Annotated in this window: 53 protein-coding genes (2 of these 53 cut by a window edge); 19 read left to right on the top strand and 34 right to left on the bottom strand. The window is 70.5% G+C overall.

Annotated elements, in window-relative coordinates; genetic code table 11:
- The 4 genes from ACWGI6_RS24500 to ACWGI6_RS24485 form a co-directional block, all read left to right on the top strand.
- Positions 1 to 262, top strand: the 3' portion of a protein-coding gene (locus ACWGI6_RS24500; RefSeq protein WP_393908631.1) for an AIM24 family protein. 377 nt of this gene lie to the left of the window's left edge; 262 of the gene's 639 nt are visible here — the last part of the coding sequence; the start codon falls outside the window, past its left edge; the stop codon is at positions 260 to 262.
- Positions 262 to 912: an AIM24 family protein gene (locus ACWGI6_RS24495; protein WP_453269492.1), complete on the top strand. Its 651-nt coding sequence runs from the start codon at positions 262 to 264 to the stop codon at positions 910 to 912. Before ACWGI6_RS24500 ends, ACWGI6_RS24495 begins: the two co-directional genes overlap by 1 nt.
- The gene (locus ACWGI6_RS24490; protein ID WP_453269491.1) at positions 909 to 1682 is read left to right on the top strand and encodes an AIM24 family protein; all 774 of its coding nucleotides are present in this window, start codon (positions 909 to 911) and stop codon (positions 1680 to 1682) included. The genes ACWGI6_RS24495 and ACWGI6_RS24490 overlap by 4 nt, the downstream gene beginning before the upstream one ends.
- A gap of 116 nt (positions 1683 to 1798) precedes the next feature.
- Complete coding sequence (locus tag ACWGI6_RS24485; RefSeq protein ID WP_393908634.1) at positions 1799 to 2275, top strand: MarR family winged helix-turn-helix transcriptional regulator; 477 nt, start codon at positions 1799 to 1801, stop codon at positions 2273 to 2275.
- A 72-nt stretch (positions 2276 to 2347) separates the two neighbouring features.
- On the opposite strand, the gene ACWGI6_RS24480 is transcribed toward ACWGI6_RS24485, so the two are convergent.
- Both ACWGI6_RS24480 and ACWGI6_RS24475 read right to left on the bottom strand, forming a co-directional pair.
- Positions 2348 to 3757 (bottom strand): sensor histidine kinase, encoded by a 1410-nt coding sequence (locus ACWGI6_RS24480; protein WP_453269514.1) that lies wholly within the window; start codon positions 3755 to 3757, stop codon positions 2348 to 2350.
- Between the two features lie 4 nt (positions 3758 to 3761).
- Positions 3762 to 4478 (bottom strand): response regulator transcription factor, encoded by a 717-nt coding sequence (locus ACWGI6_RS24475; RefSeq protein WP_393908635.1) that lies wholly within the window; start codon positions 4476 to 4478, stop codon positions 3762 to 3764.
- A 109-nt stretch (positions 4479 to 4587) separates the two neighbouring features.
- Between ACWGI6_RS24475 and ACWGI6_RS24470 the strand changes: the two genes are divergently transcribed.
- Positions 4588 to 5304, top strand: a complete 717-nt coding sequence (locus tag ACWGI6_RS24470; protein WP_453269490.1) for a PepSY domain-containing protein — start codon at positions 4588 to 4590, stop codon at positions 5302 to 5304.
- Positions 5305 to 6192: 888 nt separating this feature from the next.
- Here the strand turns inward: ACWGI6_RS24470 and meaB are convergent.
- Together meaB and ACWGI6_RS24460 are read right to left on the bottom strand one after the other, a co-directional pair.
- Entirely contained in the window at positions 6193 to 7152 is a 960-nt protein-coding gene (gene meaB / locus ACWGI6_RS24465; RefSeq protein ID WP_393908638.1) for a methylmalonyl Co-A mutase-associated GTPase MeaB, read from the bottom strand.
- 72 nt (positions 7153 to 7224) lie between these two features.
- Complete coding sequence (locus ACWGI6_RS24460) at positions 7225 to 8400, bottom strand: acetyl-CoA C-acetyltransferase (RefSeq protein WP_393908736.1); 1176 nt, start codon at positions 8398 to 8400, stop codon at positions 7225 to 7227.
- A 173-nt stretch (positions 8401 to 8573) separates the two neighbouring features.
- On the opposite strand from ACWGI6_RS24460, the gene mce reads away from it, so the two are divergent.
- From mce to ACWGI6_RS24425, 7 genes are all read left to right on the top strand, one after another.
- The gene (gene mce / locus ACWGI6_RS24455) at positions 8574 to 9014 is read left to right on the top strand and encodes a methylmalonyl-CoA epimerase (RefSeq protein WP_393908639.1); all 441 of its coding nucleotides are present in this window, start codon (positions 8574 to 8576) and stop codon (positions 9012 to 9014) included.
- Between the two features lie 208 nt (positions 9015 to 9222).
- Positions 9223 to 13473: a polarized growth protein Scy gene (gene scy, locus ACWGI6_RS24450; RefSeq protein ID WP_453269489.1), complete on the top strand. Its 4251-nt coding sequence runs from the start codon at positions 9223 to 9225 to the stop codon at positions 13471 to 13473.
- Between the two features lie 113 nt (positions 13474 to 13586).
- Positions 13587 to 14525 (top strand): coiled-coil domain-containing protein, encoded by a 939-nt coding sequence (locus tag ACWGI6_RS24445; protein WP_393908641.1) that lies wholly within the window; start codon positions 13587 to 13589, stop codon positions 14523 to 14525.
- A 168-nt stretch (positions 14526 to 14693) separates the two neighbouring features.
- The gene (locus ACWGI6_RS24440; RefSeq protein ID WP_453269488.1) at positions 14694 to 15731 is read left to right on the top strand and encodes an ABC transporter ATP-binding protein; all 1038 of its coding nucleotides are present in this window, start codon (positions 14694 to 14696) and stop codon (positions 15729 to 15731) included.
- A 3-nt stretch (positions 15732 to 15734) separates the two neighbouring features.
- Positions 15735 to 16508, top strand: coding sequence for an ABC transporter permease (locus ACWGI6_RS24435; RefSeq protein WP_453269487.1), 774 nt, complete (start codon positions 15735 to 15737; stop codon positions 16506 to 16508).
- 136 nt (positions 16509 to 16644) lie between these two features.
- The gene (locus tag ACWGI6_RS24430) at positions 16645 to 17916 is read left to right on the top strand and encodes an ABC transporter ATP-binding protein (protein WP_453269486.1); all 1272 of its coding nucleotides are present in this window, start codon (positions 16645 to 16647) and stop codon (positions 17914 to 17916) included.
- Between the two features lie 425 nt (positions 17917 to 18341).
- Complete coding sequence (locus ACWGI6_RS24425; RefSeq protein WP_453269513.1) at positions 18342 to 19223, top strand: ABC transporter permease; 882 nt, start codon at positions 18342 to 18344, stop codon at positions 19221 to 19223.
- Positions 19224 to 19292: 69 nt separating this feature from the next.
- On the opposite strand, the gene ACWGI6_RS24420 is transcribed toward ACWGI6_RS24425, so the two are convergent.
- Positions 19293 to 19640 (bottom strand): ATP/GTP-binding protein, encoded by a 348-nt coding sequence (locus tag ACWGI6_RS24420; RefSeq protein ID WP_453269485.1) that lies wholly within the window; start codon positions 19638 to 19640, stop codon positions 19293 to 19295.
- Between the two features lie 186 nt (positions 19641 to 19826).
- Between ACWGI6_RS24420 and ACWGI6_RS24415 the strand changes: the two genes are divergently transcribed.
- Positions 19827 to 20867, top strand: coding sequence for an LLM class flavin-dependent oxidoreductase (locus ACWGI6_RS24415; RefSeq protein WP_453269484.1), 1041 nt, complete (start codon positions 19827 to 19829; stop codon positions 20865 to 20867).
- A 176-nt stretch (positions 20868 to 21043) separates the two neighbouring features.
- Here ACWGI6_RS24415 and ACWGI6_RS24410 read toward each other — a convergent pair whose 3' ends face one another.
- Entirely contained in the window at positions 21044 to 21436 is a 393-nt protein-coding gene (locus ACWGI6_RS24410; RefSeq protein WP_393908647.1) for an SCO5389 family protein, read from the bottom strand.
- 249 nt (positions 21437 to 21685) lie between these two features.
- Between ACWGI6_RS24410 and nucS the strand changes: the two genes are divergently transcribed.
- Entirely contained in the window at positions 21686 to 22348 is a 663-nt protein-coding gene (gene nucS / locus ACWGI6_RS24405; RefSeq protein ID WP_159470079.1) for an endonuclease NucS, read from the top strand.
- Between the two features lie 103 nt (positions 22349 to 22451).
- Here nucS and ACWGI6_RS24400 read toward each other — a convergent pair whose 3' ends face one another.
- The 4 genes from ACWGI6_RS24400 to ACWGI6_RS24385 form a co-directional block, all read right to left on the bottom strand.
- Positions 22452 to 25070 carry an ATP-binding protein gene (locus ACWGI6_RS24400; protein ID WP_453269483.1) on the bottom strand — a complete coding sequence of 873 codons (2619 nt, stop codon included), beginning with the start codon at positions 25068 to 25070 and terminating at the stop codon, positions 22452 to 22454.
- 335 nt (positions 25071 to 25405) lie between these two features.
- On the bottom strand, positions 25406 to 25729 hold the full coding sequence (locus tag ACWGI6_RS24395) for an STAS domain-containing protein (RefSeq protein WP_393908649.1): 324 nt from the start codon (positions 25727 to 25729) through the stop codon (positions 25406 to 25408).
- A gap of 147 nt (positions 25730 to 25876) precedes the next feature.
- Positions 25877 to 26725: a 3-hydroxyacyl-CoA dehydrogenase family protein gene (locus ACWGI6_RS24390; protein WP_453269482.1), complete on the bottom strand. Its 849-nt coding sequence runs from the start codon at positions 26723 to 26725 to the stop codon at positions 25877 to 25879.
- A gap of 155 nt (positions 26726 to 26880) precedes the next feature.
- Positions 26881 to 27522, bottom strand: a complete 642-nt coding sequence (locus ACWGI6_RS24385; protein ID WP_453269481.1) for a TetR/AcrR family transcriptional regulator — start codon at positions 27520 to 27522, stop codon at positions 26881 to 26883.
- An 80-nt stretch (positions 27523 to 27602) separates the two neighbouring features.
- Here ACWGI6_RS24385 and ACWGI6_RS24380 point away from each other — a divergent pair, with 80 nt between their 5' ends.
- Genes ACWGI6_RS24380 through ACWGI6_RS24370 form a run of 3 tightly spaced genes read left to right on the top strand, consistent with a single transcriptional unit; the run spans position 27603 to position 29733 of the window.
- Complete coding sequence (locus ACWGI6_RS24380) at positions 27603 to 28385, top strand: ABC transporter ATP-binding protein (RefSeq protein ID WP_453269480.1); 783 nt, start codon at positions 27603 to 27605, stop codon at positions 28383 to 28385.
- Between the two features lie 9 nt (positions 28386 to 28394).
- Positions 28395 to 29150 (top strand): ABC transporter permease, encoded by a 756-nt coding sequence (locus ACWGI6_RS24375; RefSeq protein ID WP_453269479.1) that lies wholly within the window; start codon positions 28395 to 28397, stop codon positions 29148 to 29150.
- Between the two features lie 10 nt (positions 29151 to 29160).
- Entirely contained in the window at positions 29161 to 29733 is a 573-nt protein-coding gene (locus ACWGI6_RS24370) for a cob(I)yrinic acid a,c-diamide adenosyltransferase (protein ID WP_453269478.1), read from the top strand.
- Positions 29734 to 29743: 10 nt separating this feature from the next.
- Here the strand turns inward: ACWGI6_RS24370 and ACWGI6_RS24365 are convergent, their stop codons facing one another.
- On the bottom strand, positions 29744 to 30331 hold the full coding sequence (locus tag ACWGI6_RS24365) for a hypothetical protein (RefSeq protein WP_453269477.1): 588 nt from the start codon (positions 30329 to 30331) through the stop codon (positions 29744 to 29746).
- 172 nt (positions 30332 to 30503) lie between these two features.
- On the opposite strand from ACWGI6_RS24365, the gene ACWGI6_RS24360 reads away from it, so the two are divergent.
- Positions 30504 to 31739, top strand: a complete 1236-nt coding sequence (locus tag ACWGI6_RS24360; RefSeq protein ID WP_453269476.1) for a sensor histidine kinase — start codon at positions 30504 to 30506, stop codon at positions 31737 to 31739.
- The gene (locus tag ACWGI6_RS24355) at positions 31736 to 32428 is read left to right on the top strand and encodes a response regulator (RefSeq protein WP_393908657.1); all 693 of its coding nucleotides are present in this window, start codon (positions 31736 to 31738) and stop codon (positions 32426 to 32428) included. The genes ACWGI6_RS24360 and ACWGI6_RS24355 overlap by 4 nt, the downstream gene beginning before the upstream one ends.
- Before the next feature lie 93 nt (positions 32429 to 32521).
- On the opposite strand, the gene ACWGI6_RS24350 is transcribed toward ACWGI6_RS24355, so the two are convergent.
- The 23 genes from ACWGI6_RS24350 to lysA form a co-directional block, all read right to left on the bottom strand.
- Positions 32522 to 32965 carry a DUF2550 domain-containing protein gene (locus ACWGI6_RS24350; protein WP_453269475.1) on the bottom strand — a complete coding sequence of 148 codons (444 nt, stop codon included), beginning with the start codon at positions 32963 to 32965 and terminating at the stop codon, positions 32522 to 32524.
- Between the two features lie 145 nt (positions 32966 to 33110).
- Positions 33111 to 33494 (bottom strand): F0F1 ATP synthase subunit epsilon, encoded by a 384-nt coding sequence (locus ACWGI6_RS24345; RefSeq protein WP_393908659.1) that lies wholly within the window; start codon positions 33492 to 33494, stop codon positions 33111 to 33113.
- A 108-nt stretch (positions 33495 to 33602) separates the two neighbouring features.
- The gene (gene atpD / locus ACWGI6_RS24340; RefSeq protein ID WP_453269474.1) at positions 33603 to 35057 is read right to left on the bottom strand and encodes a F0F1 ATP synthase subunit beta; all 1455 of its coding nucleotides are present in this window, start codon (positions 35055 to 35057) and stop codon (positions 33603 to 33605) included.
- A 5-nt stretch (positions 35058 to 35062) separates the two neighbouring features.
- Positions 35063 to 35983 (bottom strand): F0F1 ATP synthase subunit gamma, encoded by a 921-nt coding sequence (locus tag ACWGI6_RS24335; RefSeq protein WP_453269473.1) that lies wholly within the window; start codon positions 35981 to 35983, stop codon positions 35063 to 35065.
- A 20-nt stretch (positions 35984 to 36003) separates the two neighbouring features.
- Entirely contained in the window at positions 36004 to 37596 is a 1593-nt protein-coding gene (atpA, locus tag ACWGI6_RS24330) for a F0F1 ATP synthase subunit alpha (protein WP_453269472.1), read from the bottom strand.
- A 214-nt stretch (positions 37597 to 37810) separates the two neighbouring features.
- Positions 37811 to 38626 (bottom strand): F0F1 ATP synthase subunit delta, encoded by an 816-nt coding sequence (locus ACWGI6_RS24325; protein WP_453269471.1) that lies wholly within the window; start codon positions 38624 to 38626, stop codon positions 37811 to 37813.
- Positions 38623 to 39192: a F0F1 ATP synthase subunit B gene (locus tag ACWGI6_RS24320; protein ID WP_453269470.1), complete on the bottom strand. Its 570-nt coding sequence runs from the start codon at positions 39190 to 39192 to the stop codon at positions 38623 to 38625. Before ACWGI6_RS24320 ends, ACWGI6_RS24325 begins: the two co-directional genes overlap by 4 nt.
- A gap of 42 nt (positions 39193 to 39234) precedes the next feature.
- Complete coding sequence (gene atpE / locus ACWGI6_RS24315) at positions 39235 to 39480, bottom strand: ATP synthase F0 subunit C (RefSeq protein ID WP_030065540.1); 246 nt, start codon at positions 39478 to 39480, stop codon at positions 39235 to 39237.
- 77 nt (positions 39481 to 39557) lie between these two features.
- A complete protein-coding gene (gene atpB, locus ACWGI6_RS24310) occupies positions 39558 to 40355 on the bottom strand; it encodes a F0F1 ATP synthase subunit A (protein WP_453269512.1) in 798 nt (265 codons plus the stop codon).
- A 279-nt stretch (positions 40356 to 40634) separates the two neighbouring features.
- Positions 40635 to 41072, bottom strand: a complete 438-nt coding sequence (locus tag ACWGI6_RS24305; protein ID WP_366419552.1) for a hypothetical protein — start codon at positions 41070 to 41072, stop codon at positions 40635 to 40637.
- A gap of 289 nt (positions 41073 to 41361) precedes the next feature.
- On the bottom strand, positions 41362 to 42696 hold the full coding sequence (locus tag ACWGI6_RS24300; RefSeq protein WP_453269469.1) for an MraY family glycosyltransferase: 1335 nt from the start codon (positions 42694 to 42696) through the stop codon (positions 41362 to 41364).
- A 99-nt stretch (positions 42697 to 42795) separates the two neighbouring features.
- Positions 42796 to 44187: a serine hydroxymethyltransferase gene (locus ACWGI6_RS24295; protein ID WP_453269468.1), complete on the bottom strand. Its 1392-nt coding sequence runs from the start codon at positions 44185 to 44187 to the stop codon at positions 42796 to 42798.
- Positions 44188 to 44331: 144 nt separating this feature from the next.
- The gene (locus tag ACWGI6_RS24290) at positions 44332 to 45015 is read right to left on the bottom strand and encodes an arsenate reductase/protein-tyrosine-phosphatase family protein (protein ID WP_453269467.1); all 684 of its coding nucleotides are present in this window, start codon (positions 45013 to 45015) and stop codon (positions 44332 to 44334) included.
- Positions 45012 to 45659, bottom strand: a complete 648-nt coding sequence (locus ACWGI6_RS24285) for an L-threonylcarbamoyladenylate synthase (protein WP_088800044.1) — start codon at positions 45657 to 45659, stop codon at positions 45012 to 45014. The genes ACWGI6_RS24290 and ACWGI6_RS24285 overlap by 4 nt, the downstream gene beginning before the upstream one ends.
- Positions 45660 to 45729: 70 nt before the next feature.
- Positions 45730 to 46575, bottom strand: coding sequence for a peptide chain release factor N(5)-glutamine methyltransferase (gene prmC, locus ACWGI6_RS24280; protein WP_189098961.1), 846 nt, complete (start codon positions 46573 to 46575; stop codon positions 45730 to 45732).
- A 124-nt stretch (positions 46576 to 46699) separates the two neighbouring features.
- Positions 46700 to 47779, bottom strand: a complete 1080-nt coding sequence (gene prfA / locus ACWGI6_RS24275; protein WP_393908668.1) for a peptide chain release factor 1 — start codon at positions 47777 to 47779, stop codon at positions 46700 to 46702.
- 171 nt (positions 47780 to 47950) lie between these two features.
- Positions 47951 to 48175, bottom strand: a complete 225-nt coding sequence (rpmE, locus tag ACWGI6_RS24270) for a 50S ribosomal protein L31 (protein WP_086716401.1) — start codon at positions 48173 to 48175, stop codon at positions 47951 to 47953.
- A 197-nt stretch (positions 48176 to 48372) separates the two neighbouring features.
- Positions 48373 to 49497, bottom strand: a complete 1125-nt coding sequence (locus ACWGI6_RS24265) for an LCP family protein (protein ID WP_453269466.1) — start codon at positions 49495 to 49497, stop codon at positions 48373 to 48375.
- Between the two features lie 430 nt (positions 49498 to 49927).
- Complete coding sequence (gene rho, locus ACWGI6_RS24260; protein WP_453269465.1) at positions 49928 to 51988, bottom strand: transcription termination factor Rho; 2061 nt, start codon at positions 51986 to 51988, stop codon at positions 49928 to 49930.
- A gap of 373 nt (positions 51989 to 52361) precedes the next feature.
- Complete coding sequence (gene thrB / locus ACWGI6_RS24255) at positions 52362 to 53279, bottom strand: homoserine kinase (protein WP_453269464.1); 918 nt, start codon at positions 53277 to 53279, stop codon at positions 52362 to 52364.
- 363 nt (positions 53280 to 53642) lie between these two features.
- Entirely contained in the window at positions 53643 to 54728 is a 1086-nt protein-coding gene (gene thrC / locus ACWGI6_RS24250; RefSeq protein ID WP_453269463.1) for a threonine synthase, read from the bottom strand.
- An 8-nt stretch (positions 54729 to 54736) separates the two neighbouring features.
- Positions 54737 to 56029 (bottom strand): homoserine dehydrogenase, encoded by a 1293-nt coding sequence (locus tag ACWGI6_RS24245; RefSeq protein WP_453269462.1) that lies wholly within the window; start codon positions 56027 to 56029, stop codon positions 54737 to 54739.
- 137 nt (positions 56030 to 56166) lie between these two features.
- A protein-coding gene (gene lysA / locus ACWGI6_RS24240) for a diaminopimelate decarboxylase (RefSeq protein WP_453269461.1) crosses the window boundary here: on the bottom strand, positions 56167 to 57180 show its 3' portion. It continues 378 nt past the right edge of the window; 1014 of the gene's 1392 nt are visible here — the last part of the coding sequence; its start codon lies beyond the right edge, outside the window; the stop codon is at positions 56167 to 56169.

The following is a 57180-nucleotide window of genomic DNA, read 5'->3' as shown; positions in this document are numbered from 1 at the left end:
CGTCGAGGGCAGCGGCCAGGCGGCGATCACCTCCGACGGCCCCGCGGTGGTGCTGCGGGTCACCAAGCAGTACCCCCTCCAGGTCGACCCGGGCGCGTATGTCGCCCACACCGGCGACCTCAAGCAGCACTTCCAGTCCGGGGTGAATTTCCGCACCTTCCTCGGGGAGGGCTCCGGCGAGGCCTTCCAGATCCGCTTCGAGGGCGAGGGCCTGGTCTACGTCCAGCCCAGCGAGCGCAACACCGTGGGAGGTGAGGTCTGATGCCGTTCACGGTGCTCAACTCCCGCATGGTGGAGGCCAGGATCGGGCCGGGCCAGCGGCTGTTCAGCCAGCGCGGCGCGATGCTCGCCTACCGGGGCGACGTCAATTTCACCCCGAACATCCAGGGCGGCCAGGGCGGTGTCGGCTCGATGATCGGCCGCCGGATCGCCGGTGAGGCCACCCCGCTGATGACCGTCGAAGGCACGGGAACGGTCATGTTCGGCCACGGCGGCCATCACGTCCATGTCGTCGACCTGACCGGCGAGACGCTCTACGTCGAGGCCGACCGGCTGCTGGCCTTCGACGGCTCGCTCCAGCAGGGCACGATGTTCATGGGCTCGCAGGGCGGGGTGATGGGCATGGTGCGCGGCCAGGTCACCGGCCAGGGCCTGTTCACCACGACCCTCAAGGGCGTCGGCTCGGCCGCGGTGATGGCACACGGCGGCGTCATCGAGCTGCCGATCACGGACCGGCGCCCGGTCCATGTCGACCCGCAGGCCTATGTCGCCCACCGCGGCGACGTCCGCAACAAACTGTCCACGGCGCTCGGCTGGCGCGACATGGTCGGCCGCGGCTCGGGCGAGGCCTTCCAGCTGGAGCTGTCGGGACAGGGCACCGTCTACGTACAGGCGTCGGAGGAAAAGCTGTGACCGGTCCCGTCGTCCACGACGTCTCTTCACTCCCCGCCGACGACAACGTCAACGCGTACGCCTTCAGTGTCGAGCTGAACGGCCAGTGGTTCCTGCAGAAGGGGAAGATGATCGCCTACTACGGGCAGATCGACTTCCACGGCATCGGGCACGGCCGCCTGGACCGCCTGATCGCCGGAAGTTTCCATTCGCCATTGCACGCCGCGGACTGGGTCGTCGCCGAGGGCCGCGGAAAGATGCTGCTCGCGGACCGTGCCTTCGATGTGAATTCCTTCGATCTGGAGGAAGGCAACCTCACGATTCGCTCGGGCAACTTGCTTGCATTTCAGCCATCTCTCGCACTGAAACAGTCGATCATCCCGGGCTTCCTCACCCTCATCGGGACGGGCAAGTTCGTGGCCGCTTCCAACGGCCCGGTGGTCTTCATGGAGCCGCCGATCCGGGTGGACCCGCAGGCGCTCGTCGGCTGGGCCGACTGCCCCTCCCCGTGCCACCACTACGACCACCAGTACCTGCGGGGTTTCCTGGGCGGGCTGCGGGCGCACACCGGAATCGGCGGAGCGTCCGGCGAGGAGCACCAGTTCGAGTTCATCGGCGCCGGCACGGTCCTGCTGCAGTCCACCGAGCAGCTGATGCCGGAGCTGGCAACTGGGGCGGTACCGAACGAGGCGGGCGTTCCGGGCGGGGGTGGACACGCTCCGCAAAGTGGCTCACAACTGCCCCAGCTCCCTGGCAACCTCGGGAGCCTCCAGCGCCGCTTCGGGCTGTGAGCGGTACTCTGCGGACGGTGACCTCGAACGTCTGACCAACGTCCGCCCCCGGCCGCCGATGTCACCACGTTCAGCTGATTAATTCACTATTCAACTTTCACGGGTAGAATCATTCCATGACGACCGACAGCGACACCCCCTGGCTGACCGACCAGGAGCAGTGTGCCTGGCGCACCCACCTGGACGTCAGCAGGCTGCTGATGCACCAACTCGAACGCGATCTGCAGCCGTTCGGCCTGACGAACAATGACTACGAGATCCTGGTCAACCTCTCCGAGGCCGAGGACCGACGGCTCCGGATGAGCGACCTGGCAACCAGCACCCTGCAGTCCAAGAGCCGTCTCTCCCACCAGATCACCCGGATGGAGAACGCCGGTCTGGTGCGCCGCGAGAGCTGCGAGTCGGATCGCCGCGGCCTCTACGCCGTGCTCACCGACGAAGGCTGGGACACCATGCGCCGGGTCGCCCCGCACCACGTCGCCTCGGTCCGCAAGCACTTCATCGACCTGTTCACCACCGACCACCTCCAGGCGCTGCGCACCTCGCTCGCCCCCGTCGCCGAGCACCTCCGCAAGGAGCGCGGCGGCCTCTGACCGCCCGGCCTCGGCCCCCTGACCGGGCCGAGGCCCCGCGGCCCCGGGCCCCGGGCCCCGGGCCCCGGCGGGTCAGCCGGCCACCGGCAGCCGCAGCTCGAACACCGACCCCGCGCGCACGGCCAGCGAGCCACCGTGCCGCACCGCGACGTCCCGCGCAATGGCCAGCCCCAGCCCGGCCCCGCCGTCGTCCCGTGCCCGCGCGTCATCGAGCCGCACGAACCGCTCGAAGATCCGCTCCCGCTCGCTCTCCGGCACCCCGGGTCCGTCGTCCTCGACCCGCAGCACCGCCCACTCCCCCTCGCGCACCAGGCCCACCCGCACGGACGAGACGGCATGCCGCTGCGCGTTGTCGAGCAGGTTCCCCAGCACCCGCCCCAACTGGCCGCGGGACCCGGTCACTTCCCCGCTCGCCAGCTCCCCCACGCGCACCGGGATCCGGTCCGTGATCCGCTGCGAGCTCTCCTCGCGCACCATCGCCGCCAGATCGACCCGGGCATCCGCCGGCCGCTCCCCCGCGTCCAGGCGCGCCAGCAACAGCAGATCCGCCGCCAGCCGCTGCAGCCGTACGGTGTCCTCCACCGCACCCGGCACATCCAGCAACTCCGGGTGTGCCACCCCCACTTCGAGCTGGGTGCGCAGACTCGCGATCGGGCTGCGCAGCTCGTGCGAGGCGTCCGCGACGAACCGCCGCTGCCGCTCCACGGACGACTCCAGCGCCGCCAGCGTCTCGTTGGTCGTCCGCGCCAGCCGGCCGACCTCGTCCTGCGACGACGGCACCGGCACCCGCCGGCTCAGATCCGTACTCGCCGTGATCGCGGCCATCTCCCCGCGGATCCCCTCCACCGGCCGCAGCGCCCGCCGGGTCACCAGCCAGGTCACCCCCGCCACCACCACGAGCAGCAGCGGCAGCCCGGTCAGCATGGCCGTCCGCACCGACCCCACGGCATCCTGCTCCGGCTCCAGCGGCGACCCCGCCCGCACCGTCGCCTTCTCACCACGGGTGTCCTTGGCCTCGACCAGCGCGAACCGGTAGTCGGCCACCTTCCCGTCGACGTTCGCGGTCCCGTCCCGGTGATAGACATCCCCGTCGACCTCACCGGGCTTGAGCCCACGCCTGTCGTCGTCATCGTCGTCGTCATCGCCCGACACCCGCGGCCCGACGCTCCCCGCCCCCTGCTTCGCGCCACCGACCGGCTTCCCGTCGACCGCGCGCACCTCCTCGCCGACCGCCAGCACCCGTCCGTCGTCATCGGTGACCACCACCGGATGGTCCTCGCCGTCCGGCAGTTCCAGCTTGTCGTACGGCGTACCCGTCGCGATCCTCGAGGCCACCTCCCGCGCCGCGACCTCGGCCTGCAGCCCGGCCTGCTCCTGCAGATTGCCGCGCAGCACCAGCAGCACCGCCGTCCCCGCCGCGATCAGTGCCAGGGCCACCACCACGGTCGCGCCGGCCGCCGCCCTGGCCCGTACGGAGCCCAGCACCCTACGCACCGGCCACCAGCCGGTATCCCGCGCCGCGCACCGTCACGATGTGCCCGGCACCGAGCTTGCGCCGCAGTGCGCTCACATACACCTCGATGATGTTGACATCGCCCTCGTAGGCGAAGTCCCAGACGTGCTCCAGGATCTCCGCCTTGGAGACCACCTCCCCCGCCCGCAGCGCCAGCTGTTCCAGCACGGCGAACTCCTTCGTCGTCAGCGCCACTTCGGCACCGTCCCGCTCCACCCGCTGCGCGCCCTGGTCGAGGGTCAGCGCCCCCACCCGCAGCACCGGCAGCGCACTCCGGCCGTGCCGGCGCAGCAGCGCCTTCACCCGCGCCACCAGGACCACATACGAGAACGGCTTGGTCAGATAGTCGTCGGCGCCGGTGTCCAGGCCCTCGGCCTCGTCGTACTCGCCGTCCTTGGCCGTCAGCATCAGCACCGGCACGTCATGGCCGGCGGCCCGCAGCGCCCCGCACACGCGGTAGCCGTTCATCCCCGGCAGCATGATGTCGAGCACGATCAGGTCATAGCCGTCCGCCGTCGCCCGGCGCAGCCCCTCCAGGCCGTCGTGCACCACGTCGACCGCGTACCCCTCGGCCATCAGCCCCTTGGCCAGCGACAGTGCCAGCCGCTTCTCGTCCTCGACGATCAGGAGACGGAAGGGACGGCGCGCGGCGTCTCCGGGAGGGCGGTGGCGGGTGACGGGCGGGTACATGCGCTTCACCATGCCACCCCTTAGCTGAAGCCCGCTTCAGGTGCCTTCAGCGTCCCTTCAGCTTCGTTCGGCCAGTGTGTGGGCACAGCCGATCGCAAGGGGAGAACACATGAAGCGCCGACTCATCATCGCCACCGCCGCCGCGGCCGCCCTCGTCGCGGGCGGCACGGTCACCGCCGTCGCGGTCAGCAACGACGGCGGCGCCGGCACCCCGTCCGGCCACCGGCTCTCGGCCCAGCCGGCCGCCCAGCACGCGGGGTCGCACGGCTCGGGCACGGCCCGGGTGCAGGACGGTTCGTCCAGCATCCGGATGCAGGACGACGACGCGAACGGCCGGGAGGAGACCCGCGAGGCCAACGCCGCCAAGGTGACCGCACCGGACGCCGCGGCCGCCGCCCTGAAGGCCGTCCCCGGCACCGTGACCGGTCTCGACCTGGACGCGGACCGCCCCGGCCTGGTCTGGGACGCGGATGTCCTGGGCAAGGACGGCACGTGGCACGAGATCACCCTCGACGCCGGCAACGCGCGGGTTCTGAACCAGCACGTCGACCACGAAAACGACGACGACCACGCCCGGGAGCGGACCGCCGTCAAGAACGCCAGGACCGACGCCGCGGCCGCCGCACGTACCGCCGCGGCCTCGCACGGCACGGTGACCTCCGTCGAACTGGACGACGACCACCGGGCGAAGGCCGTCTGGGAGGTCGAGACGATCACGAAGGACGGCAAGGAGCACAAGTTCCTGGTCGACACCCAGTCCGGCAAGCTGAGCGTCGCTCCGCAGCACGACGCGGACGACGACGACAACGACGGGTCGGACGACTGACACCCGACTCCGCTCGCCCCGGCCCCCGCCCACTCCGCTGTGGGCGGGGGCCGTTGCCGTGGCGTTGCGGTCGCCAGGGGCTCAGGGGAGGGCACATGGTCGCCTCGCGGCTGGGACGGGTGCGCGTCGCCTGTGGCTGGGGCCGGCCCCGGGATCGGCTCGCGGCGTGGATCGGTGCGCGTTGCCTGTGGCTGAGGCCGGTTCGCCCACGCCCTGCGGGTGGTGGGCCGGAGGGGACGCCCGGTACCCCGTCCTCGGCGCGGGCGCATCTGGTACGTGCAGAAGACACCCCGGCGTTCGCTCCGGTCCTGCGGGCGGTGCACCGGACATCCCCTCCGACCGCCGCACGTGGGCGACCGTCCCGCCATACCGATGACCGTTACGGCCCCGAGCATTCACCCCTTGGCAGGACACTGGGCAACAGCCAGGTACGAGCCCGCCAGGATCTGGCAGGGCACTGGCCGGGCGTGCTGCCTGTCATTGCCCACCCGGCCCGCCCAGTCATCATTCAGGCCGCCCCGCCCGGGGGAGGATCGGTCCGAGCCGACGCGGGTGATCGGTGACGGACAGTGCCACCGGCCCGCAGACGGGAACGGGCGTAGGTCGGAGGGGATGTACCGGGGACCGCCCGCAGGACCGGAGCACACGCCGGGGCAATCAACTCCACGTACCAGATGCGCCCGCGCCGAGGACGGGCCCCGGTGCGTCCCCTCCGGCCCCCGCGGCAACCACGAACCCCGAAAGCCGCCGGCCCCCACCGGCACAAGGGGAATCCGGTAACGGTTCGGCCGCGCCACCCAGGGGCGCGGGGAACTGCGCGACCAGCCACGACACAGCCGCAGCCAAACGACGGCACCCCGCGGAAGACCCAGCCGCCCCGGGGCGGCCTCAGTCCCCGTTCGTCAACCCGTCGACCAACTCATCGGCCGCCCGGTACGGATCCGTCTCGCCGGAGACGATGCGCTCGGCCAGTGCGTCCAGGCGGCGGTCGCCCCGGAGATCGCCGATGCGTTCGCGCAGCGCCGTGACCGCGATCGTCTCGACCTCGTGGGCCGCGCGGGAGCGCCGCCGCTCGGCGAGGACGCCGCGCTCCTCCATCCAGGCCCGGTGCTTCTCCAGCGCCTCGACGACCTCGTCGACGCCCTCGCTGCGTGCCGCCACCGTCTTGACGATCGGCGGCCGCCAGTCACCGGGCGTACGGGATTCGCCCAGCCCCAGCATGTGGTTGAGCTCGCGGGCGGTGGCGTCGGCCCCGTCCCGGTCCGCCTTGTTGACGACGTAGACGTCGCCGATCTCCAGGATTCCGGCCTTGGCCGCCTGGATGCCGTCGCCCATTCCGGGAGCGAGCAGCACCACGCTCGTATCGGCCTGCGAGGCGATCTCCACCTCGGACTGGCCGACGCCGACCGTCTCGACGAGGACCACGTCGCAGCCCGCCGCGTCCAGCACCCGGATCGCCTGCGGCGCGGCCCACGCCAGGCCGCCCAGATGGCCCCGGGTGGCCATCGAGCGGATGTAGACGCCGGGATCCGAGGCGTGCTCGCTCATCCGTACGCGGTCGCCGAGGAGCGCGCCGCCGGAGAACGGCGAGGACGGGTCGACGGCGAGGACGCCGACCCGTTTGCCCGTCTTGCGGTACGCCGTCACCAACGCGGAGGTGGTGGTGGACTTCCCGACGCCGGGCGAGCCGGTCAGCCCGACCACATAGGCGTTGCCGGTGAGCGGCGCCAGAGCCGCCATCACCTCGCGCAGCTCCGGTGACGCCCCCTCCACGAGGGAGATCAGCCGGGCCACGGCCCTCGGCCGGCCCTGCCGTGCCTGCTCCACCAGCTGTGGGACGTCCACCATCGCTGCTCGGCTCCTTCGGTTCGCTCGTACGCGAATCGGCCCGCTCGCACGCGTCCGCGTACGAGTTCCCGCTTACTTACCCGGTACGCGAATGATCAGCGCGTCGCCCTGACCGCCGCCACCACAGAGCGCGGCGGCACCCACGCCGCCACCCCGCCGGCGCAGCTCCAGCGCGAGATGCAGCACGATGCGGGCTCCGGACATCCCGATCGGGTGACCCAGCGCAATGGCGCCGCCATTGACATTCACCTTTTCCGGCGACACCCCGAGGTCCTTCATCGACTGCACGGCAACGGCCGCGAACGCCTCGTTGATCTCGATCAGGTCAAGATCGCCGACGGTCAGTCCGTCCTTGCCCAGCGCGTGGTTGATCGCGTTGGACGGCTGGGACTGGAGCGAGTTGTCGGGGCCGGCGACATTGCCGTGGGCGCCGATCTCCGCGATCCATTCGAGACCGAGTTCCTCGGCCTTGGCCTTGCTCATGACGACGACCGCGGCGGCGCCGTCGGAGATCTGCGAGGAGGTGCCCGCGGTGATCGTGCCGTCCTTGGCGAAGGCCGGACGGAGCTTGCCCAGCGACTCCGCGGTGGTCTCGCCGCGGATGCCCTCGTCCTTGCTGAAGACGACCGGCTCGCCCTTGCGCTGCGGGATCTCCACGGGGGTGATCTCGGCCTCGAAGAGCCCGTTCTTCTGGGCGGCGGCGGCCCGCTGGTGGGAGCGCGCGGCGACCTCGTCCTGCTCCGGCCGGGCGATGCCCAGCCGGGTGTTGTGCTTCTCGGTCGACTCGCCCATCGCGACGCCTTCGTAGGCGTCCGTGAGGCCGTCGTGGGCCATCGCGTCGAGCATCTCCACCGCGCCGTACTTGAAGCCCTCACGGGACTTCGGAAGCAGATGCGGGGCGTTGGTCATGGACTCCTGGCCGCCGGCGACGACGACGTCGAACTCACCGGCGCGGATGAGCTGGTCGGCCAGCGCAATGGCGTCGAGCCCGGAGAGACAGACCTTGTTGACGGTCAGCGCGGGGACACTCATGGGGATACCGGCCTTGACGGCTGCCTGGCGTGCCGGGATCTGCCCTGCCCCGGCCTGGAGAACCTGGCCCATGATCACGTACTGCACCTGGTCGCCGCCGATGCCCGCCCGGTCCAGTGCGGCCTTGATGGCCACGGCGCCCAGGTCGGCGCCGGAGAAGGTCCGCAGGGATCCCAGGAGCCGCCCCATGGGGGTGCGCGCTCCCGCCACGATCACTGAGGTGCTGCCGTTCGTGCCGTTCGTTGCAGACATGCGGTGCGGCCTTCCTTTGCAGGGAAGTTAACGAGGGTTCCCGTCAATGTACTGAGCGGTACGCGCCGGGTCACCGGCAAGCGGGTGTGATCGCGCGCACGTTGCGTAACCAGCCATGTGGGCGGTGCACTGGACCCATGCTGACGCGAATCGACCACATCGGGATCGCCTGTTTCGACCTCGACAAGACTGTCGAGTTCTACCGTGCCACGTACGGCTTCGAGGTGTTCCACACCGAGGTCAACGAGGAGCAGGGAGTCCGGGAAGCCATGATCAAGATCAATGAGACGTCGGACGGAGGCGCCTCGTATTTGCAGCTCCTGGAGCCCACCCGCGAGGACTCCGCGGTGGGCAAGTGGCTTGCCAAGAACGGCGAGGGCGTGCACCACATCGCCTTCGGCACCGCGGACGTGGACGACGACTCCGAGGCCATCCGCGGCAAGGGCGTCCGGGTCCTCTACGACGAGCCCAGGACGGGTTCGATGGGGTCCCGGATCACCTTCCTGCACCCCAAGGATTGTCACGGAGTGCTCACCGAACTCGTCACCGCGGCGCCCGCCACCTCAGAAGACCACTGACCATTGCCTTCCCCGGCCGGTAGAGTGCAGCCTCGGCCGGGGTACGGGAGTGGGGCTCGGTCCATACTCTGCCGATGATCTGACACCATTTCTTCGGAAGGGTCAGCTCCGATGGGCGCGAGTCCGGTACGACGTGACGTGTACGGGACGAGCGCCGCAGGACCGGAGACGGCCGCCACCATGACCAGGGGACGGATGGGACCGCGCAGTGCGGGGCAACGACCGCTACGAGGCTGACGACCACCTCTCGCAGTTCGAGGCCGAGATGGAGCGGCTGAAGAGCGAGCGGGACAAGGCCGTTCAGCACGCCGACGACCTCGGCTACCAGGTCGAGGTGCTGCGCGCCAAGCTCCATGAGGCGCGCCGCAACCTCGCGACCCGCCCTGCCTACGACAACGTCAGTCATCAGGCGGAGCAGCTGCTGCGCAATGCGCAGATCCAGGCGGACCAACTGCGTACGGACGCCGAGCGCGAGCTGCGCGAGGCGCGGGCGCAGACCCAGCAGATGTTGCAGGAGCAGGCCGAGCGGCAGTCCCGGCTTGAGGGCGATCTGCACGCCGAGGCGGTCACCCGGCGCCAGCGGCTCGACGAGGAGCTCAACGAGCGCCGGCAGACCGTCGAATCGCATGTCAACGAGAACGTCGCCTGGGCCGAGCAGCTGCGTGCCCGTACGGAGTCGCAGGCCCGTCGGCTGATGGAGGAGTCCCGCCGGGAGGCCGAGCAGGCGCTGTCGGCCGCGCGGGCCGAGGCGCAGCGGCTGGCCGAACGCGCCCGTGAGCGGCTCGGCACCGAGGCCGAGGAGGCCCGCGCCGAAGCGGAAAGCATCCTGCGCCGCGCCCGGACGGACGCCGAGCGGCTGCTGAACGCCGCCTCCAACCAGGCCCAGGAAGCCACCGATCAGGCCGAGCAGCTGCGCACCAGCGTCGGCACCGAATCGGAGGAGGCGCGCCGGCAGGCGGCGGAGCTGACCCGCACCGCCGAGGCCCGCGTCCAGGAGGCGGACAAGGCGCTGCGCGAGGCGCGCGCCGAAGCCGAGAAGCTGGTCGACGAGGCGCAGCAGAGCGCCACCAAGCGGCTGACGGCGGCCGAGTCGGACAACGAGCAGCGCACCCGTACGGCCAAGGCGGAGATCGCCCGGCTGGTCGGTGAGGCCACCAAGGACGCCGAGGCGCTCAAGGCCGAGGCCGAGCAACTGCGGGAGGACGCCCGCACGGAGGCCGACCGGCTGATCGCCGAGGCGCAGGAGTCCGCCCGGTCCCAGGCGTCGGAGGACGCCGCGGCACAGCTGGCGAAGGCCGCACGCACCGCCGAGGAGGTGCTGACCAAGGCCTCGGAGGACGCCAAGGCCACCACCAAGGCGGCCGCGGAGGAGGCCGAACGGCTGCGCAGCGAGGCCGAGGCCGAGGCGGACCGGCTGCGCGAAGAGGCACATGACACCGCGACCCAGCTCAAGGGCGCGGCGAAGGACGACACCAAGGAGTACCGCGCCAAGACCGCCGAACTCCAGGAGGAGGCACGACGGCTGCGCGGTGAGGCGGAGCAGCTGCGTGCGGACGCGGTCGCCGAGGGTGAGCGGATCCGCAGCGAGGCCCGCCGGGAGGCGGTCCAGCAGATCGAGGAGGCGGCCGGGTCCGCCGAGGAGCTGCTGAGCAAGGCCAAGGCCGATGCCGAGGAGACCCGTTCGGGCGCCGTCACGGAGAGCGAGCGGGTACGGACCGAGGCCATCGAGCGCGCCACGGCGCTGCGCCGGCAGGCCGAGGAGGCGCTGCAGCGGGCCCGTTCGGAGGCCGAGGAGCTGCTGACCGAGGGCGCCCAGGCCGCGGAGATGGTCACCACCGAGGCCGAGGAGTCCGCCGCGCGGCTGCGCGTGGCGGCCGAACAGGCCGCGGAGGAGCTGCGGACCGACGCCCAGGCCGAACTGGACCGGCTGCACAGCGAGGCGGAGGACAGAGTCACCGCCTCCGAGGAGTCGCTGCGCGCTGCCCGCGCGGAAGCGGAGCGGCTGCGCCGGGAGACGCAGGAGGAGGCGGCCCGCCTCAAGGCGGAGTCGGCGGAGCGGCGTCGGATGCTGACGCAGCAGGCCGAGGAGGAGGCCGAGCGGCTGCGCGCGGAGGCCGCGTCCGACGCCTCGTCGGCACGTTCCGAGGCCGAGTCGGTGGCGGCACGGCTGCGTACCGAGGCATCGGGCGAGGCGGAGCGGCTGAAGGCGGAGGCGCAGGAGACCGCGGACCGGGTGCGTGCCGAGGCCGCGACGGCCGCGGAGCGCACGGGCACGGAGGCGGCACAGGCACTGGCCGCGGCCCAGGAGGAGGCCGCACGGCGGCGCCGGGAGGCCGAGCAGCTGCTGGGCGAGGCGCGCGAGGAGGCCCACCAGGAGCGGACCGCGGCGCGCGAGCAGAGCGACGAGCTGCTGGCGTCGGCCCGTACGCGGGTGGGCGAGGCGCAGGTGGAGGCCGAGCGGCTGGTCGAGGAGGCGGACCGGCGTTCGGGCGAGCTGGTGGCGGCGGCCGAGCAGACCGCACAGCAGGTGCGGGACGCGGTCGCGGGGCTGCACGAGCAGGCCGGCGAGGAGATCGCCGGGCTGCGTTCGGCGGCGGAGCATGCCGCGGAGCGCACCAAGGCCGAGGCGCAGGACGAGGCGGACCGGGTCCGCACGGACGCGTACGAGGAGCGGGAGCGCGCCTCGCAGGACGCGGCACGGGCGCGGCAGGAGGCCCAGGAGGCGACGGAGGCCGCGAAGTCGCTGGCGGAGCGGGCGGTTTCCGAGGCCATCGAGGAGGCCGAGGCGCTCCGCACGGAAGCGGCCGGTGTCCTCGACGAGGCGCGCCGGGACGCCAATACGGCGCGGGCGGAGTCCGCCGAGCAGGCCGACCGGCTGGTGTCGGAGGCGACCGCGCAGGCCGAGAAGCTGGTGGCGGACGCCTCGGCGAAGGCGCAGCAGCTGCGTACCGAAGCCTCGGAGGCGCTGGCCACGGGCGAGCAGGACGCGGCGCGGGCCCGCGCTGAGGCGCGGAATGACGCGAACCGGATGCGCTCGGACGCCGCGGAGCAGGCCGACCGGCTGATCACCGAGGCGCGCACGGAGGCGGAACGGATCGTCACCGAGGCGACCGAGCTGACGTCTTCGGCACAGGACGACGCGGACCGTACGGTCCAGGAGGCCCAGCAGACCGCCGAGCGGCTGCGGACCGAGGGCGAGCAGCAGGCGCAGTCCCTGGTGGCCGAGGCGACCGAGGCGGCGGAGCGGCTGCGCACCGAGGCGGCCGAGGCGCTGGAGAAGGCCCGTCTGGACGCCGAGCAGACCGGCGACCAGGCGCGCGAGGCGGCCAACAAGACGCGTTCGGACGCCGCCGAGCAGGCCGACCAGCTGATGTCGGAGGCCGCGACCGAGGCGGAGCGGCTGCGCACCGAGGCCGCGGAGTCGACCGCGGACGCCGAGCGGGACGCGGACCGTACCCGGGCCGATGCCCGGGAGCAGGCGGACCGCATGATCGCGACGGCCACCGCGGAGGCGGACCGGCTGCGCGCGGATGCGGCCGAGACGGTCACCTCCGCACAGGAGCACGCCACCCGTACCCGTAACGATTCGGCGAAGGTCAAGGAGGACGCCGAGGCGGCGGCCGAGCGGACCCGGACGGAGGCGCAGCAGGAGGCGGACCGGCTGCTCGACGAGGCGCGCAAGGACGCCGCCAAGCGCCGCGGGGACGCGGCCGAGCAGGCGGACCAGCTCGTCGCCAAGGCCCAGGAGGAGGCGCTGAAGGCCGCCACGGCCGCCGAGGAGCAGGCCGACACGATGGTCGGCGCGGCCCGCAAGGAGGCCGAGCGGCTCATCTCGGAGGCGACGTCCGACGGCAACGCCCGGGTGGAGAAGGCCCGTACGGACGCGAACACGCTGCTGGAGGAGGCCCGCGGGGACGCCACCGGCATCCGGGAGCGCGCCGAGGAGCTGCGGCAGCGGATCGAGTCCGAGGTCGAGGAGCTGCACGAGCGGGCCCGCCGGGAGTCCGCGGAAACGATGAAGAACGCCGGCGAGCGGGTCGACAAGCTCATCGCGCAGGCCACGGCCCAGCAGGTGGAGGCCGAGGAGACGGCCGACCGGATGGTGGCGGACGCGAACAGCGAGGCGAGCAAGGTCCGGATCTCGGCGGTGAAGAAGGCCGAGGGCCTGATCAAGGAGGCCGAGAACAAGAAGGCCGAGGCGGTGCGCGACGCGGAGCGGATGCGCGGCGAGGCCGAGGCGGAGGCCGCCCAGATCGTGGACGAGGGCAAGCGGGAGCTGGAGGTTCTGGTGCGCCGGCGCGAGGACATCAACGCCGAAATCTCCCGCGTCCAGGACGTTCTGGAGGCCCTGGAGTCGTTCGAAACACCCGGCGGAAACGGGGAGGGCAAGGGCGGCGGGGTGAAGGCGGCCGCGGGCGCGGGCGCAACTCGTTCGAGTGGCAAGCAGTCTGAGGGGTAGCCACTCAAATGAGGGGTCATTCTCCAGATCAAACGGGCAATGACTCGATGACACGCCGTTGTGACCCCTAGGATTCTCCTTATCACCTCACCGGTCTCTTCGACAGGAACCCCATGAGCGACACTTCCTCCCCCTTCGGCTTCGAGCTCGTGCGGCGTGGGTACGACCGCGGTCAGGTGGATGACCGCATTACGAAGCTCGTCGCCGATCGCGACAGCGCGCTGGCCCGCATCACGTCGCTGGAAAAGCGGATCGAGGAGCTGCACCTCGAAACGCAGAACGCCCAGGCGCAGGTCAATGACGCCGAACCGTCCTACGCGGGCCTCGGTGCACGCGTGGAGAAGATCCTCCGTCTCGCCGAAGAGGAGGCGAAGGATCTGCGCGAAGAGGCCCGCCGGGCCGCCGAGCAGCACCGTGAGCTGGCCGAGTCGTCCGCCCAGCAGGTCCGTAACGACGCCGAGCAGTTCGCCACCGACCGGAAGGCGAAGGCGGAGGACGAGGGCGCCCGGATCGTCGAGAAGGCCAAGGGCGAGGCGGCCACGCTGCGCTCCGAGGCGCAGAAGGACGCGCAGTCCAAGCGCGAGGAGGCGGACTCCCTCTTCGAGGAGACCCGCGCCAAGGCCGCGCAGGCCGCAGCGGACTTCGAGACCAACCTCGCCAAGCGCCGTGAGCAGTCCGAGCGCGACCTCGCCTCGCGTCAGGCCAAGGCCGAGAAGCGGCTCGCGGAGATCGAGCACCGCGCCGAGCAGCTCCGGCTGGAGGCCGAGAAGCTGCGTACGGACGCGGAGCGCCGGGCCCGCCAGACGGTGGAGACCGCGCAGCGCCAGGCCGAGGACATCGTGGCCGACGCCAACGCCAAGGCGGATCGTATCCGCAGCGAATCCGAGCGCGAGCTGGCGGCGCTGACCAACCGCCGCGACTCGATCAACGCCCAGCTCACCAACGTCCGCGAGATGCTGGCGACGCTGACCGGTGCGGCGGTGGCCGCGGCCGGCACCCCCGGCGAGGAGGAGACCACCTCCCGCGGGGTCCCCGCGCAGCAGACCCGCTGACCCTCCCCAGCCAACGCTGGGTGGTGCCCCCGGGCAGGTTCCTCACCGGTCCGGACCGCGCCCCCGTGCCGCCTCTGTGGCGGCGCGGGGGCGCGGTGCGTACAGGGGGTCAGCCGGGCGGCCCCGCCCCGGTGGCAGGGGCCACGGGACGCGCCTAGCGTGCTGTACATGATCGAGCTCGAGGGGCTGACCAAGCATTACGGCGACAAGGTCGCCGTGGACCACCTCACCTTCACGGTGCGGCCCGGTATCGTCACCGGCTTCCTCGGCCCCAACGGCGCGGGCAAGTCGACGACCATGCGGATGATGCTCGATCTGGACAACCCGACGTCGGGTACGGTCCGGATCGACGGCAAGCACTACCGGCAGCTGCGGGACCCGCTGACGTACATCGGGGCGCTGTTGGAGGCGAAGTCGGTGCACGGCGGCCGGAGCGCCGCCAACCATCTGCTGTGTCTGGCCCAGAGCAACGGGATTCCCCGCAGCCGGGTCGGCCAGGTGCTGGACACCGTAGGGCTGAGCACGGTCGCCAAGAAGCGCGCGAAGGGGTTCTCGCTCGGTATGAGCCAGCGGCTCGGCATCGCCGCGGCACTGCTCGGCGATCCGCAGGTGCTGCTCTTCGACGAGCCGGTCAACGGCCTCGACCCCGAAGGCATCCACTGGATCCGCAATCTCATGAAGAACCTCGCGGGCCAGGGCCGGACCGTTTTCGTCTCCTCCCATCTGATGAGCGAGATGGCGCTGACCGCCGAGCACTTGATCGTGATCGGGCAGGGCCGGCTGATGGCGGACACCTCGATGAAGGACTTCATCCACCAGAACTCGCGGTCCTATGTCCGGATGCGGTCCCCGGAGCAGGAGAAGCTGCTGGATCTGCTGCACGCCGAGGGGCTCCATGCGGCGGCGGTCGGCAACGGCTCGCTGGAGGTCGACGGGGTGCCCGCCGAGCGGCTGGGCGAACTGGCCGCCAGGCATCAGCTGGTGCTCCATGAGCTGAGCCCCCAGCAGGCGTCCCTGGAAGAGGCCTTCATGCAGCTGACGGCCGATTCGGTGGAGTATCACGCGCACGACGGCGAACCGGTGCCGACTCAGGCCGGAGGGCCGCCGACGGCGTGGCCCCCGGGAGAACCGCAGCCGGCCGGGGCACGGCCGGGCGAGCCGCAGCCGACCGGCTGGGGTGCGGACTGGCAGAAGAAGAGGAGCTGACGGATGTCGGCGGTCGGGCAGGTCATTCGGTCGGAGTGGACCAAGATCAGGTCGGTGCGGTCCACGGTGTGGACGCTGGGCATCGCCGTCGTGGTCACCATTGGGCTCGGTGTGCTGATCTGCACCCTGGCCAACAACGACTTCAACTCGATGCCGGCCAGGGACCGGCTGGCGTTCGACGCCACCAACATCAGCTTCGCCGGGATGGGGCTGGGCCAGCTCGCGATGATCGTCTTCGGGGTGCTGGTGGTGTCGAACGAGTACAGCACCGGCATGATCCGCGCCTCGCTGGCGGCCGTACCGCAGCGCAGCACCTTCCTGTTCTGCAAGCTGCTGGTGGCCACCGCGCTGGTCTTCCTCGTCGGCCTGGCGACCAGCTTTGTGACGTTCTTCGCCGGACAGTCGGTGCTGGGCGATCTCCGGGCGCACATCGGCGATCCGGGCGTACTGCGTGCGGTCTTCGGCGGCGGGCTCTATATGACGCTGATCGCGCTGTTCTCGATGGCGGTGGCCACGATGCTGCGCAGTCCGATGCTTTCGCTGGGCATTCTGATGCCGTTCTTCTTCCTCATTTCCAACATTCTCGGAAATGTCTCGGCGACCCGGAAGATCGGCCGCTTTCTGCCGGACCAGGCGGGTTCGAAGATCATGCAAGTGGTGACGCCCGCCAACAGCGATGTGCCGTACGGCCCGTGGGGCGGGCTGGCCATCATGATCGCCTGGACGGCCGCGGCGCTCGTCGGCGGATTCGTACTCCTCAAGAAGCGAGACGCGTAACGCACGAGGCAGGCCTCCGCCGACGGCAGGCAGGAACGCGGGGAATTGACGGGAACCGTCAACCGCCGGATAGCCTCCTAACCCTCACGGGGGCACGAGGGCGCCTCTGCCCCGACGATCTCGCGAGGGGCGGAGAATGATCGAGGCAGTCGGCCTGACGAAGCGCTACGGCGCCAAGACGGCCGTGTACAACCTGTCGTTCCAGGTACGGCCGGGCACGGTGACCGGCTTCCTGGGGCCCAACGGCTCCGGTAAGTCGACCACGATGCGCATGATTCTGGGCCTGGACGCACCGACCTCGGGGCGGGCCACCATCGCCGGCCGGCCCTTCCGCAGCCTCCCCAACGCTCCGCGCCAGGTGGGCGCGCTGCTGGATGCCAAGGCCGTGCACGGCGGCCGCAGCGCGCGCCAGCATCTGCTCTCGCTCGCCCAGCTGTCCGGCATCCCGGCCCGCCGGGTCGACGAGGTACTCGGGGTGGTCGGTCTGCAGGACGTCGCGGGGCGGCGTTCCAAGGGCTTCTCGCTCGGTATGGGCCAGCGGCTGGGCATCGCCGCGGCGCTGCTCGGCGATCCGCAGGTGCTGCTCTTCGACGAGCCGGTCAACGGCCTCGACCCCGAAGGCATCCTGTGGGTGCGCAATCTGATGAAGCAGCTGGCGTCAGAGGGCCGTACGGTCTTCGTCTCCTCGCATCTGATGAGCGAGATGGCGCTGACCGCCGAGCACTTGATCGTGATCGGCCGTGGACAGCTGATGGCGGATATGCCGGTCAAGGACTTCATCTCGGCCAACTCCGCCGATTTCGCCCGGGTGCGTACGCCTGACACCGAGCCGGAGCAGCGCGAGAAACTGACCGCCGTGATCGCTGAGGCGGGCGGGCAGACCGCGCCCGAGCCGGACGGTGCGCTGCGGGTGACCGGGCTGCCGCTCCCCCGTATCAGCGATCTCGCGCATCAGGCCGAGGTCCGGCTGTGGGAGCTCTCGCCGCACCAGGCCTCGCTGGAAGAGGCGTATATGCGGATGACGCAGGGCGCGGTGGACTACCGCTCGACGGCCGACCCGCGGGCCGGTCTGCAGGGCGCCCCCGCCGGGTACGCCCCGCAGGGCGCCGCACCGCAGGGGTTCGCGGGCGGCCCGGGGTACGCGCCCGGTCAGCCGGGCCAGGTTCCGGCCGGTGTCCCCGGCCAGGGGCAGCCGAATCCGTACGCCCAGCAGGATCCGTACGCCCAGCAGGCGGCCGGGGCCGCTCCGGGACCGGGCTATCCGCCGCCCGCGCAGGCTCAAGGTCACCCGTACGGGTCGCCCGAGTCGTACGGCGCACCTCACCCGTACGGGCAGCAGCCCGCCGCGCCGATGCCGCCCGCCGCCCCCGCCGACCAGCCCACGCCGCACCACAAGGACGCCCGATGACCAGCCCTCAGCAGCCGCAGCCCCAGCCGCAGCCTGAGCGCGGACCCCACGACACCGGCGCGCACGAGCAGCCGATGCCGGCCGCGCCGCCGATGCCCCCCACCGCACCGCCGGCCGCACCGCCGCAGCAGCAGGACACGCCGCCGCAGGCACCGCCCGCCGGGCCGGAGCAGCCCGGTCAGCAGCCGGCACCGCAGCAGCCTGCGCCCGCCAACGAGGCCGGCACGATGATGCTCCAGGCCCAGCAGCCCCCAGGGCAGCCCGCACCCGCCAAGGAACCGGGCACGATGACGCTCCAGGCCCAGCAGGCCCCCGGACAGCCCGCACCGGCCAAAGAAGCGGGCACGATGATGCTGCAGGCCCAGCAGGCCCCCGGGCCCCAGCCGCTCGCGGCGCACGGACCGGGCAGGGAAGCGGGCACGATGATGCTCCAGGCCCAGGCGCCGCCCCAGGCCCAGGCCCCGTCCCAGGCCCCGCAGCCGCCCGTCCAGCACCATCCCCAGCAGGCCTATGCCGGCGGACCGGGCGGCTATGTCTCGCCCATCCCCGTGCGCCCCACCCACCTCGGCCATGCGCTGGCCTCCGAGTGGACGAAGATCCGCTCGGTGCGCTCGACGATCTGGACGCTGGGCGTGATGCTGCTGCTGATCGTCGGCATCGGGCTGCTGACCTCCCTCGCGGCGGGCTCGGAGCGCGAGTTGGACCCGCTGCTGGGCATCGGCTTCGTCGGCGTGCTGCTCGGCAGCCTGTGCGTGATCACCCTGGGTGTGCTGTCGATCTCGTCCGAGTACGGCACCGGCATGATCCGTACGACGCTGACCGCCTGCCCCAGCCGCGTCCGGCTGCTGACCGCGAAGGCGCTCGTCTTCTTCACCCTCGCGCTGGTGCTCACGACGGTCGCGACCACCCTGGTCGCCCTGCTCGACAGCGCGATGCTCAACGGCCCCGCGCCGACCGCCGATCAGTGGGTACGCGCCACGTTCGGCGCCGGTCTGTACGTCGCGCTGCTCGGCCTGCTGGCGCTGTCCGTCGGCACCCTGCTGCGGCACTCGGCGGGCGCCATCAGCACGATGATGGGTGTAGTGCTGCTGCCGATGCTGCTGGCGCTGTTCCTGCAGGGCGAGAGCCTCAAGAACATCCAGCGGACGCTGATCGAGTACTCGATCCCCAGCGCCCTCGCGACGCTGTACGACATTCCCTTCCTCAGCACCGGCCCGACCGGCTGGACCCCCGTGTGGATCCTCGCCGGGGTGACCGCGGTGACGCTGGGCGGCGCCTACGCCGCCGTCATGCAGCGCGACGTCTGACGCCGCGCCCGCGAGTCCCCCGCAGAGCCCGTCTTTGCGCCCCGGCCGGGGCGCGAAGGCGGGCTCTGCTCAGTACCGGGGCGCGTTCCGGGACCGCTGGAGCCGCGCGCTCCGGCGGTCCCGTGCGTTCCAGCACGCCTTGTGCCAGTGTCTGCGGTCGTCGACATCGCCGTGCTGCGGCCAGGCGACGACATGCGGCACCCCGGGCGCGATCTCCTGGTCGCAGCCGGGGCAGCGGTAGTGCTTGGCCGCGCCGCCGCCCCCGACGTACCGCACGACCCAGTCCTCGCCGCGCCACTCCTCGGTGGTCTCCCAGCCGCCACCGCCGGGAGACGCCCCCATCCGGCCGTAGTGGTCACCGCCCGGGCGGTCGATGGGCTTCGCACCGCCGTGCTGGCGGTTTCGGCGCGGGGACACAGAACACCTCGGCTATGTACGGAGTCACGGGCTGTCACCAGCGTACGCGGCGCGGTCAGGGGTGGACGCCCCTCGGCAGGATTCTGCGATCATCAGGAAATTTCGCGTCAGGCCGTGCCCTTGGCACGTGTCACACGTTGTTGCCTGTAAGGGGGAGTCGCGTCGGCTGCGAGGAGGCAGAGAGCGATGCGCGTTGGGGCTTTCATCCTGGCCGCTCAATTCCCCGGTCAGGGACAGGGGGAAGCACTGCACCGCGCGGTGCGCTCCGCGGAGGTCGCGGAGGAGGCCGGACTCGATGATGTCTGGCTGGCGGAACACCACTTCGTACCGTACGGCGTCTGCCCGAATGCGGCGACGCTGGCCGGGCTGCTGCTGGGGCGGACCCGCAGGATCGGCGTCGGGACGGCGGTGAGCGTGCTGCCGACCCAGCATCCGGTCGCACTCGGTGAGCAGGCGGCGCTGCTGCATCTCACCTCCGACGGGCGGTTCACGCTCGGTGTCGGCCGGGGCGGTCCGTGGGTCGATCTGGAGGTGTTCGGTTCCGGGCTCGAAGCGTACGACCACGGCTTCCCGGAATCGCTCGATCTGCTGATGCGCTGGTTGCGGGAGCCCCGGGTCGGCGCACGGGGCGAGCGCTATACGTTCCGGGAAGTAGCGGTGGTACCGCGTCCTGCCGAGGCGCTGACCGATCCGGGCGCCGGTTCCCCGGGCCCGCCGGTGGTGGTGGCCTGTACCTCCCCCTCATCGGTGCGGACGGCCGCGGCGCGCGGGCTGCCGATGCTGCTGGGCATGCACTGCGGCGACGAGGAGAAGGCCGAGATGGTCGCGCTGTGGCGGGCGAGCGCGCGCGAGGCCGGCCTGGACGGCGATGAGGTGGCCGCGGCCGGGCACGTCTCGGCCGGCGTGGTGCAGATCGCCGACGCCCGCGCGGCCGCGAGGGAGACCCTGACGAAGGCGATGCCCGGCTGGCTGCGGCAGGGCCTGGGCGCCCATGTGACGGTCGACGGCCGCTATCGCGCGATGCGTGATCCGCTGGCCTATACGGAGTTGCTGTGCGGGATGCATCCCGTCGGCCCGCCGCAGCTGTGCGCCGACCGGCTGGCGGCGACCTCGGAGCGTACGGGCATCACACGGTTCGCGCTGCTCGTCGAGGGCTCCGGCGATCTCGCGGCGACGGAGGAGAACGTCCGCCGGCTGGGCACGGAGGTCCTGCCGCAGCTGGAGTGAGCCGGGCCCGGTACGGCCAACGGCATGCGGGTGCCGTGTGCGGACGACCGTGCCCGTGGTGCGGGGTGCGATGGCGCCGTACGTGGAAGGAAGGCCGGCTTTCCGTGAGTGGTGCTGCCGCTGGCGCACCGGCACGGTGTGTGTCACCACCGTGTGCGCAGCGGCAGCAACTCCGTTCAGCAGTCGCGGAGTTCGGGCGACTGGTTCAGCAGCTGGCCCCGGATGGACGTGAATCGGGCCAGTCGGTCGTCCACCACCGGGTCGAGCGGGAAAACCGCGACACGGTGGCAGTTCTGAAAGGCGAGCCGCACACCGAAGTGGCGCTCCAGCGAACCACGGATGGCGTCACTCGCCAGCGCGCGCAGCAGCTGGCCGCGCGCCTGCTCGTCCGGGGGCGGCGTCTGATTGTCGGCGAACTCTCCGCCGTCCACCTTCAGCTGGGCCACCAGAGAGCTGATCATCCCCCATGCGTAGGGCAGGGAGGACCGGACGCAGTCGACAAATACGGCTTCGTCGACCTCGCCTCGCTCGGCCTGTTCGAGGAGGGCCGGTGAGACGTCGAGCGACATGAGGTTCTCCTCTCGCGGCCCCGCCGGGACGGACAGGGCCTAGGGACGGGACAAGGGGCTTTGCGACGGAGCGTGTTCGCCTCACAACCCCCCGCTTCAACGGTATGCCGCACAAGAGGCCCGCACCAGGAGATTGCACATACAACCGGCCATTGGCGAACGCCGGGGGTGCGGGGATTTCCCCCGTAAAGGCACAGTGATCCAGGGCGAATCGCGTGGGGGGCCTCCGGTCGAGTAGCGTTTCGCCCCATGCGTCTCGTCATCGCCCGCTGCTCCGTGGACTACGCGGGCCGGCTCACCGCCCACCTCCCCTCGGCCCCTCGCCTCATCCTGGTGAAGGCGGACGGCTCCGTCTCCATTCACGCGGACGACCGGGCCTACAAACCCCTCAACTGGATGTCGCCGCCCTGCACTCTCAAGGAGGGCGACGGGGAAGTGTGGACGGTGGAGAACAAGGGGGGCGAGAAGCTCATCATCACCCTTGAGGAGGTCATGCACGACTCCTCGCACGAGCTCGGCGTCGACCCGGGGCTCATCAAGGACGGGGTGGAGGCGCACCTCCAGGAGCTGCTCGCGGACCGGATCGAAACCTTGGGCGAGGGATACTCCCTGATTCGGCGTGAATACCCCACTGCCATCGGCCCGGTGGATATCTTGTGCCGGGACGCCGATGGCCAGACCGTCGCCGTCGAGATCAAGCGGCGTGGCGAGATCGACGGTGTCGAGCAGCTCACCCGTTATCTCGAACTCCTCAACCGTGACCCGCACTTGGCGCCGGTGAAGGGTGTCTTCGCGGCGCAGGAGATCAAGCCGCAGGCGCGGGTGCTGGCCACCGACCGCGGTATCGGCTGCGTCGTGCTGGACTATGACGCGCTGCGCGGCATCGAGGACGACAAGCTCCGTCTGTTCTGACCCCGTGCGGCCCCCTGGGCGGCCGTACAGCGCGATGGCCCGGTAACAAGCACCGGGCCATCGTGCTGTCCGCTGTACGGCCGTCAGCCGGGACGCGGGGCCGTCAGCCGGCCGGGGCGCTCTGCGTACCGGAGGCCGAGGGGGCCGTTCCGTCCGACGGTGCGCCGCCGCCCGTCGCCGGTGATCCACCGGACGGCGTGGTGCCGCTGCCGCTGGAGGTGCCGTCGGACGGGGTGGTGCCGCTGCCGCTGGAGGTGCCACCGGAGGGGTTGGCGGCCGACTGCGACGGGCTCTGCGTCGTCGGCTTGCCCGTGGACGTCGGATCCGGCGACGTGTCGGTCGGTTCGTCCGTCGGCGTCGGGTCCGTCGGCTCGCCGGTCGGCGGGCGGGTATGGGTCGGCCGGCCGGTGGGCGTGGTGGGTCGCCCGGTCGGCTCGGTCGGGCCGGTCGTCGGGCCCGTGGGCCCGGTGCTGGGGTCGGTGGGCGAGCCGCTGGTGGCGGGGCCGCTGGCCGACGGGGACGGGGTCTCCGCGTGGCCGGGGGTGCCGGGCCGGGAGGTGTCAGGGCCGGTGGGCGGCAGGCTGGAGCCCGTGGCGGGCTGTTCGGCGGGCAGGTCGCTGCTGTCGCCGTCGTCCGTGGTCTGTTCCGTGCTGACCTTGTCGTCGTGCGGGTGGTCACCACCCGTCGTCCCGAGGGTGACGACGGTGCCGAGGACGGCCGCCAGCAGCACGCCGGCGCCCGCGGCCACGGCATTGCGGCGCGCCCCGCCGAACACCCGCAGGGCGCCCTTGCCGGTCCCGGTGCCGCCTGCCACGGCCGGGACGGCCGTGGTGGCGGAGGTCGCCGAGGCGCCCCGGGCGACGATCGTGGCCGCGCTCTCCCCGGCGCGCGCCGCCCACAGCTTGGCGGTCGATACGGTGCCGGCCCGCTCCTTCGGCACCTCCTGTTGCGGTGCGGAGCGCGCGCCTGCCGCTTGCGGGAGCGCGGTGGTGGCCGCCGCGGCCGCCTCGGCCCGCGAACGGTCGGTCACCAGCGCCAGGGCACGCCGTCCGGCGACCGCGCCGTTGCGGTCGGAGAGCACCCCGCGCAGCCCGATGGACGCCTCCAGCTCGGCGCGCGCCCGGTCGAGGCTGCCGGTGCACAGCGCCAGCACGCCCAGCTCGTGGTGGAAGTAAGCCTCTTCGGCGACCTCGCCGGCCAGCCGCGCGGCCTCCTGGCCGTGCCGCAGGCTGCGCTCCCAGGCGTTCCACTGCAGGGCGGCGGCGAACGCCGGGGCGGCCGTACGGGCGAGCAGCACGGCCGCGCTGGCGTGCCCGCTCTCCCGGCTGCCGGTCAGTACGCCCATCGCGGCCAGCGCCACATCGGATTCGGCGGCGGCCCGCTCGGGGGTGACCGAGGGGTGACCGGCCCACCAGGCGTAGTGCTGGGCGGCGGTGTGCGCCCGTGCGGCGGCGCCCTCCGTGTAGCCGGCCGCCTCCAGTTGCTCCTGGACGGTGGCGGCGAGCCGGTAGTGGCTGCCGACCGGGGTGATCAGACCGCAGACCAGCAGCTCGCCGAGGGCGGCGTCGGCGTGGGTGTCCTGGGTGAGGGCCGGCAGATGCGCCTGGTGCGGCAGTTCGCCGCCGAGCGCGACGGCGAAGCGCAGTGTCTCCCGGGCGGCGGCGCTCAGCCGGGAGGCGAGCAGCGGGGCGGGTGCGGCGGCGTCGCCGAGGGACGGCAACGGCACCTCGGGCTGCTCGCCGGGCTCGGCGGTGGTGTCGGCGGCGGCCGGCTCCTCCGCGGGGAAGAGGCCGTAGCCGTCGTCGAGGGCGCCCGGTCCGGCCCGCATCCGGTCACGCTGCCGCAGCAGCGCGGCGGCCTGGACGAACCGCAGCGGCAGCCCCTCGGACTCGAACCAGAGGTCGGCGGCCCAGGCCTCCTCGTCGTCGGTGAGCGGCCGGTCCACGGCGCGCTCCAGCACCCGGGCGCAGCCGGCGCGGCCGAGGCCGCCGAGGAAGACCTCTTCGAGGTGCGAACCGGCGCCGGGGGCCGCGACGTCGGGGGTGGCGGCGATCAGGAAGGCACATTCGGGGGTGGCGTCGAGCAGCTCGTCGAGCGCGGCACCGCCGAATTCCAGGTCGTCCAGGACGACGATGGCGCCGATCTCGGCGATCCTGCGCAGCAGCTCGGGCCGGTCGGGGCGGTGCTGCGGGGCCCGGTACACGGCGGCGAACAGCGCGTACAGCAGGTCGGTGGCGGTGCGGTGGTAGCCGGAGAGCCGGATGACGCCGTCGGGGGCGAGATCGGCGCAGGCGGTGGCGACGGCGTCCAGCAGCCGGGTGCGGCCGGAGCCGGAGGGGCCGGTGACGCGTACGGAGCGACCGCGGGAGAGCAGCCGGACCAGGCGTGCGGTGTCCTCGGCGCGCTCTTCGAGCGCGGCCTGGTGGCCGGTGAATCCGGGCGGGCCCGGGGGCAGCGGGGGCGCGGCGGCACGGGCGGCAGCGGCGCGTTCCTGCGGGTCGAGCCTGCCGGGGGCCGCGGGGCGCTCTCCGGGCGGGCAGGGTTCTATTTCGCTGCCGTCGACGGGGTTGACGGTGACGAGGTAGGGGTCCGAGACGAGCCGGACGACGCGGGCGAGCCCGCCGGAGCTGCCGCGCGCGCCGCCGAACGCGGGGGCCGGCGGCTCGGCAGGTCTGTCCTGCTCGCCGTACTCCTCAGGTCCCCGGTGGGTGTTCGGGTCCATGCTGCAAGCTCCCAGATCTGGCGTGCCGACTGCGCTTCCGGCCGTCCGCACTCCCCCGGCTCCGGCAGGTCGTCCTCAGCCGTCGCGTCTGGTCCGGTGCCCGCCGCGGATGCTGGCATACGGGCGGGAACCGAACCTTAGACCTGGAGAGCGGGCCGGTGCACCGCCGGGGCCCGGTCCTGACCGGAACTTCCTGGATTGGTCGGTATCGCGCTGTTTGCGACATTTCTATCGCTCAGCTCTTCAGTTTTCGTCATGCTTTGGGCGCGATCCTGATCGCCCGGAGGATGTCCCGGATCCCTGTGCGGGACATCGGGCGGCTCGCCGCGCCTGCCTCACACCCGGGGCAGCGATTCCGCTTCGATCCCGCCCTCGATGGCGAGGATGCGGTGCAGCCGGGTGGCGACGAGCAGGCGCTGCATCTGGGGCGGCACTCCGCGCAGCACCAGCCTGCGGTTGACCCGGCCCGCGCGACGGTGCGCTCCCATGATCACGCCGAGGCCGGTGGCGTCCCAGGAATCCAGCTCGGTCAGGTCCAGCACGAGATCGCCGCGACCGGAGTCGACGGCGGCATGCAGGGCCGTACGGGCGTCCGCCGCGCTGCGGACGTCGAGGCGGCCCCCGACAACCAGCTCGGCGTGGTCGCCCCTGATGTGCATATGCGCTCCCCGATGTCATGGGTGGTGACGCCTGGACGTCTACAGAACTGACTGCCTCTCATGCGGCGAAGTTGCCGCCTGTAAGCGAACCGATACCGAATTCACCCCACGGGGTGACCCCAGCGGGCCGATGGGGCTGACGCGGTATCAGTGCTTGTAGAAGCCCTGCCCACTCTTGCGACCGATATCGCCCGCATCGACCATTCGCCGCATGATCTCCGGCGGTGCGAACTTCTCGTCCTGGGACTCGGTGTAGATGTTGTCGGTGGCGTGCAGCAGGATGTCGACGCCCGTCAGATCGGCGGTGGCCAGCGGTCCCATCGCATGGCCGAAGCCCAACCTGCAGGCGGTGTCGATGTCCTCGGCGCTGGCCACGCCGGATTCGTAGAGCTTGGCGGCCTCGACGACCAGCGCCGAGATCAGGCGGGTGGTGACGAAGCCGGCCACGTCCTGGTTGACGACGACGCAGGTCTTGCCGACCGACTCGGCGAACTGCCGGGCGGTGGCGAGGGCTTCGTCACTGGTCTTGTAGCCGCGGACCAGCTCGCACAGCTGCATCATCGGCACCGGCGAGAAGAAGTGCGTACCGACGACCCGCTCGGGGCGGGACGTGGCGGCGGCAATCTTGGTGATCGGGATGGCGGAGGTGTTGGAGGCCAGCACCGCCTCGTCCTTGACCAGCTTGTCCAGAGTCTGGAAGATCTCCCGCTTGACGTCGATCCGCTCGAAGACGGCCTCGACGACGATGTCGGCGTCGGCGGTGGCTTCGAGGTCGGTCGTGGTGGTGATGCGGGCCAGCGCCTGCTCGGCATCGGCCGCCGACAGCTTGCCCTTGGCGACGAACTTCTCGAACGAGGCCTCGATACCGCCCTTGCCCCGGGCCAGCGCCCCCTCCGTCACATCGCGAAGAACCACGTCCCAGCCCGCCTGGGCAGAGACCTGCGCGATACCGGACCCCATGAGTCCGGCCCCGATGACGGCGAGCTTCTTTGCCACTACTGTCCCCTCACACCCTGTGCATTTGACGGTCCTGGGTGACGTTAGCGGTCGTGAGCGATCGTTTGGAGGGTAAGAGATGCGCGTCACGTCTCAGATGACGGACATCACACCGGCGGGGTCTCCAGGCGGGTCGCGATCCGGACAGCCCGACGTCAGTCGGTCGCCCGTACGGCGTAGTTGAGGACCTTTTCGCCCAGCAGCTCTTCCATCTCGTCGAGGAGGACGAGAGCCTCCCGGGAGGCCTCCGCGGGTTTGCGGCCGGCGAGCATCTGGTCCGCGATCCAGCCGATCAGACTCTGGTGCACCCAGCCGATCTGGCCGGCCATCAGGCCGGGCAGCGGGTCGTCGGCCGGTGCGCCGGTCTCCTCCCGGAGCGTTTCCTCCAGGTTGACGTGGATCTCCTGCTGCATGTACCAGAGGCGGGCCTTGAGGGTGGGCGCCTCGTGCACCACCCGCATGAACTGGTCGTAACCCTCCATCAGGCCGACCCGCGGCGAGACCGCCTCCACCTCCTCGCGCAGCTCCCGCAGCACGGCGGTGGCCGCGGACTCCCCGGCCGCCCGGCCGCGTACGAAGCGCGAGAGCCGGTCCAGGACGCCCTTGCTCCGGTCGAAGAACAGGTCCTCCTTGGCCGGGAAGTAGTTGTAGACGGTGTTCACGGAGACCTCCGCGGCCTCGGCGACCTCCGCAATGGTCACCGCATCGAAGCCGCGCGCCATGAACAGGCCGGTGGCCACGTCCGAGATGAACTGGCGGGTCTGCCGCTTCTTCCGCTCCCTGAGTCCCTCTGCCATGGCCTCACCCTACCCTTCGCTGGGCTCAATGAAATTTTGGAGACGTTGCAATTTTTCAGTCACTCTGTTTTTCTGTGGGCATGCCAGTCCTCAGCGCGTCCGGACTCGCCCGGACCTTCACCACCCAACGCGGCACCGTCGAGGCGGTGCGCGGTATCGACCTCCGCGCCGAGCGCGGCGAGATCCTCGGCTTCCTCGGGCCGAACGGCGCCGGGAAGACCACGACCCTGCGCATGCTCACGACCCTGCTGACGCCCACCGGCGGCACCGCGGACGTCGCCGGCTGCGACCTCGTCCGCGATCCGGCGGGCGTACGCCGCGCCACCGGCTACGTCGCCCAGTCCGGCGGCGTCGACCCGCACGTCTCGGTACGCGAGGAGCTGGTCACCCAGGCCCGCCTCTACCGCCTCGGCAAGGCCGAAGCCCTGGCCCGTACCGAGGAGTTGGCCGCCGATCTGGGCCTGGACGGACTGCTCGACCGCAAGACCGCCACGCTCTCCGGCGGCCAGCGGCGCCGGCTGGACATCGCGATGGGCCTCACCCACCGCCCCCAGGTGCTGTTCCTCGACGAGCCGACGACCGGGCTCGACCCGGGCAGCCGCGCCGACCTGTGGGAGCTGGTCCGCCGGATCCGGGCCTCGCACGGCACCACCGTCTTCCTGACTACCCACTACCTCGACGAGGCCGATGCGCTCGCCGACCGGCTGGTGATCATCGACAAGGGCGTGGTGGTCGCGGAGGGCACTCCGGACGCCCTCAAACGCGCCCATGCCGGCTCCCCCGACGCCTCCCTCCAGGACACCTTCCTCGCCATCACCGGGCGCGGTGCCACGCCCCACGACCAGGCCCCCGTAGCCGTCTAGGAGCCCCCCTTGTCCACGCTTGTCTCCGACACCGCGCTGATCTTCGGGCGGTACGCCCGCCAGACGCTGCGCTCCAAGCTCCAGATGCTCTTCGGCGTGCTGATGCCGCTGCTGTATCTGCTCTTCTTCGGCCCGCTGCTGACCGATCTGCCGCTGTCCTCGTCGGGCAGCTCCTGGCAGGTGCTGGTGCCCGGACTGCTGCTCCAACTCGCCCTGTTCGGCGCCTCGTTCTGCGGTTTCGGCATCATCGTCGAGAAGCAGTACGGAGTCGTGGAGCGGATGCGGGTGACGCCGGTGAGCCGGCTGGCACTGCTGCTGGGGCGGGTGCTGCGGGACGCCGCGCTGTTCGTCTTCCAGGCGGTGCTGCTGGTGCTGGTCGCACTGGCCATGGGGCTGCGGGCACCGCTGCCCGGCATCCTCATCGGCCTTGCCTTCGTCGCCGTACTGACCGTGGCACTGGCCTCGCTGTCGTACGCGCTGGCGCTGAAGGTCAGCACACCGCAGGAGTTCGGACCGGTCATCAACTCCGTCACCATGCCCACGATGCTGCTGTCCGGGCTGATGCTGCCGATGGCGCTGGGGCCGAAGTGGCTCGATGTGCTCTCACACTTCATGCCGTTCCGCTATCTCGTGGACGCGGTACGGGCGGCGTTCGTCGGCTCCTACGCCTCGTCGGCCATGCTCTACGGCGCGCTGGTGGCGGTCGCGTTCGCCACCCTGTCCGTGACCTGTTGCACCCGGGTCTTCCGCAGGTCCGCGGCGTAGGCTCGCCCCCATGGTGAATCTGACCCGCATCTACACCCGCACCGGCGACAAGGGCACCACCGCCCTGGGCGACATGAGCCGTACCGCCAAGACCGATTCGCGGATCTCGGCGTACGCGGACGCCAATGAGGCCAATGGGGCGATCGGCGTGGCCCTGGCGCTCGGCTCGCTCCCCGAGGACGTTGCGGCAGTGCTGCTGCGGGTGCAGAACGACCTGTTCGACGTCGGCGCGGACCTGTCGACGCCGGTGGTGGAGCACCCGGAATTCCCGCCGCTGCGCGTCGAGCAGAGCTATATCGACAAACTGGAGGCCGACTGCGACCGGTTCCTGGCGGAGCTGGAGAAGCTGCGCAGCTTCATCCTTCCCGGCGGTACGCCCGGCGCCGCGCTGCTGCACCAGGCGTGCACGGTCGTCCGCCGCGCGGAGCGCTCGACCTGGGCCGCCTTCGAGGAGCACGGCGAGACCATGAACCCGCTGACGGCCACCTACCTCAACCGCCTCTCCGACCTCCTGTTCATCCTGGCCCGTACGGCCAACAAGGAGGTCGGAGACGTGCTGTGGGTGCCGGGCGGAGAGCGCTGAGCGGCCGACGCTAGCGCAGCGTCTTGTGCTGCGGCCGGGCCGCTTCCTCGGGGGCGGCGGTCCGGGCCGGGGCCTTCTTCTGCCAGATGAGGTAGGTCAGTGCGATCACCCCGTGGATGCTGACGATCTTCAGCGAGGTGCCCTGCCACTCGTGCAGCGAGGTGCTGTCGCCGCCGTCACCGACGTACCAGATCGCGATCTGCAGCAGCCCGCACGCGACCACGGCCATCACCACCGTGCGCAGCCACAGCTTCCCTTCGTGCTTGGCGCGGGCAAGGCCGTACTGCGGCGCCTTGACCGGCGGCGGGCCGCCCGCGAAACGGTGCGAGAAGTGCCCGTCGACCCACTTGATCGTGTAGTGGCCGTAGGCGACCGTGAAGCCGATGTAGACGGCGGCCAGGCCGTGCTTCCAGTCCGCGGCCGCACCGTTCTTCAGGTCGATCGCCGTGACGATCAGCAGGATCAGCTCCAGCAGCGGCTCCATCAGGAGCACCGCCGCTCCGGTACGCGGCATCCGGGCCAGGTAGCGCAGCGTCAGACCGAGGGCCAACAGCACCCAGAAGCCGACCTCGCAGGCGATGATCAGCGCGACGATCACGGCTGTCTCCTTTCAGGGCTCTCCACCGAACACCTCAAGCCTTCCAGCGGCCGCCGCCCGCCACGTCGTCGCACACGATGATCCGGGACTGCATCTTTCGATGTAGCGCGCGGCTCACGGGGATGACCCGGACGTGGAGGCAGCGGGCCCCGGCGCCGTGTTTGATGGAGGGGTGACCGCCAGATCCCTCGCCGCCCCCGGCCGGCCGCACCGCCTCGATGTCCTCATCGCGGGCGGCGGGCTGCTCGGCGGGCTGCTGCTCTGGGCGATGAATCTGCACGGTGGTCCCTCCCGCCTGGGGCTGCCCACCTCGCTCACCCTGCTCGCGCTCACCACGATGTCGGTGGCGGAGCTGATGCGCCGTACGGCCCCGATGGCGGCGCTGGCCCTCGCGGTGCCGGCACTGGCCCTGGACGTCTGCGCCGGCACCCTGGTCGCCACCGTCCTGATGTTCACGGACGTGGTCTATGCCGCGGTGCTCTACGGTCCGGCCAATGCGGCCCGCCGGATCCCGCTGCACTCCGTCCTGGTGACGGTCCTGGCGGCCATCGCACTGACCGCGCTCTGGCAGAACCCGCAGGTCATCATGGCCGTCATCGGCATCGCGCTGGTCACCATCGCCCCGGCCTGGACCGGCATCATCATCCGTAATCACCGCGACGCGGCGCAGGCCGCCCAGCTGCGGGCCGAGCAGATCGCGCTGCTCGCCGAGATCGACCGCACGCAGGCGGTGGCCGGCGAGCGGGCACGGATGGCCCGCGAGCTGCACGACATGGTCGCCAACCACCTGTCCGCCATCGCGATCCACTCCACCGCCGCGCAGTCCATCGACGACCCGTCGGCGACCCGCGAGGCGCTCGGGGTGATCCGTGAGAACAGCGTGCAAGGTCTGGCCGAAATGCGCCGTCTCATCGGGCTGTTGCGGGACCCGAAGACGGCCGAACGGGACGAGGAGCCCGCCGCGACCCCGACGCTCGACGGGCTGGACGCGCTGCTCGACCAGGTCCGTACGAGCGGCGGCAGCAGCGGGCTGACCTTTGTGCTGGAGGACGCCCGGGGCCAGGACGTCCCCGGCGCCGGGCCGAAGCCTCCGGCGCCGGTCGAGCTGGCCGCGTACCGCATCGTCCAGGAGTCGCTCACCAACGCGCTCAAGCACGCCGCGCCCGGCGAGGTGCGGGTACGCATCGCCCACGACCGCGGCGGGGCGCTCACCGTCGCCGTCCGCAGCCCGTTCGCCGACCGCCCCGACCCCCGTGCGCCCGGCTCCGGCACCGGCCTGGTCGGGATGCGCGAGCGGATCGCCCTGCTGGGCGGAGCATTCGAGGCCGGCCCGGAGGGCGGGCCGGCCGGCACAGTCTGGCTGGTGCGGGCAGCGTTGCCCGCCGCCGAGGAGGAAGAACAACGATGACAGGCGCCGACGCGCAGCCGATCCGGGTTCTCGTCGCCGAGGACCAGTCCGCCGTACGGGCCGGACTGGTCCTCATCCTGCGCTCCGCCCCCGATATCGAGGTCGTCGGGGAGGCCGAGGACGGCGAGGAGGCGGTACGGCTCGCCCGCGAGCTGCGCCCGGCCCTCGTTCTCATGGACATCCAGATGCCCCGCCTCGACGGGGTCTCCGCCACCCGGCAGGTGGTCTCCGAGAAACTGGCGGACGTCCTGGTGCTGACCACCTTCGACCTGGACGAATACGTCTTCGGGGCGTTACGGGCGGGGGCGGCGGGCTTCCTCCTCAAGGACAGCGACGCGGCCGCGCTGCTGACCGCGGTGCGCACCGTGGCGTCCGGCGAGGGGCTGATCGCTCCGGCGGTGACCCGGCGGCTGATCGCGGAGTTCGCGAGCCCGCGCACGGCGGTCCGGCGGCCTGCGCGGGACGGCGAGGCCCCGGATCCGGCGGTTCTGGACGCGCTGACGCCACGCGAGCGGGAGGTGCTGGGCTGTCTGGGGCGGGGGCTGTCGAACGCCGATATCGCGCTGCGGCTGGCCATGGCGGAGGCCACCGTGAAAACACATGTCAGCCGGCTGCTGGCGAAGCTGGATCTGCGCAGCCGGGTGCAAGCGGCCGTGTTGGCACAGGAGTTGGGGGTGGACGGGCCGTAGGGGGTGGCCGAACACGTCCCGTAGGGGATACGTGGCCCCCCTTGTGGGGCCACAATGCGGCGGGGCCGGAGGGTATTCCCGTGGCCCCTCGGATCAGGCCACGTTCACCCGCTGGCCGGGCGGTGCCGCCTCCAGCCAGGCGAGGAAGCCGGTGAGTGCGTCCTCGCTCATCGCCAGTTCCAGGCGGGTTCCGCGGTGCCGGCAGGCCAGCACGATGGAGTCGGAGAGCAGTGCCAGCTCCTCCTCCCCCTGCGGGGTGCGGCGCTCCAGGACCTCGATGGCGGAGCGCTCCAGGACACGGCGTGGCCGGGGCGCGTACGAGAACACCCGGAACCACTCGATCCGGTCGCCGTTGTAGCGCGACACACCGTAGATCCAGCCTTTGCCGCCGGTCTCGTTCTCCGGCACCTGCCAGCGCAGACTGCAGTCGAAGGTGCCGCCGGACCGCTGGATGAGCCGCCGCCTCAGTCCGAAGACGAACAGCCCCAGCAGCACCAGTACCACGACCACGCCGCTCACAAGCAGAGCGAGGACCATCTCGACCGACCTCCTCGCCTCGGTGGGGTTACCCCCCAGACACAGTCTGAGGGCGGGAAACGCACCTGCATTGCCTCAGCCGCGGGCCGCTCCGGACAACTCCGGGCAGCCCGCGGCTGAGGATCGATCTCGTCGGTGACGGGGCTCAGTGAACGCCCGTCACCGCACGCAGCCGGACATCGGCGCGGCGCTCGGCGGCCGCGTCGGCCTCCGACTTCGCTCGCTCCAGGGCCCGCTCCGCGCGCTGGACATCGATCTCGTCCGACAGCTCGGCCACCTCTGCGAGCAGAGACAGCTTGTTGTCGGCGAACGAGATGAAGCCGCCGTGCACCGCGACGACGACGGTGCCGTCCCCGCTCTCGCCGGTCGTACGAATCGTCACCGGGCCCGACTGCAGCACGCCGAGAAGCGGCTGGTGTCCGGGCATGACGCCGATGTCGCCCGACGAGGTGCGCGCGACAACCAGGCTGGCCTCGCCGGACCAGATCTGGCGGTCCGCGGCAACCAACTCGACGTGCAGCTCAGCCACGATGGCTCCTCGGGTCTCCACCTGCCTGGCTCGGCAGATGTTGGGTCAAATACTAGTGGTCGTACGGACCGGGGGCGGCCAGGGCCGCCCCCGGGACCGGTGCCGGGGTCAGGAGACGCCCAGCTCCTTGGCATTGGCCTTCAGGTCCTCGATGCCACCGCACATGAAGAACGCCTGCTCGGGGAAGTGGTCGTAGTCACCGTCGGCGATCGCGTTGAACGCCGCGATCGTCTCGTCCAGCGGGACGTCCGAGCCGTCGACACCGGTGAACTGCTTCGCCACGTGGGTGTTCTGCGACAGGAACCGCTCGATACGACGGGCGCGGTGGACGGTGAGCTTGTCCTCCTCGCCGAGCTCGTCGATACCCAGAATCGCGATGATGTCCTGGAGGTCCTTGTACTTCTGCAGGATCGTCTTGACGCGCGAAGCGCAGTCGTAGTGCTCCTGCGAGATGTAGCGGGGGTCCAGGATCCGGGACGTCGAGTCCAGCGGGTCGACCGCCGGGTAGATGCCCTTCTCCGAGATCGGGCGCGACAGAACGGTCGTCGCGTCCAGGTGGGCGAAGGTGGTGGCCGGCGCCGGGTCGGTCAGGTCGTCCGCGGGGACGTAGATCGCCTGCATCGAGGTGATCGAGTGACCACGGGTCGAGGTGATGCGCTCCTGGAGGAGACCCATCTCGTCGGCCAGGTTCGGCTGGTAGCCCACCGCGGAGGGCATCCGGCCGAGCAGGGTCGACACCTCGGAACCCGCCTGGGTGTACCGGAAGATGTTGTCGATGAAGAACAGCACGTCCTGCTTCTGCACATCGCGGAAGTACTCCGCCATGGTCAGACCGGCCAGGGCGACGCGCAGACGGGTGCCCGGGGGCTCGTCCATCTGACCGAAGACCAGCGCGGTCTTGTCGATGACGCCGGACTCCGTCATTTCCTCGATGAGGTCGTTGCCCTCACGGGTGCGCTCGCCGACACCGGCGAACACCGACACACCGTCGTGGTTGTTGGCCACGCGGTAGATCATTTCCTGGATCAGAACGGTCTTGCCGACACCGGCACCACCGAACAGACCGATCTTGCCGCCCTTGACGTACGGGGTCAGCAGGTCGATGACCTTGACGCCGGTCTCGAACATCTCGGTCTTGGACTCGAGCTGGTCGAAGGACGGAGCCTTGCGGTGGATCGCCCAGCGCTCGGTGACCTCGGACGCGGCCTCCGGCTTGTTGAGGATCTCGCCGAGGGTGTTGAACACCTTGCCCTTGGTGACCTCGCCGACGGGGACGGTGATCCCGGTGCCGGTGTTGGTCACCGCGGCCTGGCGGACCAGGCCGTCGGTGGGCTGCATGGAGATGGCACGGACCAGGCCGTCGCCCAGGTGCTGCGCGACCTCAAGGGTCAGCATCTTGAGCTTGCCCTGCTCGGCCGGGTCGGCGACCTCGACGGTCAGCGCGTTGTAGATGTCCGGCATCGCGTCGACGGGGAACTCCACGTCGACGACCGGGCCGATGACCCGCGCGACGCGGCCAGTGGCCACGCCACTAGCAGCGGACGTTTCAACAGTGGTGGTCATAGTGGTCAGTCACTCCCCGCGGTCGCGTCGGCCAGAGCACTGGCACCACCGACGATCTCGCTGATTTCCTGGGTGATTTCGGCCTGTCGGGCCGCGTTGGCAAGCCGCGAGAGCGACTTGATGAGCTCTTCTGCATTGTCGGTCGCCGACTTCATCGCACGACGCGTGGCGGCGTGCTTGGAGGCGGCGGCCTGCAGAAGCGCGTTGTAGATCCGCGACTCGACATACCGCGGAAGCAGGGCGTCGAGGACGTCCTCGGCCGACGGCTCGAAGTCGAACAGCGGAAGGATCTCGCCCTTGGACGACTCCTCCGACTCCTGTGCCGCCTTGTCGAGGCTGAGCGGCAGCAGCCGGTCGTCGAGCGCCGTCTGCGTCATCATCGAGATGAACTCGGTGTAGACGATGTGGAGTTCGTCCACTCCACCCTTGGCGGTGTCCTGCTGGACAGCCTCGATGAGCGGAGCGGCGATCGCCTTGGCGTCCCCGTACGTCGGGCTGTCGGTGAAACCGGTCCACGACTCCACGACCTTGCGCTCGCGGAAGCTGTAGTACGACACACCCTTGCGCCCGACGATGTAGGCGTCGACTTCCTTGCCCTCGGCCTTGAGCCGCTCGGTGAGCTGCTCCGCGGCCTTGATGACATTGGAGGAGTAGCCGCCGGCCAGACCGCGGTCGCTCGTGATGAGCAGCAGCGCGGCCCGGGTGGGCCGCTCGGCCTCGGTCGTCAGCGGGTGCTGGGTGTTCGAGCCCGTGGCAACCGCTGTCACCGCGCGGGTCAGTTCACTCGCGTACGGCGTCGATGCCGCCACCTGGCGCTGCGCCTTGACGACGCGCGAGGCGGCGATCATCTCCATCGCCTTGGTGATCTTCTTGGTCGCGGAGACGGAGCGGATGCGACGCTTGTAGACCCGGAGCTTGGCTCCCATGGATCAGGTCCCTTCCGTCGTCACTTGCTGGTGCCGGCCGGGGCGTCCTCGCCGAGCAGCTTGCCGTCCGAGGTCTCGAACTGCTGCTTGAAGGCGTCGACGGCCTCGGCGAGCGCAGCGAGGGTGTCGTCGGACATCTTGGCGCCCTCGCGGATGCTGGTCAGCAGGTCCTTCTTCTCGAGGTGCAGGTAGTCGAGAAGCTCCCGCTCGAAGCGGCGGATGTCCTCCACCGGCACATCGTCCATCTTGCCGTTGGTGCCGGCCCAGATGGAGACGACCTGGTCCTCGGTGGCGTACGGGCTGTACTGGCGCTGCTTGAGCAGCTCAGTCATCCGCTTACCGCGCTCCAGCTGCGCCTTGGAGGCCGCGTCCAGGTCGGAACCGAAGGCGGCGAACGCCTCCAGCTCGCGGTACTGGGCCAGGTCCACACGAAGCCGGCCGGAAACCTGCCGCATCGCCTTGTGCTGGGCGGAGCCACCGACACGGGAGACGGAGATACCGACGTTCAGCGCCGGGCGCTGGCCCGCGTTGAACAGGTCCGACTCCAGGAAGCACTGGCCGTCGGTGATGGAGATGACGTTGGTCGGAATGAACGCCGACACGTCGTTCGCCTTGGTCTCGACGATCGGGAGACCGGTCATCGAACCGGCGCCCATGTCGTCGGAGAGCTTGGCGCAGCGCTCCAGCAGACGCGAGTGCAGGTAGAAGACGTCGCCCGGGTAGGCCTCACGGCCCGGCGGACGGCGCAGCAGCAGGGACACGGCGCGGTAGGCGTCGGCCTGCTTCGAGAGGTCATCGAAGATGATCAGGACGTGCTTGCCCTGGTACATCCAGTGCTGGCCGATGGCCGAGCCGGTGTAGGGCGCCAGGTACTTGAAGCCCGCCGGGTCGGACGCCGGGGCGGCGACGATGGTCGTGTACTCCAGGGCACCGGCCTCCTCCAGCGCGCCGCGCACGGACGCGATGGTGGAGCCCTTCTGGCCGATGGCGACGTAGATGCAGCGGACCTGCTTCTTCGGGTCGCCGGTGCGCCAGTTGTCGCGCTGGTTGATGATCGTGTCGACGGCCAGGGCGGTCTTGCCGGTCTGGCGGTCACCGATGATCAGCTGACGCTGGCCACGGCCGATCGGCACCATCGAGTCGACGGCCTTGTAGCCGGTCTCCATCGGCTCGTGGACCGACTTACGGACCATGACGCCCGGAGCCTGCAGCTCCAGGGCGCGGCGGCCCTCGGACTCGATCTCGCCGAGGCCGTCGATCGGGTTGCCCAGCGGGTCGACGACGCGGCCGAGGTAGCCCTCGCCCACGGCGACCGAGAGCACCTCACCGGTGCGCTGCACCGGCTGGCCCTCCTCGATACCGCTGAACTCACCGAGGACGACCGCACCGATCTCGCGCTCTTCCAGGTTCAGCGCAAGACCGAGGGTGCCGTCCTCGAACTTCAGCAGTTCGTTCGCCATCGCCGAGGGAAGGCCCTCGACATGCGCGATGCCGTCTCCGGCATCGCTGACCGTGCCGACCTCCTCGCGCGAGGCCGCGTCCGGCTTGTACGCCTGGACGAAGTTCTCCAGCGCGTCCCGGATCTCCTCCGGCCGGATCGTGAGCTCCGCCATCTGGGTTCCCTGCTCTCCTTGTTGGGCCCGAAGTTACTTGCGGGTGTCTGGGGGGCTGTCCCCCAGGGGGTTTCCGCTTACGGCCCAACTCGGGCCGCCGTCATGCTTGTGCTGGTCCCCGGGGCTTCCTCCGGACCGCAGCCGGACCTCTCGGTCCGGCCGGCTGGTCCGGCGTCTGGCCGCCGGTTGTGCAGCTCTTGAGTTGGTGGCTGGGTCAGCCGGCCATCCGCCGGTCCGCCTCTTCGAGGCGCTCCGCGATGGTCCCGTTGATGACCTCGTCGCCGATCCGGACCTGGACTCCGCCGAGGACCTCGGGGTCCACGTCGAGGTTCAGGTGGATCTGCCGTCCGTACAGCTGCGTCAGGGAAGCGCCCAGGCGCTGCCGCTGTCCTTCGCTGAGGGGCACCGCGGAGGTGACCACCGCGACCATCCGGTCCCGGCGGCTCGCCGCCAGCTTGGAGAGGGCATCGAGCCCCGCCTCCAGGCTACGACCCCGCGGCTGTACGACAAGGCGGATCACGACGCGCTCGGTGACCGGGTTCGCCCGGCCGCCCAGCAGCGTGTGCAGCAGCTCCGTCTTGGCCTCGACCGACGCGTTCCGGTCGGTCAGCGCACGCCGCAGCTCGCCGTTGGAGCTGACGATCCGGCCGAACCGGAACAGCTCGTCCTCGACGTCGTCGAGCTGGCCGGCCCGCTGGGCGGCCACGAGGTCGGCGCTGTAGGCCAGCTCCTCGAGCGCGTCCGTCAGGTCACGCGAGCGCGACCAGCGGGAGCGGACCATGCCGGACAGCAGGTCGAGGGTCGGACCGCCGACCCGGCTGCCCAGCAGCCGCCCGGCCAGTTCGGCCCGCGCCTCGCCGGGCTGCGCCGGGTCGGTGAGAACCCGACGCAGCGACCCCTCGCGGTCGAGCAGAGCGGTGACGGCAGCCAGCTCCTCGGCGAGCTTCGCCGCATCGACGGAGGTGTCATCCGTCAGCGCGTTGAATCGCTCGCGTGCGGAGACAAGTGCCTCGCGGCTCGCTCCGTTCATCGGCCGGCCTCAGCCTTCGTCGCGCCCGACGCCGCCTTGCCCTCGACCTCGTCGAGGAAGCGGTCGACGGTCCGGCTCTGCCGGGCGTGGTCCTCGAGGGACTCGCCGACGATCTTTCCGGCCAGGTCGACGGCAAGCTTGCCGACGTCCCTGCGCAGCGCCTGCGCGGCCTGCTTCCGGTCCGCCTCGATCTGGGTGTGACCGGCAGCGATGATCTCCTCGCGCTGCCGCTGGCCCTCAGCGCGCATCTCAGCAATGAGAGTCGCGCCCTGCTCCTGCGCCTCCTGGCGCAGTCGCGCGGCCTCGTGGCGGGCGTCGGCCAGCTGTGCCCGGTAGTCCGCGAGCACCTGCTGAGCCTCGGCCTGAGTCGCCTCGGCTTCCTCCATGCGGCCTTCGATCAGCTTCCGACGCTCGTCCAGAACCTTGTTGATGTTCGGGAGGAGCTTCTTCGCCAGGATGCCGAAGACGATGAAGAAGGCGACCAGGCCGATGACCAGCTCTGGAATCGGCGGGAACAGGGGGTTCTCAGGAACCTCCGCCGCCATGTTGAAGACCAGGGCGTTCACATCAATGCCTTCCGTCTGATTGGACGTCGTCTAACGGGCCGCTTACTTGTACGCGTAACCCATGACGATGCCGATGAGGGCGAGCGCCTCACAGAAGGCGAAACCCATGATCTGGTTGGTACGGATCAGGCCGGCCGCCTCGGGCTGGCGGGCGAGGGCCTGGGTGCCGTTACCGAAGATGATGCCGACGCCGACGCCGGGGCCGATGGCGGCCAGGCCATACCCGACCGAGGCGATGTTGCCGGTGAGGCCGGCGGCGAGGTTCACAGTCTCGAGGGCAGCGGACATGCCGTTACTTCCTTCTCTTTCACGGACCGGTGGGGGTTGGCCACCGGACGATTAACAGATTGCGGAGTCGGGGGTGCTCAGTGGTGCTCGGCGAGCGCGCCCTGGACGTAGTTGCAGGCCAGGAGCACGAAGACGTACGCCTGGATCGCCTGGATGAAGAGCTCGAAGGCCGTCATCGCGATGGTCATCAGGAACGACGCACCGGCGTAGACGAAGCCGAGGCCGTTCGCCAAGTACCAAGTGGCGATGGTGAACATCACGATCAGCAGGTGGCCGGCGAACATGTTGGCGAAGAGCCGGACGGCGTGGGTGAAGGGCCGCACGAGCATGTTCGAGAAGAACTCGATGACGACGATCAGCGGCAGGACCCAGCCGAGCGACCTGTCCCAGCCGGTGATGTTCTTCCAGCCGCCGACGAAGCCGTGCTTCTTGAACGTCAGCGACACCCACAGGATGTAGACGATCAGAGCGAGCCCGATGGGGAACGAGATGATCGACGTGACCGGGAACTGGGCGACCGGAATGATCGACCAGATGTTCATGACCCACACGAAGAAGAACAGCGAGACCATGAGGGGGACGTATTTCTCGCCCTCCTTCTTGCCCAGCGCGTCGTAGACGAGCCCGCGACGCACGAAGTCGTAGCCGACCTCGCCGATCATCTGCAGCTTCCCGGGGACCACCTTGGCCTTGCCGAATGCGGCCCAGAAGAACCACACCACGACGACCGTGCTGAGCAGGGCCAGCAGCATCGGCTTGTTGAACTCGTAGCCGCCGACTTTGAAGAGCGGGTCGAATACGAACGAATGAAGACCCGGGGCCTCGAAGCCACACCCCGGAATAAAGAGGTGGCACTCCGTGTCGAAGGCGAGCATCGTTTCAGCACTCACCGCGGGCTCCTTCAGCGTGGCGCATGGGTACGGCAACCTCGTTGTGTCGGCGCGGCGTTGAGCCACGGAGCGGCACTGGACTGGTCTTACGGATTAGGGGGCGGCCGGCCGGCGCTGGGCCGGGCCGAATCACAGGCATCGGCCGCGAGAACTGCCCGTTCCATCCCGTGGAATCTGGGAGCTCAGCCGCCTGCGCCAGCTGTGCCGCAGTTGGCACCGGACGATAGCAGGCCCGCATGAGGGCATTTATCCCGGCCCTACGTCTCACGTCGGCGACCCCGCCGTCTCCGCCTTCTTCGAGTCCGCGGAGTCGGGGTTCACGTACAGAATCTTCTCCTTCATATGACCGCGGGTCTGTGCCGCGATCCATACGAGGGTGGCGCCGAGCAAGGTGAAGGCGAAGGCCTTTGTGTCGAAGAGGGTGGTGTCCTTGAACGTGATCATGAAGACCGCGACGAGCAGGATCTGCACCGTGTACAGCAGCAGCCCCATCATCTGGAACAGCTGCGGAAGCTTCCTCGCGGTCTGCTGCAGGACCACCAGTCCCGCACCCATGACGAGCACCACCAGCACGGTGCCGACGACAGCGCCGATCGCTCCCGTCGCGCCGGCGACCACTGCGCTCACGGCAACGGCGATGACGCCGATGGCGAGCGTGGGCACAAGGGCGTGAAGGAGTAGTCGGGCGTCATTCGACTGCATGGCGGCGCTCCGGCAAAAGGTGGGGTTTATGTCGTCAGGGACGAGCGTAGACCCGGCCTGAGGCGGAACCTGAGGCAGAAGAAACGTCGCACTACGCTCCTTCGGCTCTGTCGCCGGGTTTCGTGAACGGTATCACAAACTATTTGATGAGGTCTTTACCTGGTTCGTGTGGACCCTGTCACACCTGAGCGTGAACGTGCGCGTTGGTGCACTGACAGCCAGCGTTATGTCTGGTATGGGGTCAACCGACCCGATTCCTGTCGCACGTTCGGGCGATCCAGTCCCCGGATCAGTGGTGACTTCCCGCCCTGCGGTGTTCCACGAAGCGTGAGCGGTCGCCGATGGCGGTGGCCCCGTTGATGCCCGACGGGAGCGGTTCGCGCTCCTCCTCCGGCTCGACGGCGTCCTCGCCGTCCCGCTCCGCGGCCGACGCCGTCGCGTGGGCGACCCGGCGGTAGCGCGGCGGCACCATCCACTCCGCCCAGCGCGGCGTACGCGGTGTGAAGCGCGGCAGCAAAAGCAGCAACAGCCCGACCGCGCTCAGCAAAACGATCCCCAGCACGATCCACATGCTGGCGTTGTTCACCGAGTACGCGACCGCGCCGAACGCGATCAGGGCCGACCAGAAATACATGATCAGCACGGCCCGGCTGTGCGAGTGCCCGATCTCCAGCAGTCGGTGGTGCAGATGCCCGCGGTCGGCCGCGAACGGCGACTGGCCCTTCCACGTACGCCGCACGATCGCCAGGACCAGGTCGGCGACCGGCACCGCGATCACCGTCAGGGGCAGCAGCAGCGGGATGTAGACCGGCACCATCGCGTGAGTCGCCTCACGCAGACCGCCCGCCTTCACATTGAGCAGGTCCGGGTCGACCTGGCCGGTCACCGAGACCGCGCCCGCGGCCATGACCAGGCCGATCAGCATCGAGCCCGAGTCGCCCATGAAGATCCGCGCCGGGTGCATGTTGTGCGGCAGGAAGCCCAGGCACATGCCCATCAGAACGACCGAGAACAGCGTTGCCGGCGCGGCCGCCTCGATGCCGTAGCCGAACCACATCCGGTACGCGTACATGAAGAACGCCGCGGCGGCGATGCACACCATGCCGGAGGCGAGACCGTCCAGGCCGTCGACGAAGTTCACCGCGTTGATGGTGATCACGACGAGGGCGACGGTCAGCAGGGTGCCCTGCATCGGGGTCAGCGAGACCGTGCCGACGCCGGGGATCGGGATCCAGAGGATCGTCAGGCCCTGAAGGACCATCACACCCGCGGCGATCATCTGGCCGCCGAGCTTGACCAGTGCGTCCACGCCCCACTTGTCGTCCAGGACGCCGAGGATCCAGATCAGGGCGGCGCCGGAGAGCAGCGCCTTGGGCTCGTTGGAGTTCTCGAAGACGCTCTTGAGGTTGGTCAGGTGCGAGGCGACCAGCAGACCGGCGCACAGCCCGCCGAACATCGCGATACCGCCGAGCCGCGGTGTCGGCTCGCGGTGCACATCACGTGCGCGGATCTCCGGCATCGCACCGGCCGCGATCGCGAACTTCCGCACCGGCCCGGTCAGCAGGTAGGTCACCGCGGCCGTGACGCACAGCGTCAGCAGGTATTCACGCACGGGCTGCCCCATTGGTATAGCTGGCCATCACAGCCCCACACCCTATGCGTGTCAGCCCCCTGGCCGTGAATACAGGAGAAGACGCCTCGCGTCGTCGAACGGTTCCCGCCGTCACCCGTGATCGGGATAAGGCGGAAAGTCATGGACCAAAGCGACGGTCCTGGAGCGGGCCGTACCGTCCTCCTCCAGTGCCGCCACGATCAGCTCGGCGACCGTCTTCATCTCGTCCTCGCCCATGCCCTGCGTCGTCACCGCCGCGGTGCCCAGCCGGATGCCGGTCCGGCGGGCCGCCAGGTCGTCAGGGGTCTCGGCGCACGGCAGCGCGCAGGTGTCCAGCACGATGCCGGCGGCGGCCAGCCGGCCCCGGGCGGTGCGCGCGTCCAGGCCGAGAGGGGCGGTATCCGCGGCGATCAGATGGGTGTCGGTGCCGCCCGTGGTGATCGTCAGGCCGTGTCCGGCCAGCGCCCCGGCGAGCGCGCGGGCATTGGCGGTGACCTGATGGGCGTATGCGCCGAAGGCGGGCGTGGCGGCCTCCCCGAAGGCGACGGCCTTGGCGGCGACCGCGTTCATCTGGGCACCGCCCTGGGTGAAGGGGAACACCGCGCGGTCGATCCGCTCGGCCAGCTTCTCGCCGCACAGGAGCAGCCCGCCGCGCGGCCCGCGCAGCACCTTGTGTGTCGTTCCGCACACCACATGCGCGTACGGAACGGGGCTGGGCGCCGCTCCGCCGGCGATCAGCCCGAGCGGGTGCGCGACATCCGCGATCAGATAGGCGCCGGTCTCGTCGGCGATGTCGCGGAAGGCGGCGTAGTCGATGTGCCGGGGGTAGGAGATCGAGCCGCAGACGATGGCCTTGGGCCGGCGGGCGCGGGCCAGCTCGCGGATCGCGTCGTAGTCCAGCAGCCCGGTCTCCTCGTCGACGCCGTAACCGGCGAAGTCGAACCAGCGGCCGGAGAAGTTGGCGGGCGAGCCGTGGGTGAGGTGCCCGCCGTGCGGGAGGGACATGGCCAGGACGGTGTCACCGGGGCGCAGCAGGGCGGCGTAGGCGGCCAGCACGGCCGAAGAGCCGGAGTGTGCCTGGACGTTGGCGTGCTCGGCGCCGAAAAGGGCCTTGGCGCGCTCCACCGCGATCCGCTCGGCGAGGTCGACGATCTCGCAGCCGCCGTGGTGCCGGGCACCCGGATAGCCCTCGGCGTATTTGTTGCCCAGCGGGGAGCCGAGGGCGGCGAGGACGGCCGGTGAGGTGAAGTTCTCGGCGGCGATCAGCTGCAGCCCGTCGCTCTGCCGGGCGCTCTCACCGAGCAGTACGCCGGCGATCTCGGGGTCCTGGCCCAGCAGGGCGGCGAAGTCCGGGGCGCCGGCCGGCCGGGTGACTGCGTCCCGGGCGGCGGCCCGTGCGCGGTCCTCGATGGTCTCGGCCGGACCGGCGCCCGGTGCGGGCTCGGTGGCCCGGGCAGGGCCGGCCGGGGTCTCGTTACGGGGTGACGCGGTGGTCGCAGGCATCGCTGGCTCCGGGCCTCGTACGGGGGCGTAGTCCCAATGTAGGCGCGGCGGGGCGTTCGGGCGCGGTGTGCGGGCCGACAGGGTCCACACCCGTGCACAGGGCCCTGGGGCGGCCTGTCTCCCCGGTCTGCGGGAGGACAGGCCTCAGGCCCGCGCGGGGAGCCCTGTGAGGGCGGTGACGACCGGGTCGAGCGCCTGGTTGATCTCGTCGCCGATGGAGCGGAAGAAGGTGATGGGAGCCCCGTAGGGGTCGTAGACCTCGTCGGACTCCGGGTTGGGCGCCAGCAGCCAGCCGCGCAGCGCAGCGGCGGCGCCGACCAGCGCGCGGGCGCGCTCGACCAGCCCGCCGTCCGGCAGGTCGGGGTCGGGCTCGGGCAGCGTGGCCGGGTCTATGGCCCGTACCAGCCGGTTGAACTCCTTGAGCGTGAAGGTGCGCAGCCCCGCGGAGTGCCCCATCGAGATGACCTGGGCGCGGTGGTCGCGGGTGGCGGTGAGCACCAGGTCGGCGCGGATGACGTGCTCGTCGAGCAGCTCACGCCCGATGAACCCGCCCGGGTCGGCGCCGTAGTCGGCGAGCACCGTCGCGGCGTGGGTCTCCATCGGGGCGCCTTCGTGGCCCCAGGTGCCGGCGCTCTCCACGAGCAGCCCGCCGCTGCGCGCGTCACCCAGCCGCAGTTCCAGGGCACGGCGGTGCAGCCGCTCGGTGATCGGCGAGCGGCAGACGTTGCCGGTGCTGACGTGGAGGATCCGAAAAGGGGGTGAGGGGGGTACAGGGGGGTGGGTGCCGTCGCCTGGTCCCGCTATGCCACGCCCCAGGGGCGCCATCAATTGGCCACCTCGAGCTCGGGTACCACCTTGCGCAGCTCCTCCGCACTGAGCGCGCCCTCGCGCAGCAGCACCGGGATCTTGCCGGTGACATCGACGATCGAGGAGGGCACGGCGGCGGGGGTCGGACCGCCGTCGAGGTAGACGGAGACCGAGTCGCCCAGCATTTCCTGTGCGGCGTCACAGTCCTGCGGGGACGGGTGGCCGGTGAGGTTGGCGCTGGAGACGGCCATCGGGCCGAACTCGGTGAGCAGCTCGATCGCGACGGGGTGCAGCGGCATCCGTACGGCGACCGTGCCGCGGGTTTCGCCCAGGTCCCAGGTCAGCGACGGCTGGTGCTTGGCGACGAGGGTGAGCGCACCGGGCCAGAAGGCGTCGACCAGCTCCCAGGCCTGCTCGGAGAAGTCGGTGACCAGGCCGTGCAGGGTGTTGGGGGACCCGACGAGGACCGGGGAGGGCATACCGCGGCCGCGGCCCTTGGCCTCCAGCAGATCGCCGACGGCCTCGGCGCTGAAGGCGTCCGCGCCGATGCCGTAGACGGTGTCGGTCGGCAGCACGACCAGCTCACCGCGGCGGACGGCCGAGGCGGCCTCGCGCAGACCGGTGGTGCGGTCGGTCGCGTCGCTGCAGTCGTATCGCCGTGCCATTACGGGACCTCCTCGTGCGAAACGAATACTTCGGATGCATCGGCTGCATCAGGCGCCGAAGCGGAACGCGTCATGGCGTCGCCCGGCGCGCGGTGGCGAAACGGGGCCTGTTGTTGAGGTCCGGGTGGTCGGCCGCATCGGCCCAGCCCCGCTCCTCGGTGAAGATCCACGGCACCTGCCCGCCCTGGGTGTCGGCATGCTCGATGACGACCACGCCGCCGGGGCGCAGCAGGCGGTGTGCGGTCCGCTCGATACCCCGGATGGTGTCCAGGCCGTCCTGGCCCGAGAACAGCGCGAGCTCGGGGTCGTGGTCGCGGGCCTCGGGTGCGACGTACTCCCACTCGGTCAGCGGGATGTACGGCGGGTTGGAGACGACCAGGTCGACCTGCCCGTCCAGTTCGGGAAGCGCGGTCAGCGCATCGCCGTGATGGAGAACGACGCGGGACCCCTCGACGTTCTTGCGGGCGTAGTCCAGGGCCTGTTCGGACAGCTCCACGGCGTGCACCCGCGAGCGGGGCACCTCCTGCGCCAGGGCGAGCGCGATCGCCCCCGAGCCGGTGCACAGGTCGACGATCAGCGGCTCGACCACGTCCATGGCCCGTACGGCGTCTATTGCCCAGCCGACCACCGACTCGGTCTCCGGGCGGGGCACGAACACCCCCGGACCGACGGCGAGTTCGAGGTAGCGGAAGAACGCCCGGCCGGTGATGTGCTGGAGCGGCTCTCGCGCCTCGCGGCGGGCGACGGCCTCCCAGTAGCGGGCGTCGAAGTCCGCGTCCTTGACGTGGTGCAGCTCACCCCGTTTGACGGCGTGCACGAACGCGGCGAGTTCCTCGGCGTCGAAGCGCGGCGAGGGCACACCGGCGTCGGCCAGCCGCTGGGTGGCCTGGGCCACCTCGGCGAGCAGAAGGTTCACGGGGCCTTCCTCCTAGTGCGCTGCGTCTCCATTGTGCGGGACCGCCGTCGAGCGGCCGGGGACTCCCGTGGGATGTCCCCCCGGGGGTGCGGTCTCCGGCCGGTGCGTGCCGGGTCGGGCGGGCTTACTGGGCGGCGGCGAGCTTGGCGGCCGAGTCGGCGTCGACACACGCCTGGATGACCGGGTCGAGTTCGCCGTCGAGCACCTGGTCCAAGTTGTACGCCTTGAAGCCGACCCGGTGGTCCGAGATGCGGTTTTCCGGGAAGTTGTACGTACGGATGCGCTCGGAGCGGTCAACCGTGCGGACCTGGCTGCGCCGGGCGTCCGACGCCTCCCGCTCGGCCTCTTCCTGGGCGGCGGCCAGCAGCCGGGAGCGCAGGATGCGCATCGCCTGCTCCTTGTTCTGGAGCTGGCTCTTCTCGTTCTGGCAGGAGACGACGATGCCGGTGGGCAGGTGCGTGATGCGCACCGCGGAGTCGGTGGTGTTGACCGACTGGCCGCCGGGCCCGGAGGAGCGGTAGACGTCGATCCGCAGGTCATTGGGGCCGATCTCGACCTCGACCTCCTCGGCCTCGGGCGTGACCAGCACGCCGGCGGCGGAGGTGTGGATCCGGCCCTGCGATTCGGTGGCGGGCACGCGCTGGACGCGGTGCACTCCGCCCTCGTACTTCAGCCGCGCCCAGACGCCCTGTCCCGGCTCGGTGGCGCCGCCCCCGCCCTTGGTCTTCACGGCGACCTGGACGTCCTTGTAGCCGCCGAGGTCGGACTCGTTGGCCTCCAGGATCTCGGTCTTCCAGCCGGCCCGCTCGGCGTAGCGCAGGTACATCCGCAGCAGATCGCCGGCGAACAGCGCGGACTCCTCGCCGCCCTCGCCGGCCTTGACCTCGAGGATGACGTCCTTGTCGTCGCTGGGGTCACGCGGCACGAGCAGCAGCCGCAGCTTCTCGGTCAGCTCCTCGCGCCGGGCGTCGAGCTCCTTGACCTCATCGGCGAAGTCCGGGTCTTCCGCGGCGAGTTCGCGCGCGGTTTCCATGTCCTCGCCGGTCTGCTTCCAGTTGCGGTACGTCGCGATGATCGGGGTCAGCTCCGCGTAGCGCTTGTTGAGCCGCATGGCCTCGCGCTGGTCGGCGTGGACCGCGGGGTCGGCCAGCCGCTTCTCAAGATCGGCGTGCTCGCCGATCAGTTCCTCGACCGCCTCGAACATCGTGGGTTCCTCTACTGGCTGCTGTGGTGACCCGGGTACCGGGGCGTGGCACATCTGCGGCTGCGCCGCGGGGCCCCGGCCCCCGTACGGGAAGCCAGGGGCCAGGACGACAAAACGCCGGTCCGGTCACCCCTGGGCAGGGGCGACCGGAGACCGGCGCCTTGCGGGTCGCTACTTCTTGGCGGCTGCAGCGCCCTTGCCGAAGCGGGCCTCGAAGCGGGCCACGCGGCCGCCCGTGTCCATGATCTTCTGCTTGCCCGTGTAGAACGGGTGGCACTCGGAGCAGATGTCCGCGCGGATGGTGCCGCCGGCGACCGTGCTACGGGTGGTGAAGGACGCGCCACAGGTGCAGCTGACCTGGGTCTCGACGTACTCCGGGTGGATGTCGCGCTTCAAGGGATTCTCCTAGGTTCGGGAGTGCACCGGGTCGTGCTGCGGATTGCGTCACGTGAACCGGGGCCGACGGTCCAGTCTGCCAGGACTAGCCGTATCTCCCAAAACCGGGGTACCGCCGCAACTATTCCCCGGCCGGTTCCGGGGCCGCCGGGCCCCGGAACCCCACCTACCGGTTGCTTCAGGTACTTACCGGCCGGCTACTTCACGTACTTGTCCGTGCCGCCCTGGTCACCGGCCGAGCCCTTGATCGCGGACTTGGGGATGTCCTTGTCGTGCCGCAGCGCGTCCCAGACCTGCCCGCTCTTCTTCATCAGCGGCACCACGCGGTCCGGGTTGGCGGGGTCGTACGTCACCGGCAGCGTCACCATGTCGATGTTCTCCGACCCGATGTTGCCCAGGCTCTTGGCCAGGCCGGTCAGTTCGCCGACCGAGTTCAGATCGGTGTCGGTGGTGATGGCCTTGGTGGCCGTATCGGCGATGTCGTAGAGCTTGGTGGGGTTGGTGAGCACCCCGACGTTCTTGACCTGGTTCATCAGGGCCTTGATGAACGTCTGCTGCAGCTGGATGCGGCCCAGGTCGCTGCCGTCGCCGCCGGGCACGCCGTGCCGGGTCCGGACGAGGCCGAGCGACTGCTCGCCGTTGAGGTTGTGCTTGCCGGGCTGCAGATGCAGATGGCTGTGGTTGTCCTCGATCGCCTTGCTGGTGGTGACGTCCACCCCGCCCAGCGCGTCGATGAGCTTCTTGAAGCCGGTGAAGTCGACCTCGAGGAAGTGGTCCATCCGGATTCCGCTGATCGACTCGACGGTCTTGACCGAGCAGGCCGGCCCGCCGACCTCGAAGGCCGTGTTGAACATCGCCCGCTGCGCGCCGGGGACGTCCTTGCCGTCCTTGGTGCAGTCGGGGCGCTTGATCATGGTGTCGCGGGGGACGCTGACCACGCTGGCCTTCTTACGGCCCTTGTACACGTGCACGATCATCGCCGTGTCGGAACGCGCGCCGCCCTCGTCCTTGCCGTACTCACCGTTCTTGCCGGCGCGGGAGTCGGATCCCATCACCAGGATGTCCATCGAGCCGTCGTCGACGTTCTTCGGCCGGTCGTGTCCGAGGGCGGCGTTGATGTCGACGCCCTTCAGATTGCCGTTGAGCTTGAAGTAGACGTAACCGAGTCCTGCCCCACCCAGCAGTACGACGCTGGTCAGCGTGCACAGGGTGATGGTCAGTGCCCGGCGGCGTCGGGTCGGGCCCTTGCGCCGGCGGCCCGTGGCACGTATGCCGCGGGCACGGCTTTCGGCCGTCTTCGCGGTCCCGTTGCTGTCCGCCATCTGCTCCTCAGTCCTCGTTCGCTCGGCTGCCCCTCGCCGCCGCCGTGCTGTGTGCTGACACGGCTCGTCGCTCCTTGTCAGACGGGAGGTCGACGGGAAGGGTTGCACAGCGAGTCATGAGCGATTTCTTAGAAATCAGCGGCGGCCCGTCCTGGCGGTGCAGGACCTTCGTCCTTCCCACCTGGGCTTTCGACCCTTTTCCCGGCATGGCTGGAACCATGCGGCTTGCGTGGATCTGTGCGGAACGTCTCAAGCTCGGCGTGTGTACCGCACACCGAACCGCGGCGTGTGTACCGCACACCGAACACGGTCCGGATCGCAGACGCCGTACGCCGCCCGCGCCGCACGCGGGCATCCAACGCACAGCCCCCCTCACCCACAGGGGTGAGGGGGGCTGTGCGGTACGGCGCCAGGGCGCGCCCTACGGGCGTCAGTCGTTGCCGTTGCCCGCGGTCGGCGTCGTCTTCTGGATCTGCAGCAGGAACTCCGCGTTGGACTTCGTCTGCTTCATCTTGTCCAGCAGCAGCTCGATGGCCTGCTGCTGGTCCAGGGCGTGCAGCACCCGGCGCAGCTTCCACACGACGGCGAGCTCGTCGCTGCCCATGAGGATCTCTTCCTTACGGGTGCTGGACGCGTCCACGTCCACCGCCGGGAAGATGCGCTTGTCCGAGAGCTTGCGGTCGAGCTTGAGCTCCAGGTTGCCGGTGCCCTTGAACTCCTCGAAGATCACCTCGTCCATCCGCGAGCCGGTCTCGACCAGCGCGGTGGCCAGGATGGTCAGCGAACCGCCGTCCTCGATGTTGCGCGCGGCACCGAAGAAGCGCTTCGGCGGGTAGAGCGCGGTCGAGTCGACACCACCGGACAGGATGCGGCCGGAGGCCGGGGCGGCGAGGTTGTACGCACGTCCCAGACGGGTGATGGAGTCCAGCAGGACGACCACGTCGTGACCCAGCTCGACGAGGCGCTTGGCGCGCTCGATGGCCAGCTCGGCGACGGTGGTGTGGTCCTCGGCCGGGCGGTCGAAGGTCGAGGAGATGACCTCGCCCTTGACCGACCGCTGCATGTCGGTGACCTCTTCAGGACGCTCGTCGACGAGGACGACCATCAGGTGGCACTCGGGGTTGTTGCGGGTGATCGAGTTGGCGACCGCCTGCATGATCATGGTCTTGCCGGTCTTCGGCGGGGCCACGATCAGGCCACGCTGGCCCTTGCCGATCGGCGTGACCAGGTCGATGATCCGGGTCGTCAGACCGCCCGACTCACCCTCCAGGCGCAGTCGCTCCTGCGGGTAAAGGGGCGTCAGCTTCCCGAACTCGGCCCGTCCGCGGCCCTGTTCGGGCGCCACGCTGTTGACGGTGTCGAGCCGCACCAGCGCGTTGAACTTCTCGCGCCGCTCGCCGTCCTTGGGCTGGCGGACCGCGCCGGTGACGTGGTCACCCTTGCGCAGGCCGTTCTTCCGCACCTGGGCGAGCGAGACGTACACGTCGTTCGGGCCGGGCAGGTAGCCGGAGGTCCGGATGAACGCGTAGTTGTCGAGGATGTCGAGGATGCCCGCGACCGGGATCAGGACGTCGTCCTCGGACACCTGCGGCTCGTTGCCGAAGTCCTCACGGCCCCCGCGACGGCCACGGCGGTCGCGGTAGCGGCCGCGACGGCCCCGGCGGCCGCCCTCGAAGTCGTCGTCGTCATCGGTACGGCGGTCCCGCTGACGCTGGCCGCCCTGGCCGCCCTGACCGCCCTGGCCGCCGTCACCGGCGTCGCCCTTGCGGCGGTCACCGCGGTCACGGTCGCGCTGGCGCTGGCCGCGCTCCCCACGGTCGCCGCGGTCGCCCTTCTGGCCGCGGTCCTGGCGGTCGCCGCGGTCCTGACGCTCGCCGCTCTTGCTCGGCCGGCCCTCGCCGGTCTCCTGCGGGGAGGTCGCGGTGTCGGTCTTGGCATCCGCCTTGACCTCGGTCTTCGCCTCGACCCTGGTCTCGGTCTTGAGGTCGCCCGAGGCGCCCTCGGGGCTGCCCGCGGCGGCGGTGGCACGGCGCCGGCGGCGCTCGCCGGCCGGCTGCTCGTCGCTGACCGGCTGGCCGGGGATGTCGATCTGCTGCTGGCTTCCGGACTTGTCCGCGGCCTTGTCGCCCTTGTCGGACTTGGCGGCCTTGCCGGCCTGCTCGGCGCCGTCCTCGCCGGTACGGGCCTTGGAGGTCGAACGGCGCTTGGGCTTGGTCTCGGTGTCGGCGGGCGCATCGGCCTTGGCGGCGGAGCCCGAGCCTCCGGCCTGCTTCTCCTTGATGACCTCGATCAGCTGGCTCTTGCGCATCCGCGCGGTGCCCTTGATACCGAGGCCGGAGGCGACCTGCTGCAGCTCTGCCAGGACCATGCCGTCAAGGCCGGTGCCGGAACGGCGGCGCCGCGTGGTAGCAGGAGCGGCGGGAGCGTCCGTGGCGGGCACGGTGGCACTGCCATCGGTGCGCGCGCCCATCAGATCGGTGGTGTCGCTCACGAAGGGTCCTTCCCTGGAGCGGGCGTCGGCCTGTCTGGCTCGGCGACCGGTTGTGCTGTCCGGCTGGGTCCTTGGTCTCAATGGACTGGGCCGGGGCGGTGGTCCCGCCGGAAGTGGCGGAGAGAATCAGTTCATGGCTCCGGCGTGAAGAGATGCAGACTGGCCATGCCGTCACGCCGATTCCGGAGCGTGCTCACTTCTGCTCAGGCCATTGCTCCAAGCAGTTTGGGAGGCTCCCGGAAGAAAGTGGTCCCTATGGGGGACACGAAGCACCGCGCCACTCAGGCGTCGAGTACTGACTTGAGGTTAACACTACCGGGTCCAACAAACATTCCCCCTCTCCAAGACCGGCAATCGTCGATCACCCGCGTGATCACCCGGCGAGCGGCAGGACACAGGTGCCTGCCGCATCGAGGGCCAGCCGGTTGGCCGCCCACCCCTCTCCCGCCAGTGCCGCGACCTTCTCGGCCGCCGCATCCTCGACCAGTGCGAGCACCGTCGGGCCCGCACCGGACACGACTGCAGGGACGCCGTCCGCGCGCAGTCGGTTCACCAGGGCCACGCTGTCCGGCATCGCGGGAGCGCGGTACTCCTGGTGGAGTCGGTCCTCGGTCGCGGCGAGCAGCAGCTCGGGGCGCCTGGTCAGGGCCTCGACGAGCAGTGCGGCGCGGCCGGCGTTGGCCGCGGCGTCCACATGGGGGACGGTGCGCGGCAGCAGTCCACGGGCGGTCTCGGTCAGCACCGGTTTTCCGGGCACGAAGACCACCGGAACGATGGAATCGGCGGGATCCATCCGGATCGCGCGGGCGGTACCGGTGTCCATCCAGGCGAGCGTGAAACCGCCCAGCAGACAGGCGGCGACGTTGTCGGGGTGGCCCTCGATCTCGTTGGCCAGCTCCAGCAGCGCGGTGTCGTCGAGTTTTTGCTCACCGCCTATCGTCACCGCGCGGGCGGCGACGATGCCGGCGCAGATGGCGGCGGAGGAGGATCCCAGGCCGCGGCCGTGCGGAATGCGGTTGGCGCAGACGATTTCCAGGCCGCGCGGCTGTCCGCCGAGCAGCTCGAAGGCGGTGCGCATCGACCGTACGAGCAGATGACTCTCGTCGCGCGGCAGGGAGTCGGCACCCTCACCTGCGATGTCGATGTGCAGGCCGGAGTCGGCGACGCGCACCACGACATCGTCGTACAGGCCCAGGGAAAGACCCAGGGCATCGAAGCCGGGACCGAGATTGGCGCTGGTAGCGGGGGTGCGCACCCGGACGGCGGCGGCGCGGAACGCGGGACCGGCCATCGCTCGATGACTCTCCTTGATTGATACTGCGGTACTGCCCCACAAAGCGCCAAGGCACCGAAGTGCCCGGCCGGCTCGTGGGGTCTGTTCTGACCTGCCCTGAACGCCACTGCGTTATGCCGTGGGGAGGGGAGTTGGTGCCAGCCTATCGAAGGAAGGTTCTGTCGCGACATAGGGCGCACAGGAGGCGCACGATGCGTGTCGCGCGCCTTCCTGTGCCCCGACGCTGTCTTCCCTGGGCTTTGCAGCCTTTGCACACTTTGCTGTGCAAGCGGTGACGGGACGTCCGCCGCCCCGTCACCGGGTGCCGTACGCGCAGGTCCGCCCGTACGGCCGCACCCCCGCGCGGGGGTGCGGGGCGGCCTAGGCGAGACCGAGGCGCTCGGCCGCGGCGTCCGGGTCGATCGGGACCGTGACCGGCTGCGGCGCTCCGGCCACCGCCCAGTCCGGGTCCTTGAGACCGTTGCCGGTCACCGTGCAGACGATGCGCTGGCCGGGGTCGACCTTGCCCTCCTCGGCGGCCTTGAGCAGACCGGCGACGGACGCGGCCGAGGCGGGCTCCACGAAGACGCCCTCCTGCGCGGCCAACAGGCGGTAGGCGGCGAGGATTTGACGGTCGGTCACGGAGTCGATGGAGCCGCCGGACTCGTCCCGCGCCTGCTCCGCGAACGACCACGAGGCGGGGTTGCCGATGCGGATGGCGGTGGCGATGGTGTGCGGGTCCTTGACGACCTCACCGCGCACGATCGGCGCGCTGCCGGAGGCCTGGAAACCCCACATGCGGGGGGTGTGCGAGGCGATGCCGTCGGCCGCGTACTCCTTGTAGCCCCGCCAGTACGCCGTGATGTTTCCGGCGTTGCCGACGGGCAGCACATGGATGTCGGGCGCATCGCGGAGCATGTCGACGATTTCGAAGGCCGCGGTCTTCTGGCCCTCGATGCGCACCGGGTTGACGGAGTTCACAAGTGCGACCGGGTACTTGTCGGAGAGGCTCCGGGCGAGCGTCAGACAGTCGTCGAAATTTCCGTCGACCTGGAGAATCTTCGCGCCGTGGACCAGCGCCTGGCCCATCTTGCCGAGCGCAATCTTGCCCTGCGGGACGAGCACGGCGCAGACCATGCCGGCCCGGACCGCGTAGGCGGCGGCCGAGGCGGAGGTGTTGCCGGTGGAGGCGCAGATGACCGCCTTGGCACCCTCCTCCTTGGCGCGGGTGATGGCCATCGTCATGCCCCGGTCCTTGAAGGAGCCGGTGGGGTTGGCGCCCTCGACCTTGAGGTGCACCTCGCACCCGGTGCGCTCGGAGAGCACCTGGGCGGGTACGAGAGGGGTGCCGCCCTCCCGGAGGGTGACGACCTCGGTCGTGTCGCTGACCGGAAGCCGGTCGCGGTACTCCTCGATGATTCCGCGCCACTGGCTGCTTGCCGTGGTCACAGTGGAATTGGCAGACATGGGTTCCTTTACTCCCCTTCGACCCGCATGATGCTGGCGACACCACGGACGGTGTCGAGCTCGCGCAGTGCCCCGACGGTCGACGACAGGGCCGCGTCCGCCGCTCGGTGGGTGACGATGACGAGGGATGCCTCGCCGTCCTTGCCCTGCTGGCGGACCGTATCGATCGATACGCCGTGTTCCGCGAAGATCGTGGCGACCTGCGCGAGAACGCCGGGCTTGTCGGCCACGTCGAGGCTGATGTGGTACCGCGTGACGACCGCGCCCATGGGGCTGACGGGCAGCCGTGTGTAGGCGGACTCACCCGGGCCGGTGGCTCCGGCGAGCTTGTTGCGGCAGACCGCGACGAGGTCGCCGAGGACCGCGGAGGCGGTCGGCGCGCCGCCGGCGCCCGGCCCGTAGAACATCAGCTGGCCGGCCGCGTCGGCCTCGACGAAGACCGCATTGTACGCCTCGCGGACGGAGGCGAGCGGATGCGTCAGCGGAATCATCGCGGGATGCACCCGCGCGGTCACGGACGCACCGTCCGCGGCCCGCTCGCAGATGGCCAGCAGCTTGACCGTGCACCCCATCCGCTGGGCGGAGGCGATATCGGCCGCGGTGACCTCCGTGAGGCCCTCGCGGTGCACATCGTCGATGGTCACGCGGGTGTGGAAGGCGATACCGGCCAGGATGGCGGCCTTGGCGGCGGCGTCGAAGCCCTCGACATCGGCGGTCGGGTCGGCCTCGGCGTAGCCGAGCGCGGTCGCCTCGTCCAGCGCCTCGCTGTAGCCGGCCCCGGTCGAGTCCATCTTGTCGAGGATGAAGTTGGTGGTGCCGTTGACGATGCCGAGCACCCGGTTGACCTTGTCGCCGGCCAGGGACTCGCGCAGCGGCCGTACCAGCGGGATCGCGCCCGCGACGGCGGCCTCGTAATACAGATCCGCGCCATTGGTCTCGGCCGCCGCGTGCAGCGCCGCGCCGTCCGCCGCGACCAGTGCCTTGTTGGCGGAGACCACACTCGCGCCGTGTTCGAAAGCGGTGGTGATCAGGCTGCGGGCCGGCTCGATACCGCCGATGACCTCGATCACGACATCAATGTCGCCCCGTTTGACGAGCGCGGTCGCATCGGTGGTGACCAGCTCGGCCGGGACGCCCTCGCGCACCTTGTCGGGGCGGCGGACGGCGATCCCGGCGATCTCCACGGGCGCACCGATGCGGGCGGCGAGGTCGTCGGCGTGCGTCGTCATGATGCGCGTCACCTCTGAGCCGACAACACCACAGCCCAGGAGCGCCACCTTCAGCGGACGCGTACGCATCATTCGACCTCTGCTTCTCATCGATCAGCGAATTCCAGCTTGCTAATGCACCAGTCTCACGCACCGGACGGCAGTTTCCGCCCATCGTCCAGATGCCGAGACATTTATTTCATCCGGGGCCGGGGCCCGGCGATCCGGCCCTACCCGACATCCAACCGCAGGAGATCTTCCTCCGTCTCCCGCCGGACGATCACCCTGGCTTCACCGTTCTTTACGGCTACGACGGGCGGCCGCAGCGAGTGGTTGTAGTTGCTCGCCATGGAACGGCAGTACGCACCGGTGGCCGGCACCGCGAGCAGATCTCCCGGCGCGACATCGGCCGGCAGAAAGGCGTCGCGCACGACGATGTCCCCGCTCTCGCAATGCTTGCCCACCACGCGCGAGAGCATCGGCGCGGCGTCGGAGGTGCGGGACACCAGCGCCACGCTGTACTCCGCGTCGTAGAGCGCCGTGCGGATGTTGTCGGACATCCCCCCGTCCACGGACACATACGTCCGCAGGCCTTCCAGCTCCTTTACCGTGCCGACCTCGTACAGCGTGAAGGCCGTGGGCCCCACGATCGCCCGTCCCGGCTCGACCGACAGCCGCGGCACGCCCAGCCCCGCCGCCGCACACTCCTTGCGCACGATGTCGCCCAGCGCCTTCGCGATCTCGTGCGGCTCCCGCGGATCGTCGTCCGAGGTGTACGCGATGCCGAGCCCGCCGCCCAGATCGATCTCCGGCAGCTCGATGCCGTGCTCATCCCGCACTTCGGTCAGCAACTGCACCACGCGGCGCGCGGACACCTCAAAGCCCGCCATATCGAAAATCTGCGACCCGATATGGCTGTGAATTCCGATGAGTTCCAGCCCGTCCAGCTTCAGCGCGCGACGTACGGCCTCCGCGGCCTGTCCGTCCGCCAGCGCAATGCCGAACTTCTGGTCCTCGTGCGCCGTCGCGATGAACTCATGCGTATGCGCCTCGACACCGACCGTGACCCGGATCTGCACCCGCTGCCGCTTGCCCAGCCGCTCCGCGATATGCGCGACCCGCACGATTTCCTGGAACGAGTCGAGCACGATCCGCCCGACCCCCGCCTCCACGGCCCGGGTGATTTCCTCGGTGCTCTTGTTGTTCCCATGCAGGGCGATCCGCTCGGCCGGCATTCCCGCCGC

This window comes from Streptomyces sp. NPDC054786 (assembly GCF_053611685.1).
Note: the sequence above shows the minus strand (reverse complement) of the source record. Positions and strands in the feature narration are given on the sequence as shown.

Coding starts and splice junctions, on each gene's coding strand:
- ACWGI6_RS24495 (WP_453269492.1), top strand. CDS start 262: ATGCCGTTCACGGTGCTCAACTCCCGCATGGTGGAGGCCAGGATCGGG.
- ACWGI6_RS24485 (WP_393908634.1), top strand. CDS start 1,799: ATGACGACCGACAGCGACACCCCCTGGCTGACCGACCAGGAGCAGTGT.
- ACWGI6_RS24475 (WP_393908635.1), bottom strand. CDS start 4,478: ATGTACCCGCCCGTCACCCGCCACCGCCCTCCCGGAGACGCCGCGCGC.
- ACWGI6_RS24470 (WP_453269490.1), top strand. CDS start 4,588: ATGAAGCGCCGACTCATCATCGCCACCGCCGCCGCGGCCGCCCTCGTC.
- meaB (WP_393908638.1), bottom strand. CDS start 7,152: ATGGTGGACGTCCCACAGCTGGTGGAGCAGGCACGGCAGGGCCGGCCG.
- mce (WP_393908639.1), top strand. CDS start 8,574: ATGCTGACGCGAATCGACCACATCGGGATCGCCTGTTTCGACCTCGAC.
- ACWGI6_RS24445 (WP_393908641.1), top strand. CDS start 13,587: ATGAGCGACACTTCCTCCCCCTTCGGCTTCGAGCTCGTGCGGCGTGGG.
- ACWGI6_RS24440 (WP_453269488.1), top strand. CDS start 14,694: ATGATCGAGCTCGAGGGGCTGACCAAGCATTACGGCGACAAGGTCGCC.
- ACWGI6_RS24435 (WP_453269487.1), top strand. CDS start 15,735: ATGTCGGCGGTCGGGCAGGTCATTCGGTCGGAGTGGACCAAGATCAGG.
- ACWGI6_RS24430 (WP_453269486.1), top strand. CDS start 16,645: ATGATCGAGGCAGTCGGCCTGACGAAGCGCTACGGCGCCAAGACGGCC.
- ACWGI6_RS24425 (WP_453269513.1), top strand. CDS start 18,342: ATGCTCCAGGCCCAGGCGCCGCCCCAGGCCCAGGCCCCGTCCCAGGCC.
- ACWGI6_RS24415 (WP_453269484.1), top strand. CDS start 19,827: ATGCGCGTTGGGGCTTTCATCCTGGCCGCTCAATTCCCCGGTCAGGGA.
- ACWGI6_RS24410 (WP_393908647.1), bottom strand. CDS start 21,436: ATGTCGCTCGACGTCTCACCGGCCCTCCTCGAACAGGCCGAGCGAGGC.
- nucS (WP_159470079.1), top strand. CDS start 21,686: ATGCGTCTCGTCATCGCCCGCTGCTCCGTGGACTACGCGGGCCGGCTC.
- ACWGI6_RS24400 (WP_453269483.1), bottom strand. CDS start 25,070: ATGGACCCGAACACCCACCGGGGACCTGAGGAGTACGGCGAGCAGGAC.
- ACWGI6_RS24395 (WP_393908649.1), bottom strand. CDS start 25,729: ATGCACATCAGGGGCGACCACGCCGAGCTGGTTGTCGGGGGCCGCCTC.
- ACWGI6_RS24385 (WP_453269481.1), bottom strand. CDS start 27,522: ATGGCAGAGGGACTCAGGGAGCGGAAGAAGCGGCAGACCCGCCAGTTC.
- ACWGI6_RS24380 (WP_453269480.1), top strand. CDS start 27,603: ATGCCAGTCCTCAGCGCGTCCGGACTCGCCCGGACCTTCACCACCCAA.
- ACWGI6_RS24370 (WP_453269478.1), top strand. CDS start 29,161: ATGGTGAATCTGACCCGCATCTACACCCGCACCGGCGACAAGGGCACC.
- ACWGI6_RS24355 (WP_393908657.1), top strand. CDS start 31,736: ATGACAGGCGCCGACGCGCAGCCGATCCGGGTTCTCGTCGCCGAGGAC.
- ACWGI6_RS24350 (WP_453269475.1), bottom strand. CDS start 32,965: ATGGTCCTCGCTCTGCTTGTGAGCGGCGTGGTCGTGGTACTGGTGCTG.
- atpD (WP_453269474.1), bottom strand. CDS start 35,057: ATGACCACCACTGTTGAAACGTCCGCTGCTAGTGGCGTGGCCACTGGC.
- ACWGI6_RS24335 (WP_453269473.1), bottom strand. CDS start 35,983: ATGGGAGCCAAGCTCCGGGTCTACAAGCGTCGCATCCGCTCCGTCTCC.
- atpA (WP_453269472.1), bottom strand. CDS start 37,596: ATGGCGGAGCTCACGATCCGGCCGGAGGAGATCCGGGACGCGCTGGAG.
- ACWGI6_RS24325 (WP_453269471.1), bottom strand. CDS start 38,626: ATGAACGGAGCGAGCCGCGAGGCACTTGTCTCCGCACGCGAGCGATTC.
- atpE (WP_030065540.1), bottom strand. CDS start 39,480: ATGTCCGCTGCCCTCGAGACTGTGAACCTCGCCGCCGGCCTCACCGGC.
- atpB (WP_453269512.1), bottom strand. CDS start 40,355: ATGCTCGCCTTCGACACGGAGTGCCACCTCTTTATTCCGGGGTGTGGC.
- ACWGI6_RS24305 (WP_366419552.1), bottom strand. CDS start 41,072: ATGCAGTCGAATGACGCCCGACTACTCCTTCACGCCCTTGTGCCCACG.
- ACWGI6_RS24300 (WP_453269469.1), bottom strand. CDS start 42,696: ATGGGGCAGCCCGTGCGTGAATACCTGCTGACGCTGTGCGTCACGGCC.
- ACWGI6_RS24295 (WP_453269468.1), bottom strand. CDS start 44,187: ATGCCTGCGACCACCGCGTCACCCCGTAACGAGACCCCGGCCGGCCCT.
- ACWGI6_RS24285 (WP_088800044.1), bottom strand. CDS start 45,659: ATGGCACGGCGATACGACTGCAGCGACGCGACCGACCGCACCACCGGT.
- prfA (WP_393908668.1), bottom strand. CDS start 47,779: ATGTTCGAGGCGGTCGAGGAACTGATCGGCGAGCACGCCGATCTTGAG.
- ACWGI6_RS24265 (WP_453269466.1), bottom strand. CDS start 49,497: ATGGCGGACAGCAACGGGACCGCGAAGACGGCCGAAAGCCGTGCCCGC.
- thrB (WP_453269464.1), bottom strand. CDS start 53,279: ATGGCCGGTCCCGCGTTCCGCGCCGCCGCCGTCCGGGTGCGCACCCCC.
- thrC (WP_453269463.1), bottom strand. CDS start 54,728: ATGTCTGCCAATTCCACTGTGACCACGGCAAGCAGCCAGTGGCGCGGA.
- ACWGI6_RS24245 (WP_453269462.1), bottom strand. CDS start 56,029: ATGATGCGTACGCGTCCGCTGAAGGTGGCGCTCCTGGGCTGTGGTGTT.